This is a genomic window from Micromonospora antibiotica (assembly GCF_017599305.1).
Taxonomy (GTDB): Bacteria; Actinomycetota; Actinomycetes; order Mycobacteriales; family Micromonosporaceae; genus Micromonospora; species Micromonospora antibiotica.
Window position 1 is genome coordinate 1 of the sequence record NZ_JAGFWR010000029.1, and the last position, 56,939, is coordinate 56,939.

Genomic DNA, 56,939 nt, shown 5'->3' on the forward strand with positions numbered 1-56,939 from the left:
GCAGGTGAGTGCAGGAACGGGTCACCCGGACACGCCGACGAATCCCCTAGAAGACACCACGGTCAGTCAGAGGGTGAGTCAGACCAGCCGGGTGACCCGCTCCCACATCATCACTGTCAGAGGGCCAGGCAGGCGCTGGCGATGCTGCCCGTCGGTGGCGGCAGCAGGGTGGACGGGATCCCCTCGGCGGCCAGCGCGATCCGCAGCCGGTGCAGGTCGACGCCGAAACGCACCAGGTCGGGCTGGTCGACGGGAGTGGGTGCCGCGCCGAGCAGCAGACCGCTCGCCCCGACCGGCCAGCCGTCGACGGTCGCGGCGAGACCGGCGCGTACCTCGTCGTCGGTGATCTGGGTGAACGTGGTGCCGGGGGCGACCACCTCGGCCACCGCGGCGATCGCCCGGTCGACGGCCGCCGGGTCCACCGGTGCCTCACCACGGCCGTCGGCAAGCGTCGCGGCGGCGCGCATCCCGGCCGCCATCGCCTCGGCGGTGCCCAGTGAGAACAGGTCCAACGCGCTCTCCCGCACCAGGGCGGCGGCTCCGGACCCGTCGTCGACCAGCCGGACCGCCGGCCGGTCGTCCCGGCCGCCGCCCCCGGCCGGCGGGTGCGCCCGGCCACCGTCGGCCGGGGGCGACGACGCCGGCAGGTAGCCCCGGACCACCGCCACCGGGACCTGGTCGCATTTGCCCTTGATCAGCTCGCCTGCGCCGGCCAGCTCGTCGACCACCGCCATCTGGGTCAGTTGCAGCTCGTTGCCGTAGGGGTCGACCTCGCCCCGGTGGTCCCGGATGGCGGGCATCCCGGCGACGCCGAGCGCCACGTCGGTCAGTCCGTTGCGCCACGGCCGGCCCATCGTGTCGCTGATGATCACCGCGACGTCGATCCGGTAGCGGTCCCGCAGGGCGGCGCGTAGCGCCCGCGCCGACGCGTCCGGGTCCACCGGCAGCAGCACCAGCCGGGTCTTGTCGACGTTCGACGCGTCGATCCCGGCAGAGGCCATCACGAAGCCGTGGTGGGTCTGCACGATCCGGGTCGCCCCCCGGCTGGCCACCACCCGGGCGGTCTCGGCGGCCAGCACCTCGTCCCGGGCGGCGAGCCGTTCCGGGCCGTCGGCCGGCACGTCCACCAGCCGGCCCTCCGCCTTGGACACGATCTTGCTGGTGACCACCAGCACGTCGCCGTCGCGCAACCACGGCGCGGCCGTGCCGATCAGCACCGCCAGGTCGTCGCCCTCGGTCACGTCGCCGATGCCCGGCACCGGCAGGATCTCCAGTCTCACACCAGCTCCATCGCGGCCCGGACCATCGCCGTGGTCGCCGCCTCGTCGGTCATCCGCAGCGGGACCGCGCGGACGGTCACCCCCGGCACCGCCACCCCGTCGTCCTCCGGCGCGACCAGCCAACCGTCGAGCAGGCCACCCTCGCGGCGACCGCCGTAGAGCCGGCCCACCCCGGCGGCGCTGCACTCGACGTCGAGGACCTCCAGGCACCGGTCGGCCATCCCGCGCACCGGTGCGCCGCCGATGATCGGCGACACCCCGACGACCCGGGCCGGACCGGTGGCGACCGCGTCGCGCAGGCCGGGCACCGCCAGCACCGGGGCGATGCTCACCACCGGGTTGCTCGGCGCGACCAGCACCACGTCGGCGGCGGCCAGCGCCTCGGCCACCCCGGGGGCCGGCTTGGCGGTGTCCGCGCCGACGAAGACGAACCGGTCGGTGGGCACGCCCGCCCGGTACCGGACCCACCACTCCTGGAAGTGGATGGCCCGCCGCTCGCCGTCCAGGTCGACCACCGCGTGCGTCTCCAGCCGGTCGTCGGTGGCCGGCAGCAGCCGTACGCCGGGCTGCCAGCGGGCGGCCAGCGCCTCGGTGACCTGCGACAGCGGATACCCGGCATTGATCATGGTGGTGCGCACCAGGTGGGTGGCGACGTCCTTGTCGCCGAGGGAGAACCAGCCCGGCTCGGCACCGTACGCCGCCAACTCCTGCTTGATGGTCCAGCTCTCGCCGACCCGCCCCCACCCGCGTTCCGGGTCGGCACCCCCGCCGAGGGTGTACAGGACACTGTCCAGGTCGGGGCAGACCTTGAGTCCGTGCAGGTAGAGGTCGTCGCCGACGTTGACCACGGCGGTCACCTCGGCGCCCACCTCGCGGGCGTACGCCCGGACGCCGAGCAGGAATCGGGCACCCCCGATCCCGCCGGTCAGAACCACGATGCGCATGTCGTCCATCCTCCCGTACGGGACGCGAGCCGCCGCCGGGCGGCCCGGGAGACTAGGCTCACGTCGGCATCTGTCCGTTTCGCCCCGAGGGAGAGTTCGTGACCAGCCCCGCCGAGCCCGCGTCGCACGACGCGTCGCAGGCCCGCCAGATCACCGCACCCCTGCGCGAACTCGCCGCGCTCGTCCTGCTCGGCGCGAACGCCGTGCTGCTCTTCGTCGGGTTCGTCCGGCTGCTCGTGCCGATGTCGGACTACAGCACCTTCTCGGGGCGGGCGGGGAGCGAGTTCTTCGCCTTCGTCGGTGTCGAGGCCACGGTGCTGCCGTTGCTGGCCGTGCTGCTGGTCACCCACCTCGCGCCGGTGTCCGGCCGGGCCCGGCAGTTCACCCAGGTCGCCCTCGCCGAGTACGCCTTCGGCGCCCTGTTCGGCGTGTTGACCTTCCTGATCTGGCTGGTCGGCCGGCTGGCCGAGGCCGAGGTGCTGGACGCCCTGCTCGGCATGTTGACCCGGGCGGCCTGGTTGGCGCTGTTCGGGATGGCCGCCTTCGTGGTCTACCGGATCTGGCGCACCCTCTACCACGTCGCGAAGCCGAAGCCCCAGCCCGGCGTCTACGGTCAGCCGCAGCCCGGCTGGCCGCAGCAGCAGGGTGGCTACCCGGGCCAGGGCTACCCGCCCCCGGGTCACCCCGGTGCCGGGCAGTACGGCCAGCCCGGGTTCGCCCCGCCGCAGTCCGCGCCGTCGTTCGGTGCTGCTCCGCAGTCTGCCCCGCCGTTCGGGGCGCCGCAGTCCGCGCCGCCGCAGTCCGGGCCACCGACCGGCATCCCGCCGCAGTCGGCCCCACCGTTCGGGGCTCCGCAGTCCGCCCCGCCGTTCGGGCAGCCTCCGTCGGCCGACCCGACCCAGGCGATCCCGCGCCAGTCCACGGAGCCGACCACCGGCCCGGCCGACGCGGACGGGGACCGCACCCAGCCCTTCCGGCGGGACGATCCGAACACCCCGCACTGAGCCGCACCCGGCCGGGTCGGCCCGCGCCACGGCGTGAGCCCGACCCGGCCGGCGCGGTGCCACCAACCCGGGTCGGTCGGCGCGCTGCGACGCGAGGTGCCGACCCGGCCGGGACGGTGGTGCGGCAGCACCCGACGGGGAGATGTCACACCCGGCTCGCATGCCTGCCGGATCGTCCCGGCCAGCGCCTAGGCTGGGCGGATGGTTGACCGCACCGATCCCGGCCCGACCTCGGCGAGCGTGCGACGGGCGCTGCGCCGGGCCGCCACCGGGCGCGCGCTCGACGTCGACGAGGCCACCGCGCTGCTGACCGCCCGGGACGCCGACCTGGACGAGTTGCTCCGGATCGCCGGGGAGGTCCGGGATGCCGGGCTGCGCGACGCCGGCCGGCCGGGCGTGGTGACGTACTCGAAGAAGGTTTTCATTCCGTTGACCCGGCTCTGCCGGGACCGGTGCCACTACTGCACCTTCGCGACCGTGCCGCACCGGCTGCCGGCGGCCTTCCTGGAGACCGACGAGGTGCTGGCGATCGCCCGGCAGGGCGCGGCGCTGGGCTGCAAGGAGGCCCTGTTCACCCTGGGTGACCGGCCGGAGGAGCGCTGGCCGGCGGCCCGCGCCTGGCTCGACGAGCGCGGCTACGACTCCACGGTGGACTACCTGCGGGCCTGCGCGGTGGCGGTGCTGGAGGAGACCGGTCTGCTGCCGCACCTCAACCCGGGGGTGCTCTCCTGGTCGGAGCTGCAGCGGCTCAAGCCGGTCGCGCCGAGCATGGGGATGATGCTGGAGACCACCGCCACCCGGCTCTGGTCGGAGCCGGGCGGCCCGCACTTCGGCTCCCCGGACAAGGAGCCCGCGGTGCGGCTGCGGGTGCTCGACGACGCCGGCCGGGTGGGGGTGCCGTTCACCACCGGCATCCTGATCGGCATCGGTGAGACCCCGGCTGAGCGGGTCGACGCGCTGTTCGCGATCCGCCGCGCGCACCGGGAGTACGGCCACCTCCAGGAGGTGATCGTGCAGAATTTCCGCGCCAAGCCGGACACCGCGATGGGCGGCCTGCCCGACGCCGAGCTGCACGACCTGGCGGCCACCGTGGCGGTGGCCCGGCTGCTGCTCGGCCCGAAGGCCCGGCTCCAGGCCCCGCCCAACCTGATCGAGGACGAGTACGACCTGCTGCTGCGGGCCGGCATCGACGACTGGGGTGGGGTCTCCCCGCTGACCCCGGACCATGTCAACCCGGAGCGGCCGTGGCCGCAGCTCGACGAGCTGGCCCGGCAGACCGAGAAGTCCGGCTTCACCCTGCGCGAGCGGCTGACGATCTACCCGGAGTACGTCCGGGCCGGCGATCCGTGGCTCGATCCCCGGCTGTCGCCGCACGTCACCGCGCTCGCCGACCCGGCGACCGGGTTGGCCGTCGAGGCGGCCCGGCCGGTGGGCCGCCCGTGGCAGGAGCCGGAGGAGGTCTTCGGCGGCGGCCGGACCGACCTGCACGCCACCATCGACACCACCGGGCGCACCGACGACCGGCGGGGCGACTTCGACAGCGTCTACGGTGACTGGGCGGAGGTCGCCGGCAAGGTGAGCCCCGCCGCGTCGGGCGGGCCGGTGCCGGGTGCCGACGGTGACCTGCGGGCGGGGTTGCGGCTGGCGGCCGACGACCCGGCGGCGCTGTTGGAGCCCCGGCACGCCGACGCGGCGCTGGCGCTGTTCGGCGCGGACGGCCCGGCCCTGGACGAGCTGTGCCGGCTCGCCGACGACGTGCGACGGGACACCGTCGGCGACGACGTCACGTACGTGGTCAACCGCAACATCAACTTCAGCAACGTCTGCTACGTGGGCTGCCGGTTCTGTGCGTTCGCCCAGCGGGAACGGGATGCCGACGCGTTCCGGCTGTCGGTGGAGCAGGTGGCCGACCGGGCCGAACAGGCGTGGGCGGCCGGTGCCGGCGAGGTCTGCCTCCAGGGCGGCATCGACCCGAAGCTGCCGGTGACCGGGTACGCCGACATCGTCCGGGCGATCAAGGCCCGGGTGCCCGGCATGCACGTGCACGCGTTCTCCCCGATGGAGATCGTCACCGCCGCCGCCAAGGCCGGCGTGCCGGTGCGGGAGTGGCTGTCGATGCTGCGCGAGGCCGGCCTGGACACCATCCCGGGCACCGCCGCCGAGATCCTTGACGACGATGTGCGCTGGGTGCTCACCAAGGGCAAACTGCCGGCCGCCGCCTGGGTCGAGGTGGTCTCGACCGCGCACGAGCTGGGCATCCGTTCCAGCTCCACGATGATGTACGGCCACGTCGACCATCCCGGCCAGTGGCTGGCGCACTTCCGGGTCCTCGCCGGGGTGCAGGACCGCACCGGCGGGTTCACCGAGTTCGTGGCGCTGCCGTTCGTGCACACCAACGCGCCGATCTACCTGGCCGGCATCGCCCGGCCCGGCCCGACCTGGCGGGAGAACCGGGTGGTGCACGCGATGTCCCGGCTGCTGCTGCACGGGCGGATCGACAACATCCAGTGCTCCTGGGTGAAGCTCGGCGACGAGGGCACCGTGGCGATGTTGCAGGGCGGCTGCAACGACCTGGGCGGCACCCTGATGGAGGAGACCATTTCCCGGATGGCCGGCTCGGACAACGGTTCGGCGCGTACCGAGGAGCAGTTGCGGGCGATCGCCGCCGCCGCGGGACGTCCCGCACGCAAGCGGACGACCGCTTACGGTCATCCGTTGCGATGACATCGAACCTTTCGCGCGTGCGGGCCGTACCAGTGTTCGCCGGCGGCGGTTGAGGCGAGGGCCGCCGCCGGCGACCTCGCGCTCCACACCGCGCGCGCTCACGCGCCGCCGGAGGAAAGGTTCCCCATGACGAGCGAAGTGCGGAAGCGTTCCTGGCCGCGACTGACCCGGCGGCAGACACTGACCGCTGCGGCGAGTGCCACGCTGGGCGCGGCGGCGCTGACGGTGACCGGCGTGTCGGCCGCGCAGAACTCCCCGTCGGCGAGCAGCGCGGAGGGTCCGATCGTGGTCCACCTGCGCGACGCCAAGTCGGGGACGTTGGACGTCTTCGTCGGTACGTCCCGGATCGAGGTACGTGACCGGGGGCTCGCGGACCGGCTCCGCCGGGCTGCCGGGCGCGGCTGACCCCGTCTGCTGTCCGACGGCGGTCTGACCTGCCCGCCGTCACCGGGTGGGGGTGACCCGCCCGCTGTCCCGGGTGGCCCTGAACCGCCCGCCCTCTTCCTCTTCACCGCCAGGCGCAGGCTCCCGCGCCCGGTTCGTCATGCCCTGACTCCTCATGATCCCGCAAAGGTTGGTCCGCCATGTCGTCCCACCGCGAAGCACCGGAAATAAGCAAGGACCCGGTCGCCGACAGTTCCGACCTCTACGCCTTCGTCAGCCCCGAACGGCCCGACTCGGTGACGTTGATCGCCAACTACGTGCCGTTGCAGCTCCCCTCGGGCGGCCCGAACTTCTTCGAGTTCGGCGACGACGTGCGGTACGAGATCCATATCGACAACGACGGTGACGGCCATCCCGACGTGACCTACCGGTTCGAATTCCGTACCGAGATCACGAACGAGAACAGTTTTCTCTACAACACCGGGCCGATCGAGTCGCTGGACAGCAAGAACTGGAACCGGCGGCAGTTCTACAAGCTGACCCGGGTGACCGACGGCAAGGAGCACGTGCTCGCCAACAAGCTGCCCTGCCCGCCGTGCAACGTGGGGCCGCTGTCCATCCCCAAGTACAACGACCTGGTCCGGCAGGCGACGTACAAGCTGTCGACGGGGGAGAAGGTGTTCGCCGGGCAGCGTGCGGACGGCTTCTTCGTCGACCTGGGCGCGATCTTCGACCTGGGTACGCTGCGGCCGTTCCAGCAGTTGCACGTGGCCGGCAAGAAGCTGTTCAAGACCGAGGGTGAGCCGGTCAACTCGGTGGACCGGATGAACGTGCACAGCATCGCGGTGCAGGTGCCGCTGAGCAAGGTCCGCCGCAGGTCCAACCGGTACGGCGTGGGCGACCGGGCCTCGACGATCGGGGTGTGGACGACGGCGTCCCGGCAGCAGGTGCGGGTGCTCGGCGACCGGGTCGCCGCGGACGCCGCGATCGGCCCGTGGACCCAGGTGTCCCGGCTGGGCAACCCGTTGTTCAACGAGGTCATCGTGCCGATGTCCAAGAAGGACCTGTGGAACACGCTGCCGCCGACCGAGGACAAGCGGTTCGCCCGGTTCGTCGAGCAGCCGGAGCTGGCGGCGTTGCTGCCGGTGCTCTACCCGGGGGTCTTCCCCAACCTGGACGCGCTGAACAAGTCCAAGAAGCCCCGGGCCGACCTGCTGGCGATCCTGCTCACCGGCATTCCGTCGGGGCTGATCGACGGCTTCACCAACCTCACCGGTGACGTGCAGGCCGACATGCTGCGGTTGAACACCGCGATCAGGCCGAGCAGCAAGCCGAACCAGTTCGGGCTGCTCGGCGGGGACCTGGCCGGTTTCCCCAACGGTCGCCGGGTCGTCGACGACGTGGTGAGCATCGCGTTGCGGGCGGTGGCCGGGGTCACCGTGCCGCTGGTGGACAAGAAGTTCAAGCCGGACGCGGCGGCCGGTGCGGTCACCCCCGGCCTGAGCGCCGCCGACGTGACGGCGCCGTTCCTGCGGGACTTCCCCTTCCTCGGCACGCCGTACGACGGGTTCAACAACCCGGCCGCGGCGAACTCCTGACCGGACGGAGAGCGGCGTGAGCGGACACCACCACCACCATCATCACCAGTACGGGCCGACGGAGAGCGGCACGGTGATGCTCGACGTCGGTGGTGACACCGGTGCCCTGATCATCTATACCGGACGTGACCAGCACGGGCGGGAGATCGAGATCAGCCGGGTCGACCAGGCCGGTGCGGTGCGGACGCACTCCGCCGTACGGGAGCGGATCGTCCGGGACGGGGTGTTCCACAGTGCGGTGTATCCGGACCTGACGTCGGGTGTCTATACCGTCTGGTGGGATGAGGAGACGCCCGCCGGAACGATCTCCGTCAACGGGGGTTCGATCGCCGAATTCGTCTGGCCGACCAGCCCGTCAAGGTCGACCTGAGCACCACGACAACCGTACCGACCCGAGCGCCCCGTCCACATTGTGGACGGGGCGCTGTCGGTATTTCCGGCTCGGTGAGCGATCCGGGCCCAACCGCGTTAACCTGTCCCCCACCATGCTCATGATCTTGATAGGACCGGCCGGCCGGAGCGCCCGACGGCGCTGTGCGGGAGCGTCCGGGGCGGCGACGCCACGGCAGAAATCTGGGGCAACTCGCCGGAGAGGGCGTTACTCGCCCGGGGTCTGAATCGATAGGGCAGGTTGCGAGGGCCGGGTGGTCCGGGTGACCGTCCGGTGGCGTGTCGGGAGGACGACTCCATTATCAAGTTCGGCTTGACGGCGCACGCATTACACGCGTGTAATTTCGATGGGGTTGTTCGCGCGGAACGCACAAATAGGACCGGACGGACAAGCACGCCTTTCGCGTGGGGGGTTGCAGCGGCGGTGACGTCGGTGCGCGACAAGGAGGCATCTGATGGACGGCCAGCTTGAGGTGGCCGACCTGCTCGGAAACGCGCCGGAGTGGCAGGAGCGGGCACTGTGCTCGCAGACCGACCCGGAAGCGTTCTTCCCCGAGAAGGGCGGCTCGACCCGCGAGGCGAAGCGGATCTGTTCGCGGTGCGAGGTCAAGACGGAATGCCTGGAATACGCCCTCGGGCACGACGAGCGGTTCGGGATCTGGGGTGGGCTCTCCGAGCGGGAGCGGCGCAAGCTGAAGCGGCGGGCCGCCTGAATGGAAGGTCGAGTCGGGCGGTGGGGGCCGCCCGGCTCACGCCCACAGCCGGTCGCGGGGGGCGGCCGGTGTCGGGCGGCGGTCCGGCCACGACGGTGGCCGGGCGTGGCGACGCAGCACCGGGTCACGACGTGACCTGACGCCGGGCGACGGGTCCCGGGCGACGGGCAGGTCAGTCCCCGGGCCCCGGGCCGGGTGGTGGAGCCGTCCTCCGGTAGATGAGTGCCCGCCCGGGTGGTGGGCCGGCGGAGTGCTGGTCCTGGTCAACCTCGGCCGAAGACCCGGGTCGTCACCGGGCGCGCAGCCTCAGGTCAGGCAGCCTCAGGTCAGCTCGTCCGGGTCGACCCCGAGCAGGTTCGCCACCTGCTCGATGATCACGTCGTGGACCAGGTCGGCCAGGTCCTCACGGTCCATCGCGCGAAACTCCAACGGCCGCCGGTAGAGCACGATCCGGGGTGGCACCTCCTGCCGGCCCGGTCGGCCGGGCAGCAACCGGGCCAGCGGCACCTCGCCGTCCTCCAGCACGTCGGAGTCATAGACGTTCAGATCCGGCGGGACGTCCTCGACGGCGAACTCCACGCCGGCAAGTTCCTTGGCGAACCGGCGCTCCAACGTCTCCACGGTGTCCAGCACCAGGTCGTCGAAGATCTCGGCCTTGGTCCGGGCCAGCGGCACGGTCGCCGGCACCAGCCGCCCACGCAGGCCACGTCCGTGCCGGTCGCGGTGGTTGCGCCGGCCGGAGCCGGGGCGGCGGCGTTCCGGGCTCGTCATGAACAAAAGGGTAGCCCCCGGTCCGGCCCGCCCGATGGCAGCGCGCGCCGACGGGCGCGGCGGGGCGTCAGGTGCGAATTGTGATCACGGTGACGGGCGTGTCGGAAAGCGAACCGGTGCGCCGGACCCGGTAATGGGGATACCCTGCCGCACGTGAGGTCACCACGGCGCTGCTCCCGTAACGCCTGCCCCCGGCAAGCGGTTGCCACATTGACCTATGTCTACAACGAGTCGACCGCTGTCGTGGGGCCGTTGGCGGCCTTCGCCGAGCCACACACGTACGACCTGTGTGAGCAGCACGCCCGGAGCCTGACCGCCCCCCGGGGCTGGGACGTCGTCCGGCACGAGGGCGAGTTCGAGCCGCCGCCGCCCACCACCGACGACCTGGTCGCCCTGGCCGAGGCCGTCCGCGAGGCGGCCCGCCCGGTGGCCCCCCGCCCACCCCAGGACGACCACGACCCCCACCCCCAGACCCCGCCCACCGGCCGCCGTGGTCACCTCCGCGTAATCCCCCCCAACCACTAACCCCACCCCCACGGCCCTCCCCACCCCAGGCTCTCCCCACCCCCAGGCCCTCCCCACCCCAGGCCCTCTCCCCGGTGATCAAGAGGTTTGCGTCAAGTTTGATCTTCAACCTGACGCAAACCTCTTGATCACCGGGGCCGACGGGTCGCGGGGCCGGCGGGACGGGGGTCGGCGGGGGTGGTGTGGGGGAGCAGGGTGGGGGTTAGTGGCCTAGGAGGGGGGAGAAGAGGGTGGCGCGGCGGGCGGGGCGGCCGGTGCGGTGTTCGACCTCGTCGGCGGAGGACATCACCCGGAGGCCGGCGTTGATGGCCAGCCAGCGCAGCGGTTCCGGCTCCCAGCGGGGGGAGCGGTGGCCGACCCACGGGAGTGCGGTCAGGCCCGACTCCACGCCCCGGATCAGGTCGGCGAGGGTACGGCCGGCCAGGTTGCTCGTCCCCACCCCGTCGCCGACGTAGCCACCGGCCCAACCCAGCCCGGACGACCGGTCCAGCCCCACCGACGCGGACCAGTCCCGGGCCACCCCCAGCGGGCCACCCCAGGCATGGGTGACCGGTACGTCCGCGCCGAGCACCGGGAAGAGTTCACCCAGCGTCCGGCGCAGCGCGGCGAAGACCCGGGGCTCCCGGTCGTATCCGGGGGAGACCCGGGACCCGAAGTGGTACGGGGCGCCCCGCCCGCCGAAGGCCAGCCTTCCGTCGGCGGTGCGCTGGCCGTACACGATGAGGTGCCGGTAGTCGGCGAAGGTCTCCCGGTCGGCCAGCCCGATCCGCTCCCAGGTCGGCGCGGGCAGCGGTGCGGTGACCACCATCAGCGAGTAGACCGGGACGACCGTGCGGCGGTGGCCGGGCAGCATCGTGGTGTACGCCTCGGTGGCCCGGACCACCACGTTCGCGCGTACCGTGCCGTGCGGGGTGACCGCCGCGCCGGGCCGGATCGCGGTGACCGGGGACCGTTCGTACAGCGTCACCCCGTGCCGGCGTACGGCGCGGGCCAGGCCCTGGACCAGCTTCCCCGGGTGTACGGCGGCACAGTGCGGGGTGAACGTGCCACCGCGTACCCCGTCGGCGGCGCACCGGGCGGCGGCCCCGGCGGCGTCGAGCAGGACCAGGTCGTCGGGGTCGAGGCCGTGCTCGCGGGCCTCGGCGACCGCGGCACGCGCCCGGCCGAGCTGGACGTCGGTACGGGCCAGCAGCACCGTCCCGCCGTGGTGCCAGTCGCAGTCGATCCCCTCGGCGGCCACCACCCGGCCCACCTCGGCGACCGTGTCGTGCATGGCCCGTTGCAGCGCCAGTGCCTGCGGCCGGCCGTGCCGACGGGCCAACGCCGGCAGTGCGGTGGGGAACAGCGCCGAGCACCAGCCACCGTTGCGCCCGGACGCGCCGTACCCGGCGATCTCCGCCTCCAGCACGACGATCCGCAGCGTCGGATCGGCCACCGCCAGGTAGTACGCCGTCCACAGCCCGGTGTAACCGGCACCGACGATCACCACGTCGGCGTCGGTGTCACCGGGCAGCGGCGGGAGCGGGGTCAACGGTTCGTCCACCGTGGACAGCCAGTGGGACAACTCCGGGTAGCGCATGCGGGCTCCGGGCGGTCAGCGCCGGCCGGGCCGGCGGCGGAACTTCGCTGGCCGCGAAGTGTCAGTGCCGGCCGGCGGGGACGGGTGGCCGACCGGGGTGCGGAGGTGCCCCTCGGGTGCGGGGTGGCCGGTCCGGTGCGGGCCGGCCGGCGGGACCGCGGGTCGAGCCGCTGTCCGGCCGGCCGGCCCGCAGACGGGTTACAGCCGGGACCACGCCTCGGTGAGTACGGCGCGCAGGATCTGCTCCATCTCGTCGAACTGCTCCTGCCCGCTGATCAGCGGCGGGGCGAGCTGCACCACCGGGTCGCCCCGGTCGTCGGCGCGGCAGTAGAGCCCGGCGGAGAAGAGTGCCGTCGACAGGAAACCGCGCAGCAGCCGCTCCGACTCGGCCTCGTCGAAGGTGGCCTTCGTCGACTTGTCCTTGACCAGCTCGATGCCGTAGAAGTAGCCGTCCCCCCGGACGTCACCGACGATCGGCAGGTCGGTGAGCTTCTCCAGGGTGGACCGGAAGGCGTCCTCGTTGGCCCGGACGTGGCCGATCAGATCCTCCCGGGCGAACACCTCAAGGTTGGCCAGGGCCACCGCGCAGGAGACCGGGTGCCCACCGAAGGTCACCCCGTGGGCGAACATGCCGGTCTCGGTGAGGAACGGTTCCATCAGCCGGTCACTGGCGATCATCGCGCCGAGCGGGGCGTAGCCGGAGGTGATGCCCTTGGCGGTGGTGATGATGTCAGGTTGGTAGCCGTACCGGACGGCACCGAAATACTCGCCGAGCCGACCCCACGAGCAGATCACCTCGTCGGAGACGAGCAGCACGTCGTACGCGTCGCAGATCTCGCGTACCCGCTGGAAGTAACCGGGCGGCGGCGGGAAGCAGCCGCCGGAGTTCTGCAACGGCTCCAGGAACACCGCCGCGACCGTGTCCGGCCCCTCCCGTTCGATGGCCCGGCGGATTTCGTCGGCGGCCCAGACGCCGAACGCCTCGGGCGAGTCGCCGTGCTCGGGGGCCCGGTAGAAGTTGGTGTTCGGCACCTTGATCCCGCCGGGCACCAACGGCTCGAAGTCGCTCTTGATGCCGGGCAGGCCGGTGATCGACAGGGCGCCCATCGAGGTGCCGTGATAGGCGAGGTAGCGGCTGACCACCTTGTGCTTGTTGGGCCGGCCGGTGCGCTTGAAGTAGGCGCGGGCCAGCTTCCACGCCGTCTCCACGGCCTCCGAGCCGCCGGTGGTGAAGAAGACCCGGTTCAGGTCGCCGGGCGTCAGCGAGGCGATCTTCTCGGCCAGCTCCACGGCCTTCGGGTGGGCGTACGACCACAGTGGGAAGTACGCCAGCTCGGCGGCCTGCTTCGCGGCTGCCTCGGCCAGCTCGGTACGCCCGTGCCCGGCGTTGACGACGAACAACCCGGCGAGCCCGTCCAGGTAACGACGGCCCTGCGCGTCCCAGACGTACGTGCCCTCGCCGCGCACGATGGTGGGCACCTCGCCGGCCGAGTAGCTGGCCATCCGGGTGAAGTGCATCCAGAGGTGGTCGGTGGCGTCGGCCATGTCAGCCCCATCGGGTCTCGGGCCGGGCAGGGGTGACACCGGCCGCTCTGCCCACGGTTATCCCACAGTCCGGCCGCGAAATGCAAGCCTAGTTCGCCTTCTGTGCGACGGATTCAGCGCGAGCGTGAGTCCACGGCAACGGATTCCGCAGACCCGGGTGTCGGTGGTCCCGCCGGCTGACGGTCTGCCGGCCCGTGGTCCGTCCGGGTGGGGTGATCGACCCGATGTCGGCCACCTGGCGAGGCCCGGGGCGTGAGGATGCCGCTGTGCCGGCCCACAGGAGTGGATCAAGCTTGCTGCGGGCGGTGCGGCGGGTTCCCGCGAGGCGGGGACGCCGTCGGCCCACGGGTGGGAACCGTCGGGTGGGCGGACCAGCGTGGGTGATTCGCGGTGCACTTCCGGTGCACTTCGCGGACCTTCCAGGGCACCTCGGGGGCCCCTGCCGGAGGTCCGCGCCGACACGCCGACGACTGGCGGACATCGACACGCACTGTCGCTATGGTGCGCCGGAGCGTGTCGGTCAGGTGGAAGGGGCTACCGGTGAACGAGGTGCTTCGGGTGGCGATGGCGGAGCGCGGGGAAACGGTGGAATCGCTGGCGCATCGGGTGGGGGTGGATCCGAAGACGGCCGGCCGGTGGCTCAGCTCGGGGCGGGTGCCGCATCCGCGTACCCGGGTGGCGGTGGCCGGCGTCCTCGGGCGGGAGCCGGCCGAACTCTGGCCCGAGCCCTACCGTCGCCGCGACCTGCCCTGGTTCCGCCCGTGGGCAGAACTGGAACAGGACGCCACCTCGATCCGGTCGTACCAGCCGCTGGTGTTGCCCGGCCTGGTTCAGACCGAGGACTACGCCCGCGCGGTGCTGCGCGCCGGAGGGCTCTCGACCGATGAGGTCGAGCAACTCGTCGTCAGCCGGTTGGCGCGGCAGGCCGTGCTCGATCGCGACCCGCCGCCGCAGCTGGTGATCGTGGTCGACGAGGCCGTGCTGTGCCGGACGGTCGGCGATCCCGAGGTGATGGCCCGCCAGATGGGTCACCTGGCGGACGGCGCTGACCGGGAACATGTGCAGGTTCGGGTAATTCCTGCGGACGAGCCTTGGCATGCCGGTCTGGCTGGCCCGTTCATGCTGGCCCGACTGCCGGACGGGGTCGAGGTGGCCTATCTGGACAATCAGCTCCGTGGCGAGCTGGTGACCGAGAGCGCTGACGTTGTTAGCCTTGGCAGGAGGTGGGAGAGCGTGGCCGGTAAGGCGCTGTCCGCCCGCCAGTCGATCTCCCTGATTCGGGAAGCGGTGAAGAGATGGATCTGATCGAGCCCCGCTGGCGCACGGCCACTCGGAGCAGCAGTAACGGCGGTGACTGTGTTGAGGTGGCGGACAATTTGCCGGGTCGGGTGCTGGTGCGGGACAGCAAGGACCGGGTCGGCGGCACGCTGACCTTCACCCCAGAGGTCTGGTGTGCCTTCGTCGCCGCCCAGAAGTGAGCGGTGGAGAGATGGACCTGATCGAGCCCCGCTGGCGTACCGCCAGCCGCAGCAGCAACAACGGCGGTGACTGTGTTGAGGTGGCGGACAATTTGCCGGGTCGGGTGCTGGTGCGGGACAGCAAGGACCGGACGGGCGGCACGTTGAGCTTCACCCCCGACGCCTGGCGTGCCTTCGTCGCCGCCCGCTGAGCCTCGGGGGGGCAGGCCACGGTGGGTGGGCTCAGGCCGTACCCCAGCTGTAGGTCTGTTTGCGGAGCTTGAGATAGACGAACGCCTCGGTGGCGAGCACCCCGGGCACCGACCGCAGCCGTTGCAGGATCTCCAGCAGGTGGGCGTCGTTGCGGCAGACCACCTCGGCGAGCAGGTCGAACGAGCCGGCGGTGATCACCACGTAGTCGAGTTCGTCGAACTCGGCCAGCCGGTCGGCGACGGCCTCCAGGTCGCCGTCGGTGCGCAGGCCGATCATGGCCTGCCGGGGGAAGCCGAGCTGGAGCGGGTCGGTCACCGCGACGATCTGCATCACCCCGGCGTCGAGCAGTCGCTGCACCCGCTGGCGGACCGCCGCCTCGGAGAGCCCCACGGCCTTGCCGATGGTCGCGTACGGCCGGCGGCCGTCCTGCTGTAGCTGCTCGATGATCTGTTTCGCCACGTCGTCCAACAGCGCGTGGCTGGCACCTTCGCGCACCGTGACGCGTCGCCCCCCGCTGCCGTTCTCGTGCTGTCGGATCGTCATCGACCGCTCCCCATGTCCGTTCCCCCAGCTGAGCCTAGTGCCATCGCGCAGTTTGGCGTAATTCGTCGTCAGAGGCTATTGCGGCAACGGAATCCCTTGTGAGGCTGGTTACCTCATGCCAGGATCAGTCGTCTCAGGCACCCGACCCCTCCCGCCGGCGCCGCACCCCGTCCCCGCCGCCGTCGGACGACCCCTAGGAGTCGTCACATGCGTATTCCCCTGCGGCCCCTCACCCGGCGTGGACTGCTCACCGGCACCCTCGGATCGGCCGCCCTGCTCGCCACGGGCGGCAGCCTCGCCGGCTGCGGCACCAAGGCCGCTACCCAGACCGAGGCGGGCTGCAAGAGCGACGACCTGTCGGCCACGGAGAAGACCCTCGCCTTCTCCAACTGGCCGCAGTACATGGACGTGGACGACAAGGACGCCGCGAAGCGGCCCAGCCTCGACGCGTTCGTCGCCGCCAGCGGCATCCAGGTGACCTACACCGAGGACATCAACGACAACAACGAGTTCTTCGGCAAGGTGCAGAACCAGCTGGCCGGCTGTCAGAGCACCGGGCGGGACATCATCGTCCTGACCGACTGGATGGCCGCCCGGATGATCAGGCTCGGCTGGATCCAGAAGCTCGACCCGGCCAAGGTGCCGAACGTGGCGGCCAACCTGCTGCCGTCGCTGCGCGGGCGTTCCTTCGATCCGGAGGACCGGGTCGCGATCCCGTGGCAGTCCGGCCTCGCCGGGCTGGCCTACAACGGCAGCGTCACCGGGGAGATCCGCACCGTCGACGAGCTGCTCACCCGCCCCGATCTCAAGGGCAAGGTGACCGCCCTGTCGGAGATGCGGGACACCATGGGCCTGCTGCTCTCCTCGAACGGGCACGACCCGTCGAACTTCACCGCCGCGCAGTTCGACGACGCGCTCAACAAGCTGCGCAAGGCCGTCGAATCCAAGCAGATCCGTCGCTTCACCGGCAACGACTACGCCCCCGACCTGGCCAAGGGGGACATCGCCGCGTGTGTCGGCTGGTCCGGTGACGTGATCCAACTGGCCGGCGACAACCCCAAGATCAAGTTCGTCGCGCCGGACTCCGGGGTGATGCTGTTCAGCGACAACATGCTGGTGCCCAACAAGGCCACCCACCGGGGCAACGCCGAAGCGCTGATCGACTACTACTACCAGCCGGCGGTCGCCGCGAAGCTCGCCGCGTTCGTCAACTACATCTGCCCGGTCAAGGGCGCCCAGGCCGAGATGGAGAAGATCGACCCGGAGCTGGCCGCCAACCCGCTGATCTTCCCGGACGACACCCTGCTGGCGAAGTCGAAGGTCTTCATGGCCCTCGACGAAAAACAGGAAAAGGAATACGAGTCGAAGTTCCAGCAGGTCATCGGAGCGTGAGCGGGATGGCGAACGAGGCACCCGCCGGTGACCTGCGGCTGGCCCACCTGAGCAAGCGGTTCGGCATCTTCACCGCCGTCGACGACCTCAGCCTGACCGTCCCGCAGGGCTCCTTCTTCGCCCTGCTCGGGGCGTCCGGCTGCGGCAAGACGACCACCCTGCGGATGATCGCCGGGCTGGAGGAGCCCACCAGCGGGCAGGTGCTCCTCGGCGGCCGGGACATCGCCCGGCTGCGGCCGTACCAGCGGCCGGTCAACACCGTCTTCCAGAGCTACGCGCTCTTCCCGCACCTGGACATCGCCGAGAACGTCGCCTTCGGGTTGCGGCGGCGGGGCATCCGCAAGGTCGGCGACCAGGTCCGTCGGATGCTGGCCCTGGTCCAGCTCGACGGCTACGAACGGCGTCGCCCGGCCCAGCTCTCCGGCGGCCAGCAGCAACGGGTCGCACTGGCCCGCGCCCTGATCAACCACCCGCAGGTGCTGCTGCTCGACGAGCCGCTCGGCGCGCTCGACCTGAAGCTGCGCCGGCAGATGCAGATCGAGCTGAAACGCATCCAGACCGAGGTCGGCATCACCTTCGTGCACGTCACCCACGACCAGGAGGAGGCCATGACGATGGCCGACACGGTCGCGGTGATGAACGCCGGCCGGATCGAGCAGCTCGGCGCACCCGCCGAACTCTACGAGTACCCGGCGACCGCGTTCGTGGCGAACTTCCTCGGCCAGTCCAACCTGCTCGCCGCCGACGCCGCCGGCCCGGCCGGGTCCGAGGTGCCCGTCACCGCGCACGGCGCGCGCTTCTCGGTGCCCGTCGACCGGGCCCGCACCGACCAGGGTCCGGTCTACCTGGGGGTACGTCCCGAGAAGCTGCACCTGGTCGAGACCGTCGACCAGGTGCCCACCGGCCACCAACAGGTCGAAGGGGTGATCACCGACGCGTCGTACGTGGGGGTGAGCACCCAGTACCTGGTGCGCACCGGGTGGGGCAGTGAACTGTCCGCCTTCACCGCGAACAGCGGCGTCGGCGGCCAGCACCCGGTCGGCGCGACCGTGGTGGCGCACTGGGACCCCCGGCACGCCTTCCTGCTGCCCCGCGAGCCCGGTCAGGACGACCACACCACCCCGCTGCTCGACGAGCCCGTCGGGGCACCGTCGTGACCGCACTGGCCCAGTTGGGCGGCGGGACACCGGCGACCGGGGCACCGCCACCGGCCCGGCCCGGCCGGCACCGGCTGCTGCCGTACCTGCTGCTGCTGCCGGGGGCGGCCTGGCTGCTGGTCTTCTTCGTCGTGCCGCTGCTGCAGTTGGCTGCCGCCAGCCTCTACGACCCGACCGGTTCGCTGTCCACCGGGTACGCGCTGACCTGGGCGTTCGGCAACTATCCGGAGGCGGTGCAGGCGTACTGGCCGCAGTTCGCCAGGTCGTTCGGCTATGCCGGGGCGGCGCTGGTGCTGGCCCTGCTGCTGGGCTACCCGCTGGCGTACGCGATCGCGCAGAAAGCCGGCCGGTGGAAGAACCTGCTGCTGGTCTGCGTGGTCGCCCCGATGTTCACCAGTTTCCTGGTGCGCACCCTGGCCTGGAAAACCATCCTGTCGGACAACGGCGTGCTGGTCGGGCTGCTGCGCGACGTGCACCTGCTCGGCCCGGACGGGCGACTGCTCGCCACCCCGGTCGCGGTGGTGCTCGGGTTGACGTACAACTTCCTGCCGTTCCTGGTGCTGCCGTTGTACGCGAGCCTGGAGCGGCTCGACCGCCGACTGCTGGAGGCGGCCAGCGACCTGTACGCGGGCCCGCTGCGCGCCTTCCGCAGGGTTACCCTGCCGCTGTCGATGCCCGGCCTGATCGCCGGCACGCTGCTGTTCTTCATCCCGGCCACCGGTGACTACATCAACGCCGAACTGCTCGGCACCCCCAACGAGTACATGATCGGCAACGTCATCGACTCGGCGTTCCTGGTCCGGCTGGACTACCCGCAGGGTGCCGCCCTGTCGTTCCTGCTGATGGCGGCGATCCTCGCGGTCGTCTTCGTCTACCTGCGCCGCGCCGGCACGGAGGATGTCCTGTGAGCGCGAGGAGTGCAGCGCAGCGGAGCCCCGCAGTCGCGAGCGGAAGGGTTGGTTCGGTGAGCGCGAGGAGTGCAGCGCAGCGGAGCCCCGCAGTCGCGAGCGGAAGGGTTGGTTCGGTGAGCGCGAGGAGTGCAGCGCAGCGGAGCCCCGCAGTCGCGAGCGGAAGGGTTGGTTCGGTGAGCGCGAGGAGTGCAGCGCAGCGGAGCCCCGCAGTCGTGAACGGAGGTGGATTCCGGTGAGGGTGTCGCGGTGGTTGGCCGACCGGTGGGTGATGATCGTCGCGCTGCTGGTGCTCGGCTACCTGTTCCTGCCGATCGCCGTGGTCGCCGGCCTCTCCCTCAACCGCCCGTCCAGCCGGCTGTCGTACGACTTCAACGAGTTCACCCTGGACAACTGGCGGCAGCCCTGCGCCACCCCCGAAATGTGCGACGCGGTCGTCCGCAGCGTGCAGATCGGGTTCCTCGCCACCGTCGGGTCCACGGTGATCGGCACGCTGATGGCGTTCGCCCTGGTCCGGCACCGGTTCCGGGGGCGCGGCGGGATCAACCTGCTGATCTTCCTGCCGATGGCGACGCCGGAGCTGGTGCTCGGCACCTCGCTGCTCGCGCTGTTCGTCTCCGCCGGGGTGCCGCAGGGTTTCTGGACCGTCGTCATCGCGCACGTGATGTTCTGCGTGTCGTTCGTGGTGGTGACGGTCAAGGCCCGGCTCGCCGGGATGGACCGGCGGCTGGAGGAGGCCGCGATGGACCTCTACGCCAGCGAGTGGCAGACGTTCCGGCGGATCACCCTGCCGTTGGTGCTGCCCGGCATCGTCGCCGCCGCCCTGCTCGCCTTCTCGCTCAGCTTCGACGACTTCATCGTGACGAACTTCAACGCCGGCACCACCGTCACCTTCCCGATGTACGTCTGGGGTGCCGCCCAGCGGGGCATCCCCCCACAGGTCAACGTGATCGGCACGGCGATGTTCGGCATCGCCCTGCTGCTCGTCGGGCTGAGCATGCTGCGCGGTCGACGGTCCCGACGGGCCGAGCTCCCGGTCGCTCACGCGCCCGGCCGACGGGCGGCAGGCTCGGCGCTCCCGGTCGCCGATGTGACCGGCCGAGGGGCGGCAGGCTCGGCGCTCCCGGTCGCTGACGGGCCCGGCCGACGGGCGGCAGACCCGTCGTGATCCTTCCGCATACCGACCGGGCGTTCGCCGAGGTGACGCCCGGCCGGTATGCGTACCACCGCCCCGACTCTCCCCGTCCGGCCGCCGACATCCACCTCACCCGCTGGTCGCCGGCCCGCGCCGACGCGTACGCGCACGACGACCGGCACCAGCACTGGCTCCGTACGCCCGATCGTCTTGGTTTGGGGATCGATTCCTGATGCGTATCCTGCTCGTCGGCGCCGGCGGGGTCGGCTCCGCCGCCGTCGCCATCGCCGCCCGCCGTTCCTTCTTCGCCACCGTCGTCGTCGCCGACTACGACCTGACCCGGGCCGAGCGGGCCGTCGCCGGGTACGGCGACCGGTTCGTCGCCGTACGGCTCGACGCCTCCTCGGCGGACGCCGTCGCCGCGCTCTGCCGGGAACACCGGATCACCCACGTGCTCAACGCCGTCGACCCGCGCTTCGTCATGCCGATCTTCGAGGGGGCGTTCGCTGCCGGGGCCGACTACCTGGACATGGCGATGTCACTGTCGCACCCGCACCCGGCGCGGCCCTACACCCAGACCGGGGTGAAGCTCGGTGACGAGCAGTTCGCCGCCGCCGCGACCTGGGCGGACGCCGGTCGGCTGGCGCTGTGCGGCATCGGCATCGAACCGGGCCTGTCCGACGTGTTCGCCCGGTACGCCGCCGACGAACTGTTCACCGACATCGACGAGATCGGCATCCGCGACGGCGCGAACCTCACCGTCGACGGCTACGACTTCGCCCCCTCGTTCTCCATCTGGACCACCATCGAGGAATGCCTCAACCCGCCGGTGATCTGGGAGAAGGACCGGGGCTGGTACACCACCGAACCGTTCAGCGAACCGGAGGTCTTCGACTTCCCGGCCGGCATCGGCCCGGTCGAATGCGTCAACGTCGAACATGAGGAGGTGCTGCTGATCCCACGCTGGGTCAAGGCCAGGCGGGTCACCTTCAAGTACGGCCTCGGCGACGAGTTCATCGAAGTGCTGAGGGCCCTGCACAAGGTCGGTCTCGACTCCACCACCCCGGTGTCGGTGCGCGGCATGCAGGTCTCACCCCGCGACGTGGTCGCCGCCAGCCTGCCCGACCCGGCCACCCTCGGCGACCGGATGCGCGGCAAGACCTGCGCCGGCACGTACGTCACCGGCACCGGGACCGACGGCCGGCCCCGCCGGGTCTACCTCTACCACGTGGTCGACAACGAGTGGTCCATGCGGGAGTACGGCCACCAGGCGGTGGTCTGGCAGACGGCGGTCAACCCGGTGGTGGCGCTGGAGCTGCTCGCCACCGGCGGCTGGTCCGGTGTCGGGGTGCTCGGCCCGGAGGCGCTTCCCCCGCGCCCGTTCCTCGACCTGCTCACCGACTACGGCTCCCCGTGGGCGATGGAGGAACGATGACCCGCTACGGCCCGATGTACGGCCCCGACGTGACCTTCCTCGGGGTGCCGCCCTGCACGGTCACCGAGCCGGTGACCTACACCGACGCCGACGTGGTGATCATCGGGGCACCCTTCGACGGCGGCACCTCGCACCGGCCGGGCACCCGGTTCGGCCCGTCCGCCATCCGGCAGGCCTGCTACCTGCCGCCCGACGGCTCCCGCCCGTCACTGGCGCTGCGGGTCGACCCGCTGCGTGACCTGTGCGTCTACGACGCCGGGGACGTGGAGATGTTCGCCGGGGACATCGAACGCTCCCTGGCCGCGCTGGAATCGGCCGTGTACGCGGTGGCCAGCGCCGGAGCGATCCCGGTGGTGCTCGGCGGCGACCACTCCATCGCCCTGACCGACGCCACCGGGGTGGCCCGCCGGCACGGGTTCGGCCGGGTCTCCCTGGTGCACTTCGACGCGCACGCCGACACCGGTGACATCGAGTTCGGTTCCCTGCACGGGCACGGCCAGCCGATGCGCCGGCTGATCGAGTCCGGTGCGGTACGCGGCGACCGGTTCCTCCAGCTCGGGCTGCGCGGCTACTGGCCCGGCCCGGACACCCTGGCCTGGATGGCCGCCCAACGGATGCGCTCGTACGAGATGACCGAACTGGTCGCCCGAGGGCTGGACGCCTGCCTGTCCGAGGCGTTCGGGATCGCGACCGACGGGTGCGGCGGGGTGTTCCTCTCCGTCGACGTGGACGTGGTCGACCCCGGGATGGCCCCCGGCACCGGCACCCCCGAGCCGGGTGGGCTCACCTCCCGGCAACTCCTCGACGCCGTCCGCCGGGTCTGCTACGAACTACCCGTCGTCGGCGTCGACGTGGTGGAGGTCGCGCCGCCCTACGACCACGCCGACATCACCGCCTACCTGGGCAACCGGGTGGTCCTGGAGGCGCTGTCCGCCATCGCCCGACGCCGACGCGACGCCGCCGGCGGCAGCCCCTGGGACCCCACCCAACCCCTCCTCGACGCCCGCTGAGCTCTTGTCGGCCTCGATCAGGTTTAGCTTGAGCTATAGTTGTCCGGTGGGATCAGCAGGGAGCCGACGGTGGTCGATCCGGGTCACTACCGAGGTGCGGAGCTGGCTCCGGGAACTGCGGCGGACCGATCCGGACACGTACCCGTTCGGTCAGCGTCGCGGTGGACATGCTCGCGGAAACCGGTCCAGCGCTCGGCCGACCACTGGGTGGACTCGCTGCGCGGATCGAGCATCGGCAACCTGAAGGAACTGCGGCCACGGTCCGGTCGGGACGTCGCGGTGCGGGTGATCTTCGTCTTTGATCCGTGGTCCCAGGCGGTGCTGCTCGTCGCCGGCAACAAGGCGCGCCGGTGGGCACAGTGGTACCTGGACAACATCCCGCTCGCGGAAGTCGCATACAAGGAGTGGCTGGACCAGGAGACTCAGCGGAGGAGGGAGTCGTGACGGAGTTCCACGAATGGGAAGAGGTCCGGGACGGGCTCGGCGGCGACGACGCCGCGTACGAGATCGAGCGGGCCCGGACCGAGGCCTGGGTGAGCGCATTTCATCTGGCGGAGGAGCGTAAGCGACTCGGGCTCACTCAACGCCAGGTCGCAGAGCTGATGGGGGTCACGCCGAGCCGGGTGAGCCAGATCGAGAACGGTGATCTGGACGTCAATGAGGTGGCGACGCTGAGCAGGTATGCCGCTGCACTCGGCGCACGCCTGCGGATCATCTTCGACTACGGCAACGATCTGCGCCAGATCGCCTGAGCGGGGCCGTCACAGTCCGTTGACATCGACGGCACTCTCGCCTGGGCCCGGGGAGTCGGTGAACTTTCCTGACAGTGGAACTGAACGGGGAGCGCTCCCGGGCCGTATCAGCCGATGCAGGCAACGGCGACGACGGGAGACGTGGTGAAGGTGCAGCGCAAGCACGTACTGGCGGCGGGGGTGGCAGTGGTCGCCACGGCGGTGGTCGCGGTGGGGACCGGGTTCGGGTTCGCCGACACCACGTCCGCCCGGCCGAGCCTCTGCTCCGGCTCGGTCACCTTCTCCGCCGAGGCCGGTGCGCCCGCCGCGACAAGTGACCGGTTTCCGGTGGGGACACGGTTGCGGGTGACGAACCTGGACAACGGGAAGGTGGCGACGGTGTCGGTGAGCGGGCCGTCGGGTAGTTGTGTGCTGCTCAACGCCGCCGCGATGGAGCTGGTCCGGGAGCCCGGCAAGAACGTGATCCGACGCAACGTGGTCGAGCGGGTCGGCGTCGACGCGCCGGCCGCCCCGGCACCTGGCGAGACCCGGCCCGGCGCCGCCCAGCCGCCGGCCTCCCAGCGGCCGACCCCGTCGGCGACCGGCGTGACGGCCCGGCCCAGCGCGTGTGCCGGCTCGGTGACCTTCTCCGCCGAGGCCGGCACACCGGCCGCGACGAGTGACCGGTTTCCGGTGGGGACACGGTTGCGGGTGACGAACCTGGACAACGGGAAGGTGGCGACGGTGTCGGTGAGCGGGCCGTCGGGTAGTTGTGTGCTGCTCAACGCCGCCGCGATGGAGCTGCTGCGGGAGCCCGGCAAGAACGTGATCCGACGCAACCTCGTCGAGTTGGTGCGCTGACCGCACCGGGCCGGACGGCACCCGGGCAGGGACGGGGACGTCTTCGCCGCCGCCTCGGCCGGCCCGGCGATCCTCGCCCAGGCCGACCAGCCATCGGGTCGACGGTTGCCCCGGTCGGGGCGGTGGGCGGTCAGCCGAAGGCGGCGTCCAGGATGTCCAACCCACGGGCCAGCTCGTCGTCGGAGATCACCAGCGGCGGCAGGAACCGCAGCACGTTGCCGTAGGTGCCGCAGGTCAGGGTGAGCAGGCCGGCGGCGTGACAGGCCGCCGAGACGGCACTGGCGGCGGCCGGGTCCGGGACCAGGGTGCCCGGCCGGACCAGCTCCACCGCCAGCATCGCGCCCCGGCCGCGTACCTCGGCGATCCGGGGGTCGCGGGCGGCGACGGCGCGCAACCGGTCGGCGAGCACCGACCCGATCCGCCGGGCGGCGGCGGCCAGGTCCAGCTCCCGCATCGTCTCGATGCTGGCCAGGGCCGCCGCGCAGGCGATCGGGTTGCCGCCGTAGGTGCCGCCGAGGCCGCCGACGTGCACCGCGTCCATCAGCTCCGCCCGGCCGGTCACCGCCGCCAACGGCAACCCGCCGGCGATGCCCTTGGCCAGGGTGACCAGGTCCGGCACCACGCCCTCGTGGTCGCAGGCGAACCAGTCGCCGGTACGGCAGAAGCCGGTCTGGATCTCGTCGGCGACGAACACCACCCCGGCCGCCGTCGCCCACTCCCGCAGCGCCGGCAGGAAACCCGTCGCCGGTACGACGAAACCGCCCTCCCCCTGGATCGGCTCGATCAGCAGCGCGGCCACGTTCTCCGCCCCGACCTGCTTGTCCACCAGCTCCAGCGCCCGCGCCGCCGCCTGCGCCCCGGACAACCCGCCGTCGCGCAGCGGGTACGACATCGGCACCCGGTGGATCTCCCCGGCGAACGGCCCGAACCGGTGCTTGTACGGCATGTTCTTCGCGGTCAACGCCATGGTCAGGTTGGTCCGGCCGTGGTAGGCGTGCTCGAAGACCACCACCGCCTGCCGTCCGGTGGCGTGCCGGGCGATCTTCACCGCGTTCTCCACCGCCTCGGCACCCGAGTTGAACAGCGCCGACCGCTTCTCGAAGGTGCCCGGGGTCAACGCGTTGAGCTGCTCGCAGACCGCCACGTACGACTCGTACGGCGCGACCATGAAGCAGGTGTGGGTGAACCGTTCGACCTGGGCGCGTACCGCCTCCACGACGCGCGGGGCCGAGTTGCCGACGCTGGTGACCGCGATGCCGGCGGCGAAGTCGATCCACTCCCGCCCCTCGACGTCGACGATCGTGCCGCCGCTGGCGGTGTCCACGTAGGAGTCGATGACGCTGCCGACCCCCCGGGCCACGGCGGCACCCCGCCGCCGGTGCAGCTCCGCACTGGAAACCACAGTGCCGTCTTTCGTTCGCGACTGCGGGGCTCGCAAACCCGGCTCACTCCTCGCGCTCACGGGGCTGTCTTTTGTTCGCGACTGCGGGGCTCGCAAACCCGGCTCACTCCTCGCGCTCACGGGATCAGCCGCCGAAGTGGTGCATGACGTGCTTGATCCGGGTGTAGTCCTCCAGGCTGTAGACCGACAGGTCCTTGCCGTGCCCGGAGTGCTTGAAACCGCCGTGCGGCATCTCCGACACGAACGGGATGTGGGTGTTCACCCAGACGCAGCCGAAGTCGAGCCGGCGGGTCATCCGCATCGCCCGCCCGTGGTCACGCGTCCAGACCGAGGCGGACAGGCCGTAGTCGACGCCGTTGGCCCAGCGCACCGCCTCGTCCTCGTCGGTGAACCGCTGCACGGTGATGACCGGGCCGAACACCTCCTGCTGGATGATCTCGTCGGCCTGGCGTACCCCGGAGACCACGGTGGGGGAGTAGAAGTAGCCGCGCCCGCCCACCCGCGCGCCACCGGTGTGCAGGTCGGCATGATCGGGGAGCCGGTCGACGAAGCCGCTGACCCGGGCGAGCTGGTTGGCGTTGTTCAGCGGGCCGTAGAGCACGTCGGCGTCGTCCGGGGCACCGGTGCGCGTGTTGCGGGCCTGCTCGGTGAGGGCCGCCACGAAGTCGTCGTGCACGCCGGGGCCGGCCAGCACCCGGGTCGCCGCAGTGCAGTCCTGACCGGCGTTGAAGTAGCCGCCCATCGCTATCGCCTCGGCCGCCGCCGCCACGTCCGCGTCGTCGAAGACCACCACCGGGGCCTTGCCGCCCAGCTCCAGGTGGGTCCGCTTGAGGTCCGGCGCGGCGGCGGAGGCGACCTCCATGCCCGCCCGGGTCGAGCCGGTGATCGACACCAGCTGCGGCGTCGGATGCGCCACCAGGGTACGACCGGTGTCCCGGTCGCCGCAGACCACGTTGAACACCCCCGGCGGGAAGAACTCGGCGGCGATCTCGGCCAGCAGCAGCGTCGACACCGGCGTGGTGTCCGACGGTTTCAACACCACCGTGTTGCCGGCCGCCAACGCCGGGGCGATCTTCCACACCGCCATCATCAGCGGGTAGTTCCACGGGGTGACCTGCGCACAGACCCCGATCGGCTCCCGCCGCACGTACGAGGTGTGCCCGGCCAGGTACTCCCCGGCCGAACGGCCCTCCAACATGCGCGCCGCCCCGGCGAAGAACCGGAACTGGTCCACCGCCGGCGGCAACTCCTCCTCGGCGGTGAGCTGCCGCGGCTTGCCGGTGTTGCGCACCTCCGCGTCGACCAGCTCGGCGGCCCGCGACTCCACCGCGTCGGCGAGCTTCAGCATCGCCCGCTGCCGCTCCGCCGGGGTGGTCTCCCGCCAGGTCTCGAAGGCGGTGGCGGCGGCCCGCATCGCCGCGTCCACGTCCGCCGCGCCGGAGACGGGAGCCTGGGCGAAGACATCACCGGTGCAGGGGTCGATCAGGTCGGCGTGACCGCCGTCCACCGGGTCGACGTACGCGCCGTCGACGAAGTTGCGCAACTGCTGCTGGTCGCTCATGGTGAGGTCTCTCCAGGGGTGGCTGGGAGTCGGAGTCAGCGGAGGCAATCGCAATCTGACTGCCATCTTGGCTACCGAATTCGCGGCAGACAAGGGCTTGAGCGACTGTTTCCGTGTGACTGCCCGTCGTCTACGCTGCCGACGTGGAGCCGAGAGCGTGCTGGGTCGCCGGTCGTGCCGTCCACGGCGACGACGAGGTGACCGTCACCCACCCGTACGACGGTCGGGCGGTGGGGCGTACCAGCTGGGCCACGCCCGGCCAGGTCGAAACCGCCGTCGCGGCGGCGGCCCGGGTGGCGACGGAGGCCGCGGCCCTGCCCGCGCACGTGCGGGCGGCGGCCCTCGACCACGTGTCCCGGGAACTCGCCGCGCGGGCGGCCGAGGTGGCCGACCTGATCACCGCCGAGAACGGCAAGCCCGTCACCTGGGCGCGGGCCGAGGTGGGCCGGGCGGTGTCGACGTTCCGCTGGGCGGCCGAGGAGGCCCGACGGTTCTCCGGCGAGATGCAGCGCCTCGACACCGACCCCACCGCGACCGGCCGGATCGCCCTGGTCAGGAGGGTGCCCCGGGGGCCGGTGCTGGGCATCACCCCGTTCAACTTCCCGCTCAACCTGGTGGCGCACAAGGTCGCCCCGGCCCTCGCGGTCGGTGCGCCGATCATCGTGAAGCCCGCCCCGGCGACACCGCTGTCCGCGCTGCTGCTCGGCGAGATCCTCGCCGGCACCGACCTGCCGGCCGGGATGTTCTCGGTGCTGCCGCTGCCCAACGACCGCACCGCCGACCTGGTCGACGACCCCCGGCTGCCGGTGGTGTCGTTCACCGGCTCCGGGCCGGTCGGCGCGCAGATCCGCCGTCAGGTGCCGGACAAGCACGTCACCCTGGAACTCGGCGGCAACGCGGCGGCGGTCATCTGCGCCGACTGGTCGTCCGACGCGGACCTGGACTTCGCCGCCCAGCGGATCGCCACCTTCGGCAACTACCAGGCCGGGCAGTCCTGCATCGCCGTGCAGCGGGTCCTCGTGCACGAACACCACCACGACGCCTTCCTGCCCCGGCTGGTCGCCGCCGTGCGGGCACTGCGCACCGGCGACCCCACCGCCGAGTCGACCGACGTCGGGCCGCTGGTCTCCGTCGAGGCCGCGCAACGGGTCGAGGCGTGGGTCGACGAGGCCGTCGCCGCCGGGGCCACCGTCGAGACCGGGGGCCGCCGCGACGGCGCCAGCTACCCACCCACCGTGCTGACCGGGGTGCCGGCGTCGGCCAAGGTCTGCGCCGAAGAAGTCTTCGGGCCGGTGCTGGTGGTGGCGTCGGTGGACAGCGACGGCGCCGCGTTCGCCGCCGTCAACGACTCGGCGTACGGGCTGCAGGCCGGCGTGTTCACCCACCGGCTCGACGTGGCGTTCACCGCCGCACGGGTGCTGGAGGTGGGCGGGGTGATCGTCGGCGACGTGCCGTCGTACCGGGCCGACCAGATGCCGTACGGGGGCGTCAAGGGCAGCGGCGTCGGCCGGGAGGGCGTGCGGTCGGCGATGGACGACTACACCGAGCCGAGGGTGCTGGTGCTGACCGGGATGCCGCTGTAACCCCGGCACACCCCTCTCACCAGCTGCCGTCGTCCCGGACCCGGGTCGGGGCGAGACCCAGGAGCAGGGTGGTCAGCGCCGCATCGACGTCGTCGCCGAGGAACCACTCGCCCGCCTGGTCCAGCGCGAAGACCCGGCCGTGCTCGTCCACCGCCAGGATCGCGTCCGGATGCCCAGCGCCGATCGGGAAGAGCCGTACGCCGAGCACGGCACCGAAGTCCGCCAGGGTGGCGGCGGTGTAGGCGGCGTGCACGGGGTCGATGGAGAACCGCGAGATCCACACCTGCCGCCCGGGACCGCGCCGACCGGAGGCAAGCCCCGGAAACCTGGTGAGGGCGTTCAGCGCGGACGTGAGATCAGGATGTCGGGGGGAGATCTCCCTCGTTTCCGCCATCGCCTCCTCGGCAAGGCCATCGTCACCGAACCCCGGACGCCAGCCGGCGCTCACCAGCGCGTCGGCCACCTCCGGCGCGAACCGCCCCGGCTCCGGCGCGGCCTGCCTGTCCGGCTGCCACTGCCGGGTGAACGCGAGTTCGGACCAGCCGAGGACCGCGAAGTGCACCAGGAAGTTGAGGCAGGAGTCGCACGGGCGTTCCGCCGGGCCGGCCTGTGGATCATCCGGCTCGCGGGCCAGGAACACGTCCATCCCGGTCGCCAGCAGCAGCGACTCCGCCTCGCGCATGGTCAGCGGTGGCTGGCCGGCGGCGGCGCGACGGTGGTCGTACTCGTGCAGGACGTCGGAGACGACGACCATCTCGGCGTGCCGGTCGCCTCCGCGCACCAGGTGCCCCGGGGGCAGCTCGTCCAGGTAGGCCCGGACCAGTGGGTGGTGCCGCACCGCCACGTCGCCCTTGACACCGTGACCGAGGTAGGTGCGGCCCTCGACAGTCAGGTGCGCCACGGTGGCGGGTGTCGGCAGCCGACGGATCTCGCGGAGCAGCAGGCTGGCCGGGTCGACGGTGCGCGGGGCGGGGGTGCCGGTGGGACGGCTGCGGCGGTACATCTGCTGCACCACGGCCGCCGGCACCCGGGGCCAGGTGGTGACCTCGCCGGTCTCCTTGTCGACGACGGTGGTCGGCAGGTCGCCGGGGTCCGTGTCGACCGCGCGGTCGACGGTCGACCTGATCACGTAGCCCAGGTCGAACTCGTCCAGGGTGGCCCGGCACTCGTGGCCCAGACGCTGCGAGTCCCGCCGGGCCCACACGTCGGCGAGTTGCTCGGCCTGTTGGCGATCGATCACGGCCCGAAACTACCGGACCCCACGGAATCGTGGCACCCGGTATGGTTCGCCTGACTGACGGTGACCGGGGGAGGGTGGCCTTGGCCGAGAGGGTGGACCGCGACGCGAACCAGGCGCTCCGGGCGCGGTTCGACGAGGTGTACGGCCAATACCGGCGGTTGCGGTCCGGTGTGGACGAACTGGGGTCCGAACTGGCCGCGCTGCGGGTCACGGAGCGGTCGGACGACGGCCAGGTCATCGCCACGGTGGGTGCCCGCGGCGAGCTGATCTCGGTGGAGCTCACCGGCGAGGTCTACCACGACCGCGATCACCACGCGCTCAGTCGCAAGATCACCATGACGGTGCACCGGGCCTGCGCCCGAGCGGCCACGGCCACCCAGGAGTTGGTCGCCGCCCATCTGCCGGCCGGCTCGGGGTCGGTGGAGTTCCTGCGTACGGGCGACTTCGGCGCACTGTTCGGGCGGGCCGACGCGGTGCTCCGGCGGGAGGACGAACGGCATGGGTGAGGGGCAACTCTGGCTCGATCCGGCCCGGGCTCGGCGGGGTGGCGCCGACCTGCACCTGGCCGGTGAGTCGGTGTCGGCCCGCCGCGTCACCCTCGGTGCGGAGATCACGGCGGCCAGCGCACCCCGCCCATGGGGTCGGGACGACATCGGCGCGGCCTTCGAGATGAGCTACCGGTCCCACGAGGAGACCCTGCTGCGTGCCTGGGCCGGGCTCGGCCGATCGTTGGAGGGGCTCGGCACCGACGTGGTCACCTCGGTCGACGCCAACCTACGGACCGACGCGGCCAGCGGCCGGCGCTTCGACCGGGTGGCCGACCCTCGTGACCGTCGGCACTGACCTGCGGGGGAAGCCGTGACCGTGCTGCCGAGCCCGATCCCGCACCCCCTCGACTACAGCCCTTGGGACCTGCCGGGCTGGGCCTACGAGGCGCTTGACTGGGTGGTCGGCGTGGAGTGGCCGGAGGGAAACGAACGCGCCGTCTGGGATCTCGCCGACCAGTGGTACGCCGTGGCGGGCGCGCTGGCCGGCCCCCGTGCCGACGCGATCGCCGCCGCCACCGAGGTACGCGGCGGATACGGCGCAGCCGGCGCGGTCCCGGAGGCGTTCGAGGTGGCCTGGCGACGGCTCGCCGACGGCGACGATGCCCCGTTGACGGTGCTGCTCGCGGTCAGTACCGACCTGGGCCGCCTGGTCGAGGAGTGCGGCTGCGACATCGAGGCCGCCAAGCTCGAGGTGTGGATCGAACTCGGCATCCTGGTCGTGGAGCTGCTCGCGCTCGCCGTCGCTGCCGCACTCACCGCCGGGGCCGCCTCACCGGCGGCCGGCGCTGCGGTCACCGCCAGTCGGCTGGTCATCCAGCAGATTTTCCGCCGGCTGATGGCGCAACTGGCCAAGAAGGCGCTCCGACAGGGCCTCAAGGAGGCGGGCGAGCGGGCCGCCAAAGAAGTGGCCCGGGACGGGATGCGTGGGCTCGGCAAGCGGGCGGTCAAAGGGGGCCTGTTCGAGGCGGGACAGGAGGGCGGCGTCAACCTCGCGACGCAGGCGTACCAGAACTCCACCGGTCGCCGGCACGGCCTCGACCTCGCCGATTTCGGTGCGTCGGCGCTCGGTGGACTGGCCGGTGGTGCGGTCGCACCACTGGCCGGGCTGGGGCGGCACGCCACCGGGCGGGGCGCCCGGGTCGGTGAGCACCTGGGCCGGGAGATGACCGGTGAGGTGCTCGCGGAGGGCGCGGCGGGGCTGGCCACCGGCCAGGGAGCGTTGTCGCCGGAGGACGCGGCCCGGGCGGCCGTCTCCGGGGTCGGCGGTTCGGCGACCGCGCAGGCGGACGCCGCACTGCACGCCCGCCTCGACGGCCGGCTGCACTCGTTGGCCGACGCCACCCAGGTGTCGGCGGCCTTCCCCGTCCCACCGTCGCCGGTGCCGGCCGGCGCTGAGCAGGCGTCCCCGGCCGGCGATGCTCCTGGGCGGTCGGCCGCTGACGCTTCCGTGCCGGGACCGGCGACGTCCTTCGGCCCCACCGTCGTGGCCGGTGACGGCTCAGGCACTGCCGCCGAGACGCCGTCACCCCGCGATCCGCAGGTGCCGCCCGATCCCGGCCGGGCCGCCGCTGCCGTCGGGCCGGTGGACGGGCTGGCGGGAGCGGGCGCGGTGACGCCCCCGGCCCCACCGGCACCCGGGGTCGACCACGTCACGGGCGCGGCTCCGGCGTCGATCGTGGCCGAGTCGACGCCGTCCAGCCCCACCCTGTCCTCGGTCGCCGCCGATCAGGTGACCTCCCCGCTGACGGCAGGTCGAGTCGCTGAGGTGGTGCCGACGAACGCGGCGGTCACCGCACCACCCGGGCCCGACTCCGGGCAGGGCAACCCGCCCGCGAGCGTGACGACAGCGGGCGGAGCACCGACGGCAACCGCTACGGCGTCACCCACCGCAGACCCCTCTCCTGGACGCATGACGTCGGGCGCTTCCACGGCCGGCGTTCCGCCGGGGCCGGCACCCGGTGGGTCGGTGGGGCCGGCACCGACGACAGGGCTCCCGACCCACGGCAGCGCACCGGCCACCGGACCGGACACCCCGCAGGCCGCCCGGGAGAGGCCGCCGGGCGTAGCCGACCGCGATGACGGGCGGCAGGGCGACAGGCGGTTCCCGCTCCTGGAGGCGCTGGCCCCCCGGCCCGTGGTCCCGCCGCCCACCGAGCCGACTCCCCCGACACCAGATCCGGACGACGAGCCACCCCGCCCGAGAACTCCCCGGTGGTACGCCGCGAAATGGGCAGCCGAGCGGGAGGCGCTCGACCGTCGCCGCTATCAGGGCTACTTCGAGGCCCAGCGACACTGGTTCGAGGATCGGCGACGTAGGGATGACGCCGGCTTCCGGCGAGAGGTCGCCCGCGAGCACGAAGCGAGGGCACAGCGTGCTGCTCGCCGGGCGAACCACCTACAGCGCGAAGGCCGTCTCGAACTGGCCAACTGGTATCAGCAGATCGCGAGTACCGAGCAGGCGGACAGCTATCGGGAGTTGGATCTGGCCTCGGCGATCATCGACGGCCGGGTCTTTCCCACGGATGTCGTCATCGGAGATCCTGCTGACTTTTCCCGCATCAACGACGACGTGGCCGAGTTGGCCACCGGTGGGGTCGAGACGGGCGACAGGTCGGCGCTCACCGGCGACGACGATCCGCCGCCCATCGACCGCTCCCGCCGGTACGGGCAGTTCGGTGGGTTGCGGCCACCGCTGGCCCTGCACCAGACCGACCTCGAACGGCAGATGCCCCGGCAGCCGGACGGCAGTGTGGTGCGTACCCCCGATCCCCGGCAGGGCGGGTGGTTCGCGCTGGCCAACGACGGTGGCCCGCAGGCCGACCCGACCCGGGGCATCAACTGCCTGGACTGCACCCTGTCCCTGTTCGAGACGTGGGTGCACGGTCGACCCAGGGTGGCCGCGCCCCGTACCTTCGACGGCTACCTGCAAGGCGACATCCGGCGTCCGGTCAACGGTGAGGCCGGCGGACCCGGCCGGGTCGAGGAGGTCACCGGCGGACGGTTCCAGAAGCTGTTCGCCGTCGCCGACGGTGTCCCGCCGGGGCCGGCAGACCTGCGCCAGTCCGTCGAACGGGGCTACCGCAACCTGCACGACCAACTGGTCCTGGGAGGTCACGGCAGCTACGCCTTCCTGATCACCGAGTGGGAGAACGGCGGCTCGCACGCCTGGGTGGCGCTCAACCAGAACGGGACGGTGCTCTATCTCGACCCGCAGGCGGGAACGGTCCACGAGCGCCCCCTCTACGCCCATGCCGGCCGGCGGCACCCCGACAACGTCGTCGGTATCGACGCGCTGATCCTCGGCGGAGACGGCCACCCGATGCCGTTGGCCGGGTTGGCGCGGGGGCGGTTCAGCGCCCTGCCCGCCCTGCCCGAGCACCCGCCGGCACCCGACGACGAGCAGGGGTACGGCGACCCGTACCTCAACCGCCTGCACCTGCTCGACGGGCCCGGTGGCTCGGACCCCACGGCGGACGCTCAAGATGACCCGTCGGAAACGAGTGGTCAGGGCGTACAGCCGGCGGACGTGTTCGCCGAACTCTCCGCGCATGAGCGTAGGGTGCTTGACAGGATTCATGAGCAGGCGGCGGTGGTGGCCGACGATGTGGAGAGCGCGCTCTCCCGGGTAGGCAGGGCACTGGGTTCAGATGGTGCGGTCGAACTGCGTGACCAGGAGTTCCGGTTGAAGAGTCCACTGTCCCTGGCCCGTAAGTTCCTCGACGAGGCACGTGCAGTCGGCGTCTCGGTGGAGGAATTCAGCGGTGAGGTCAACGACGTTCTCAGATTCTGTTTCGTAGTGTCACAGGTAGTGTCTTACGAGCAGGCGGTGCATGGGACCGTGGCGGAGTTGAGTCGTGCCGGATTCACGGTTGACGAGCGCTCCTGTAAGAACTTCTGGCGGTCCGGCAATCGGTTCTACGGCTTCAACTGCACCGTCCGCTCCCCGCAGGGGCAGCTCTTCGAGTTGCAGGTGCACAGCCAAGCTTCCCGCGCCGCATGGTTGGCGACACACCGCGCGTACGAGGTGCTGCGTCGCACGACTCGGTCGCCGGCACAACGGGTCGAAGCATTCTTGGAGATGTTGTCGATCAACCGTCGCCACGGAATGCCCGCCGAAGTACCCACCCGGCTTGCGGAGTTCTTCGCTGCGAAGGATGCCACCTTTGCGAAGTGGATACACCTCAACAGGGGCGTCTGGTGGTCCTACATCGAGGCGCTCCGAGCTGATGGGCGAGACTTTGCGGGTGTCGCTGCGCAGTTCGGGCTGACGGCGCAGGACTTCCCCGTATCTCCCGAACTGGAACATCACATGGAGCGTCAGAGTGTTGACCTACTACGTTCTGTCCCGTAACGCCCAGACGGCTGAGCCGGCAGGTGTGTTCGTGATCGACCCGGCGCGGGGGCATGCCCTGATGTGGGACCACCGCCGCCGCTCATGGGTGTACAACCCTGGGCTCGTTACCCGGTTTCTTGACGACTATCGAAATCTCGACCGTTACCGCGAGGTCGACCGGGTTGCTGCCGATCAGGTCGCGTTGGCAGTGACGGGAGGACAGTTCCTCCCGGACGCCGAAACCATCGAAGGCATTTTCGAGCAGGCGGCAGGCGAGTAGATCCCGCCAAGGCCGCACTGCCCGGCGGGTATGGAGCGGTGAGGGTGGATGGGTCTGACGCCTCGCAGAAGCAGCCTGCCTGAAGGCGGGACGCCGCCGGCAGCCTCCGGCGAAACGGGTGCTTTGCGGCAGCTGAATACGATGAGGTGATGTACCCCTCCGCCAACAAGCGCCAGCTCACCGCCTGGGTGTCGGGCCTGCTCATCGGCATCGTCATCGGGTGGAGCATGTTCGAGGACGCCGTCGGTGTGGTGTTCGGGATCTCCATCGGCACCATCTTCGCGATCGCCTTCGGGGCCTTCGGCAACAAGAAGGAAGAGGGCGGGCGCGACGGTGAGCCGAGCTGAGTCGGCTCGGCGGCCCGAGCAGCACCGCGGCACCGAGCTGACGGTCGCCGAGGCGGTGGCCGTACAGGACCGGTTGCGGCCCCACGCGGACCTGGTCGGGCCGGGTCCGCGCCGGCCTGCGACGGTGGCCGGCCTGGACGTGGCGTACGCCGAGAGTGGTGACCTGCTCGCCGCAGCCGTGACCGTGCTCGACGCCACGACCCTGGAGGTGGTGGACCGGGCGGTCCACGTCGGCCGGCCCGCCTTCGGGTACGTGCCGGGGCTGTTCGCCTTCCGGGAGCTGCCGGCGTTGCTGGCCGCCCTGGACGGGCTGACGACCCGCCCGGAGCTGCTGGTCTGTGACGGGCACGGGTTGGCCCACCCGCGTCGCTTCGGGTTGGCCTGTCATCTGGGCGTGGTGACCGGGCTGCCGGCGATCGGGGTGGGTAAGACCCCGCTGGTGGGCGGGTGGACCGGGCCGGGTCCGCGCCGGGGGGACGCCGCCCCGCTGGTCGATGCCGGTGCGGTCGTCGGCCGGGTGCTGCGTACCCGGGACGGGGTGAAGCCGGTGTTCGTCAGCGTCGGGCACCGGATGAGCCTGGACAACGCGGTCGACCAGGTGCTCGCGTTGACTCCCCGGTACCGGCTGCCGGAGACCACCCGGACCGCCGACCGGCTCTGCCGTCACACCCTCGCTGCCGCCACGGCGCTGGTCGGCGAGGAGTTCGTGGGCAGGGAGCTGGCCGGTGTCGAGCCGGCGGCCACGGCGTCGGCCGGTACGGGTGGCGGGTCGCCGAACGGCAGCCGTGCGTCGGCGGGGTGGGCGGCCGGCACCGAACCGCCCATCCTGGGCCCTGCCGCCGAAGGGTCCGGCGCCGCCCGCCCGGGGAACGAGTAATACGGCCCACATGCGGGACGCTCTGTCACCGGGTGGGTCGCTGACCGGGTTGTAACCTGACCCGCGGCCCCGCCGGGGCGGGAGGGGAGGGGAGATGTCCGTGTGTCGGCAGGCGACGCGGGTGGTGGCCGTCGGTGCGCTGCTCGGTGGCCTGGTGGCGGTCGGCGCGCTCCCCGCGTATGCGGACTCGGACCGGGTGCGGGTCCGGGCCTCGGGTGCCTTCTCCGCCGGTGGTTCTCCGGGCGCGGTCTCGATCGAGGTGCGTAAACGTAGCGCCGGATGCGTGTCGCTGCGCACCGCGCTGGGGCTGAGCCTCACCGGGGTTGGCGCGGACCAGGTGCGGGTAGAGGTGCAGACCGGCGGCCGCTGGTCCAGCGTGCCCGTTTCCGGAGACGGTGGCGTGGTGCGGGTCTCCCGTACCTCGTCGGCGGCTCCACCGTTGTGCAGGGGGAAGAGCAGCACCGTCCGCTACCGGGTGGCGTTCCTGGCCGGGGCACCGGCGGGTCGGTTGGCCGTGGTCGGTGAGGCGACCACGGCGGTCGGCCGGCTGATCGGCCGGGGCACCGACACGTCCAGGGTCGGCGGGAGGGCTGCCGGCACCCCGACCCCGAGTCCCACCCCGACCAGGAAGCCCACGCCCACCCCCGTCGCGTCCACCCCCGTGCCCGCGACGGAGCCGGTGGCCACCCAGGCCGTGCTCGCCGCCTCGCCCGCCGGCCGGGCCGCCGCCGCAGAGACCTCCGGAGGATCCATGATCATGTACGCCGGTATCGCCCTGGTGGTCCTGGGTGCCGGGCTCATCGCCCTGTTGATCTTCCGGTCCCGGGCCGATCGGGCCCGCGCCAGGGCGGCTGATGCCGACCACGCCCCGGCCGCCGCCCCGGCTGACTTCCCGGCCGTCCCGCAGCCCCGCAACCCGGGTCCGACCACCTACCGCTCCGGGGTCGCGGTGCCGGGTCCGCCCCCGTCACCCGCCGGCCAGGTGTACGGGGGCCAGCAGCCGCCCGCCGGTGGCCAGGTGTACGGGCAGCCGCAGCCCCAGCCGTCCGCGCCGGCCCGCCCAGGCAGCCTGTACGGGGCACCCGGCACCTACCCGGCGGTGACACCCGCCCCCGCCCCGCGCCCGGCCGGCGGGGTGTACGGTGCCCGCCCGGCCTCCGCCCCGGACCACCCCGCTTCCGCCCCACCCTCGGCTGCCCCACCGGTGTCGGCCCGGGCCGTCCCCGTCCCGCCGGCCGCCGCTCCGCCTGCCCAGGCCGTCCCGGCCCCGCCCGTCCCGGCCCCGCCTGTTCCGGCTCCGCCCGTCTCGGCCCCGCCTGTTCCGGCTCCGCCCGTCTCGGCCCCGCCTGTTCCGGCTCCGCCCGTCTCGGCCCCGCCTGTTCCGGCTCCGCCCGTCTCGGCCCCGCCTGTTCCGGCTCCGTCGGTCTCGGCCCCGCCTGTTCCGGCTCCGTCGGTCTCGGCTTCGGCTGTTCCGGCTCCGCCCGTCTCAGCCCCGCCTGCTCCGGCCCCGGGTGTCCCCGTGCCGCCGGCTCCGGACGGCTCCACCGCCGCCCCGCCGGCCCCGTCGGCCGCTGTTCCGCCGGCCCCGGCGCGGCCCGTCTCCGTCCCGCCCGACCAGGGGCGGTCCGCTCCGACGCCCACCACCGGCGGTGGGTCGACAACGATCATGCCCCAGCTCCCCGGCTAGCACGGGACGGACGCCACCGCTCCGATACGCTCAGGGTCGTTGACGACCCCTGTCGAGGAGCTGAAACCGGTGTCTGACCTGTCCCAGATCGTGAAGGCGTACGACGTCCGTGGGACGGTGCCCGACCAGTGGGACGAGCGGGCGGCCGAGGCGCTGGGGTCCGCCCTCACCCAGGTGCTCAACTCCTCAGGTGAGCCGGGCGACGCCGTGCTGGTCGCGCACGACATGCGGGCCACCGGCCCGGGGCTGGCCGCCGCCTTCGCCACCGGGGTCCGGGCCGAGGGGCGGGCCGTGATCGAGCTGGGGCTGGCCTCCACCGACATGCTCTACTACGCCTCGGGCGCGTTGGGCCTGCCCGGGGCGATGTTCACCGCCAGCCACAACCCGGCGCAGTACAACGGCATCAAGATGTGCCGCTCCGGTGCCCGCCCGATCGGCCAGGACAGCGGCCTGGCCGACATCCGGGTCCGGGCCCAGGCGCTGCTGGACTCCGGCACCCGCCCCACCGCCGCGCCGACGGCCCCCGTCGACCGGCGTGACCTGCTCCCCGACTACGCGGCCCACCTGCGCAAGTTGGTGGACCTGTCGACCATCCGCCCGCTCAAGGTGGTGGTGGACGCGGGCAACGGGATGGGTGGCTACACGGTGCCGAGTGTGCTCGGCGACGCGGCGCTGCCGGCCCTGCCGTTGGAGATCGTCCCGCTCTACTTCGAGCTGGACGGCACCTTCCCCAACCACGAGGCCAACCCGCTCGACCCGAAGAACCTGGTCGACCTGCAGCGGGCGGTGGTGACCCACTCCGCCGACCTGGGCCTGGCCTTCGACGGTGACGCCGACCGCTGCTTCGTCATCGACGAGCGGGGCGAACCGGTCTCCCCCTCGGCGATCACCGCCCTGGTCGCCGCCCGCGAGCTGGCCAAACACCCCGGCTCCACGGTGATCCACAACCTGATCACCTCCCGCGCGGTCCCGGAGATCATCCAGGAACACGGGGGGGTGCCGGTGGTGGCCCGGGTCGGCCACTCCTTCATCAAGGCCGAGATGGCACGCACCAACGCGATCTTCGGGGGCGAGCACTCGGCGCACTACTACTTCCGGGACTTCTGGTTCGCCGACACCGGGATGCTCGCGGCCATGCACACCCTGGCCGCATTGGGCGAGCAGTCCCAGCCGCTGTCCCTGCTGGCCAGCGTCTACGAACGGTACGTCGCCTCCGGCGAGATCAACTCCACGGTGACCGACCAGGCCGCCCGGGTGGCCGAGGTACGGGCCGCCTACCCGCAGGCGGAGGCGGACGAGTTGGACGGGCTCACCCTGCGGTTCCCCGACGGCGCGTGGTTCAACCTGCGCGCGTCCAACACCGAGCCGCTGCTGCGGCTCAACGTGGAGGGCCCCACCCAGGAGCGGATGACCTCGCTGCGTGACGAGGTGCTGGAGCGGGTTCGCCGATAAGATCCCTCGCGCCGGTCGGCACCGTCGACCGGCACAGACCACACACGTGGAAGGAGCCGCGCCGTGGCCCTGGACCCGCAGTTGCTCGAAATCCTCGCCTGCCCGGACACACACCACGCACCGCTGGACTACGACGCTCAGGCCCAGACCCTCACCTGCACGCAGTGCGGTCGCATCTTCGAGGTGCGCGACGACGTGCCGGTGCTGCTGCTGGACGAGGCACGCGGTGGGCCGGAGGCGCAGCGGTGATGGAGGGGACGGCCGGCGTGAGTGGCCGGCGGGTGGCCGACGAATCGATGCTGGACGACCCGGAGGCGGTCGCCAGCCACGATCCGGGTGGAATGTTGCGCTTCACCGCCTCCGCCGGGGCCCAGGTGCGGGAGTCCGCCGCGCTGGCCGCCGAGGCCAACCTGGCGCTGCTGGAGGACGAGGGCCGCCCCCGGGCGGTCGTCATCGCGGGCATCGGCACCGCCGGGCGTACCGGGGACGTGCTCGCCACGGTCGCCGGGCCGCGCTGCCCGGTGCCCGTCATCCCGCACCGCAGCGCCGGGGTGCCCGGCTGGGTCGGCGCGGCCGACGTGGTGATCGCGGTCAGCGCGTCGGGTCGCAGCCCGGAGGCGCTGGGTGCCGCCGAGGCCGCGCACCGCCGGGGTGCCCGGTTGGTCGCGGTCGGCGCCCCCGACTCGCAGTTGCAGTCGGTGGCCGAGCGGGCCCGTGCCCCGTTCATCCCGGTGCCCCGCCGGGCCCCGGCCCGCGCCAGCCTCTGGGCGCTCACCGTGCCGGTTCTGCTCGCCGCCCGTACGCTCGGCCTGGTGAAGGTCAACGAGGCGGATCTGGCCGAGACGGCGGCCCGGCTGGACGCCGACGCCGACCGGTGCCGGTCGACCGCCGAGTCCTTCGTCAACCCGGCGAAGTCGCTGGCCCTCGGGCTGGCCGGGTCGATTCCGATCGTCTGGGGGTCGTCCCCACTGGCGACCGTGGCGGCCCGCCGGTTCGGCGACACGCTGTCGGCCAACGCCCGTTACCCGGTGGTCGCCGGGGCGCTGGGTGAGGCCGGCCGGGGCCGGGTCGGCCTGCTCGACGGCGTCTTCGGCGGCCTGGTGGAGTCGACCCGGGACATCTTCGCCGACGCGGACGAGGCCGAGCCCGACCCGACCCGGTTGCGGCTGGTGCTGCTGCGTGACGGCGGGCTCAACGCCGACGACGACACCGACGAACCGCTCGCCGTCGAGGAGCGCCGCGCCGACGCGGTGCAGACCCTCGCCGAGCGGCGGGGCGTGCGTTGTGACGTGGTCACCGCCGAGGGTGGTTCCGCGCTGGAACGGCTCGCCTCCCTCGTCGCGGTGCCCGACTTCGCGTCGATCTATCTGGCCCTGGCCCATGGGCTGGACCCGATGGCCGTACCGGCCGTCACCGAGATGAAGGAGCTGTCGAACCAGTGAACGCATGCAGGGACCGCGCTGTGGGCGAGCGGGCCGTCGGACCGGGTAGCGCGGCGTCTCACGTCGCCGCGTCGCGGAGCGGAGCGACAGCGTGAGCGCGAACGGTGGGACCAAGGCGATCATCGCCGCCCTGCTGGCTAATGTCGGCATCGCGATCACCAAGTTCATCGCGTTCCTGCTGACCAGCTCGTCGTCGATGCTGGCCGAGTCGATCCACTCGGTGGCGGACTCGGGCAACCAGGCGCTGCTGCTGCTGGGTGGTAAGCGGGCCAAACGGGCGGCCACCCCGGAGCACCCCTTCGGGTACGGCCGGGAGCGCTACATCTACGCGTTCATCGTGTCGATCGTGCTGTTCAGCCTCGGTGGCCTCTTCGCGCTCTACGAGGCGTGGCACAAGGCGGCCGACCCGCACCCGATCACCGCGTGGCAGTGGGTGCCGGTGACTGTCCTGCTGGCGGCCATCGTGATGGAGGGCTTCTCCTTCCGTACCGCGATCAAGGAGTCGAACCACACCCGGGGCAACCAGTCCTGGGTGAACTTCATCCGTCGGGCCAAGGCGCCGGAGCTGCCGGTGGTGCTGCTGGAGGACTTCGGCGCGCTGGTCGGTCTGGTGCTCGCGCTGTTCGGTGTGGGGTTGACGCTGATCACCGGCAACGGCATGTGGGACGCCGCGGGCACCGCGATGATCGGCGTACTGCTGGTGATCATCGCGATCGTGCTGGCGATCGAGACCAAGAGCCTGCTGCTCGGTGAGGGTGCCGACCCGGCCGACCTGGCGACCATCGAGCGGGCGGTCACCGCCGGCCCCGAGGTCGAGCGGATCATCCACATGAAGACGCTCTACCTCGGTCCGGAGGAGCTGATGGTGGCCGCGAAGATCGGCGTGCCGGCCTGGGAGAGCGCCGAGGAACTCGCCCGGGGGATCAACGCGGTCGAGGCGCGGATCCGTACGGCCGTGCCGATCGCCCGGGTCATCTACCTGGAACCGGACATCTACAGCGTGGCCGCCGAGCGGGCCGGCACCGGCACGGCCGCGCCGACCGCCGTCGTGCCGTCGCCGAGCGAGTCGGGTGAGGTGGCCGGGCGGGCCGGGGGCTGAGCGTGGAGCTGCTCTACGGGTCGATCCGCGACTACGCCTGGGGGTCCCGCTCGGCGATCGCCGAGTTGCAGGGGCGACCGGTGCCCAGCGCCGGCCCGGAGGCGGAGTTGTGGCTGGGCGCCCACCCGGGTGGCCCGGCCACGGTCGACCGGGGCGGCGAGCGGATGAGCCTGACCGATCTGCTGGTCGCCGAGCCGGATCACTGGCTCGGCGACCAGGTGGTAGGCCGGTTCGGCACCCGGCTGCCGTTCCTGCTGAAGGTGCTCGCGGCAGAGGCCCCGTTGAGTCTCCAGGCCCACCCGGACGCCGAGCAGGCCCGCGCCGGGTACGCGGCCGAGCAGGCTTGCGCCGGGTCGCCGGCCGGGCAGGCGGAAGCAGGGCAGGTGAGGGCAGGGCAGGCTGAGGCCGGGCGGGCAGGGGTGGGCAGTGGCACCGGGGCGGGCCACGCCGGAACCGCTGCTGGGGCGGGCCAGGCCGGAACCGTCGTCGGGGCGGGTCGGGGTGGGCGGCCGCGTAACTACGTCGATCCCTACCACAAGCCGGAGTTGCTGGTCGCGTTGACGCCGTTCGACGCGCTCTGCGGGTTCCGTGACCCGGCGGTGTCGGCGACGGCGTTGGCCGGTTTCGGCGTACCGGAGCTGTTGCCGGTGGTGGCCGCGTTGCGGGCCGGTCCGGCGGGGCTGCGCGAGGCCGTACGGACGCTGCTGACCTGGCCGGACGCGGACCGTGCCCGGCTGATCGGGGCGGTGCGCACGGCGGACGTGGCCGGGCCGGACGCCGACCTGGCCCGGGAGTTGGCCGACCGCTACCCGGCCGACCCGGGGGTGCTGGTGGCGTTGCTGCTGCACCACGTCCGGCTGACGCCGGGGGAGGCGATCTGGATGCCGGCCGGCAACCTGCACGCCTACCTGCGGGGTTGCGGTGTGGAGATCATGGCGGCCAGTGACAACGTGTTGCGCGGCGGGCTGACCCCCAAACACGTGGACGTCGACGAGTTGCTGCGGGTGCTGTGCTTCGAGGTGCTGGACGATCCGGTGATCGCCGCCCGTCCGGTGGCGTCCGGGGTGGTCCGGTGGCCGGTGCCGGTGGACGATTTCGCGTTGCACCGGGTGACGGTGGAGGCGTCCGGGCCGGAGGTCCGGCTGCCGTTGCCCGGCCCCCGGGTGGTGTTCTGCCACAGCGGCAAGGTCGCGGTGGACGACGGGGTCGGCGCGGTGATGCTCGGTCCGGGGCAGGCCGCCGTGGGCACGGCCGCCGCGACGGCACTTGTCGTCTCCGGCACGGGCGCGGCGTTCGTCGCCAGTTGCGGCATCTGAACGATCTCACCCCTTTTCCGCAGCAGAGTTGGCGGCAAACGCGGCACGCCGCAAGTCCGACTTTCCCGAATTGCTTGACTATGCCGTGGCACAGTGTAACTATATGTGTACGCAGCGTTGTCGCGACGAAGGTCCGGTGGCGCGCGGGGGAAACCAAACCGGGGGGATGCACGGGGCGGCCGGCAGGTGGGCGGAGGTTTCGTCCGGTGCCGACCGCCCCGTGTGCTGTCCCGAGGCGGCCCACCGTGCGCCGCGAGAAGGCGAGCGTAAGGTGGATGGTCGCGCAGCCATCGTTCGACAGGAGCCTTCATGACCAGCACCCTCCCGGCGTCATCCAGCGACGCCCGGCCGGCCACCCTCGCCGAGGGCGACTACAAGGTGGCGGATCTGTCGCTCGCCGAGTTCGGGCGCAAGGAGATCCGCCTCGCCGAGCACGAGATGCCCGGCCTGATGGCGATCCGCCGTGAATTCGCCGACGCCCAGCCGCTCGCCGGCGCCCGGATCACCGGTTCGCTGCACATGACCATCCAGACCGCCGTCCTGATCGAGACGCTGGTCGCCCTCGGCGCGCAGGTCCGGTGGGCGTCCTGCAACATCTTCTCCACCCAGGACCATGCCGCCGCGGCGATCGTGGTGGGCCCTGAGGGCACCCCGGAGGCCCCGGCGGGCGTCCCGGTCTACGCCTGGAAGGGCGAGAGCCTGGAGGAGTACTGGTGGTGCACCGAGCAGGTGCTCGCCTGGCCGGACGGGCAGGGCCCGAACATGATCCTCGACGACGGCGGTGACGCCACCCTGCTGGTCCACAAGGGCGTCGAGTTCGAGAAGGCCGGGGTCGTCCCGCCGGTCGAGTCCGCCGACTCCGAGGAGTACGCGGTCATCCTCCAGGTGCTGCACCGCAGCCTCGGCGAGGACAACCAGCGCTGGACCCGGATCGCCGCCGGCATCAAGGGCGTCACCGAGGAGACCACCACCGGCGTGCACCGGCTCTACGAGATGCACCGGGCCGGCACCCTGCTCTTCCCGGCCATCAACGTCAACGACTCGGTGACCAAGAGCAAGTTCGACAACAAGTACGGCTGCCGGCACTCCCTGATCGACGGCATCAACCGGGCCACCGACGTGCTGATCGGCGGCAAGATGGCCGTCGTGCTCGGCTACGGCGACGTGGGCAAGGGCTGCGCCGAGTCGCTGCGCGGCCAGGGCGCCCGGGTCGTGGTGACCGAGGTCGACCCGATCTGCGCCCTCCAGGCGGCGATGGACGGCTACCAGGTCGCCACCCTGGAGGACGTGGTCGAGCAGGCCGATATCTTCATCACCGCGACCGGCTGCTTCGACGTCATCACCAACGAGCACATGGCCCGGATGAAGCACCAGGCCATCGTCGGCAACATCGGCCACTTCGACAACGAGATCGACATGGCCGGCCTGATGAAGCGCTCCGACGTCACCCGGGAGAACATCAAGCCGCAGGTCGACGTGTGGCGCTTCGACGACGGCCACGCCATCATCGTGCTCTCCGAGGGCCGCCTGCTGAACCTGGGCAACGCCACCGGTCACCCGAGCTTCGTGATGTCGAACTCGTTCGCCAACCAGACGATCGCCCAGATCGAGCTGTTCACCAAGACCGACGAGTACCCGATCGGCGTCTACGTGCTCCCCAAGCACCTGGACGAGAAGGTCGCCCGGCTGCACCTGGGCGCGCTCGGTGCCCGGCTGACCGAGCTGACGAAGGAGCAGGCCGCCTACCTCGGCGTCTCTCCGGAGGGCCCGTTCAAGCCCGAGCACTACCGCTACTGAGCACACCCGTGCAGGGCCGGCCGCCGAGCGGCCGGCCCTGCGCGCGTCCGGGGGTCTCGCGGCGCTGTGGGGCGGTCCGGCGGGGTCGTGGCCGGTGGATGCCGCTACCGTCGCCCGGCAGAGCGGATCTTGTCGCGGCGGGCCGGACGGACCCAGGTCCACACGCACCAGGCGAGCCAGGCGAGGGAGACGACCAGGGCCAGCGGGCGCAGCCGGAGTGCGTTGAGGACGATCACCAGCGCGAGCACGCCCAGCCACGGGCCGAAGCCCTTCACCGGTGCCGTCCCGGCTGGCGGTGGCGAAGCGCGCCGGGGGCGGAACTCACCGGTGGCGGGGCGTACGCGGGGCGGAGGGTGGGGGTGCGGGGCGTGTCGGGCACGGGCCGTCCTGTCCTGGGGTACGTCGGATTTTGCCACGTCGGGCGGTTGACTGGCACCCCCCGGCCAGCGGGTCCGCCCGACCATCCCGACCAGGGTGAACCCTGTCATGAACGACTTGACGGGACCCCGGATCAGGAGGAAGGTATGGCTGCCCTAAGTAAACTGAGGCATGCCTGACCACGACACGGAGTACCGATGTTCGCCACGTACCTGATCGGCCTGCGGGAGGGCCTGGAGGCGACGCTGGTCGTCAGCATCCTGGTCGCCTTCCTGGTCAAGTCGCAGCGCCGCGACCGGCTGCCCCAGGTATGGGCCGGCGTCGGGCTCGCCGTGGCCCTGTCGGTGCTGTTCGGTTGGCTCATCGAGTACACCTCGACCTCACTGCTGGCCCGCTCCGAGGACCGGGAACTGTTCGAGGCGGTCACCTCGGTCGCCGCCGTCGTCTTCGTCACCTGGATGATCTTCTGGATGCGTCGGGCCGCCCGGACGATCGCCGGTGAGCTGCGCGGCAGACTGAGCGAGGCGTTGGCCGTCGGCTCGTTCGCGGTGGCCGGGATGGCGTTCCTCGCGGTGGTCCGGGAGGGCCTGGAAACCGCCCTGATCTTCTACTCGGCGGCGCAGAGCGCGACCGGCGGCACCGGCTCCGGGCCGCTGCTGGCGCTGATCGGCGGCATCGTCACCGCCGTCGGGATCGGCGTCCTGCTCTACCGCAGCGCCCTGCGGATCAACCTGTCGACGTTCTTCACCTGGACCGGCGCGCTGCTGATCCTGGTCGCCGCCGGCATCCTCAAGTACGGCGTGCACGACTTCCAGGAGGCCGGGGTGCTGCCCGGCCTCAACGACCTGGCCTTCGACATCACCGGCGTGCTCGACCCCAACACCTGGTACGCCGCCCTGCTCGCCGGCATGTTCAACATCACCGCCGCGCCGAGCGTGCTGGAGATGGTCGCCTGGGTCGCCTACGCCGTACCGGTGCTGGTGTTGTTCCTGCGGCGGCCGGCGGCCCCCGCGAAGCCCGCACCGGCCGGCGACCCCGCCCCCACCGGCGACGGTAACCCCACCACCCAGCCGGCCGTGTCGCGGCGAGCCTGAACCTTCCCGAGGAGACAAGCAAACGATGCGTACCACCCGTTTCCTGGCGCTCGCCGCCGTCGGCGCGCTTGCCGTCACCGGTGTCACCGCCTGCGGCGGCAAGGACGAGCAGCAGGATGGCGCGGCCGCCAACACGGTCAAGGTCAAGGCCACCGACAGCGTGTGCGAGGTCGACGTCACCGAGTTGGACGCCGGTCAGGCGACCTTCACCGTGACCAACTCCGGCAGCAAGGTCAACGAGTTCTACGTCTACGCCGCCGGTGACCGGGTGATGGGCGAGGTGGAGAACATCGCCCCGGGGCTGAGCCGCGAGTTGCGGGTGGAACTGCCCGCCGGCACGTACGAGACGGCCTGCAAGCCGGGGATGAGCGGCCGGGGCATCCGGGGCGCGCTGAAGGTCAGCGGCACCGCCGCGACCGTGGCCCCGGACGCCGCGCTGACCCAGGCCACCGCCAGCTACCAGCGGTACGTGACCAGCCAGACCGCCGCCCTGCTCACCAAGACCGAGGAGTTCGTCGGCGCGGTCAAGGCCGGCGACGTGCCGAAGGCCAAGGCCCTGTACCCGGTGGCCCGCACCTACTGGGAGCGGATCGAGCCGGTCGCGGAGAGCTTCGGCGACCTCGACCCCAAGATCGACGGTCGGGAGGAGGTCATCGAGGAGGGCATGGAGTTCACCGGCTTCCACCGGATCGAGAAGGACCTCTGGACCACCGGCGACATCAGTAAGGACGGCCCGATCGCCGACCGGCTGCTGGTCGACGTCAAGGAGATCGTGGCCCGGGCCAACGCCGAGAAGCTCACCCCGCTCCAGCTCGCCAACGGGGCCAAGGCCCTGCTCGACGAGGTGGCCAGCGGCAAGATCACCGGCGAGGAGGAGCGGTACTCGCACACCGACCTCTGGGACTTCAACGCCAACCTGGAGGGCTCCAAGGCCGCCGTCGCCGCGCTGCGACCCGCGCTGGAGCAGCGCGCCCCCGAGCTGGTCGCCCAGCTCGACAAGGAGTTCGCCAACGTGGAGGCGGCGCTCGGCAAGCACCGCGACGGCGACGGCTGGAAGCTGCACACCCAGCTGAGCAAGACCGACCTCAAGGAGCTGTCGGACAGCATCAACGCCCTCGCCGAGCCGGTCAGCAAGGTCGCCGCCGCCGTCGCCCGGTGACGACGGGTCAGCACGGCCGTCGTACGGCCGGTCCCTCCCAGGAGAGTCGATGAGCGAGCAGAGCAGCACCACCGGCCGGGGTCGCCGCCGGCTGACCCGACGGCGGGCGATCACCCTGGCCGGGGTCGGGGTCGCCGGGGTGGCGGGGGTGGCCGCCGGAGCGGGCGCGTTGACCCGCGACGGCGACCGGGCCGCCGCCAACGACGGGGCCGCCGGGGCGGTGCCGTTCCACGGTGAACACCAGGCCGGGATCACCACCCCGGCCCAGGACCGGCTGCACTTCGTCGCCTTCGACGTGATCACCAAGGACCGGGACCGGCTGGTCGCGATGCTCCAGGAGTGGACGGCCGCCGCCGCCCGGATGGCCGGCGGAAAGGACGCCGGGGTGATCGGTGCCGTCGGCGGCATGCCGGAGGCCCCGCCGGACGACACCGGCGAGGCGCTGGGCCTGCCCCCGTCGCAGCTCACCCTGACCGTCGGCTTCGGTGCGACCCTGTTCCGCGACGCGCAGGGCCGGGACCGGTTCGGCCTCGCCGGCCGCCGCCCCGCCGCGCTGGCCGACCTGCCGCACTTCGCCGGGGACGCGTTGCGCCCGGAGATCTCCGGTGGCGACCTGTGCGTGCAGGCGTGCGCCAACGACCCGCAGGTGGCGGTGCACGCCATCCGTAACCTGGCCCGGATCGGGATGGGTGTGGTCAGCGTCCGCTGGTCGCAGCTCGGCTTCGGGCGTACCTCGTCGACGTCGCGGGACCAGGCGACCCCGCGTAACCTTTTCGGCTTCAAGGACGGCACCGCCAACCTCAAGGCCGAGGACGCCGGGCTGCTGCGTGAGCAGCTCTGGGCCCAGCCGGAGGACGGCGCGGACTGGATGACCGGCGGGTCCTACCTGGTCACCCGCAAGATCCGGATGCAGATCGAGACCTGGGACCGCAGTTCGCTGACCGAGCAGGAGCAGATCGTCGGCCGGACCAAGGGCAGCGGTGCGCCGCTGGGCCGCCGCGACGAGTTCGACGAGCCGGACTTCGCCGCGAAGGGCGACGACGGTCAGCCGGTGATCGCCGTCGACTCGCACGTGCGCCTCGCCCACCCCACCCTGAACAACGGTGCCCGGCTGCTGCGCCGGGGCTACAACTACGTCGACGGCTCGGACGGGCTGGGCCGGCTCGACGCCGGGCTGTTCTTCATGGCCTACCAGCGGGACCCGCGCCGGCAGTTCGTGCCGATCCAGACCCAGCTGGCCCGCAACGACGCGATGAACGAATACCTGCGGCACGTCTCCAGCGGCCTGTTCGCCTGCCCGGCCGGGGTCCGGGACGCCGCCGACTGGTGGGGTCGCGCCCTGTTCAGCTGAGCGGCGACCCGGAATCCTCCGGCGACGCCGACCGCAGTACCGGCACAGCCGGGCGCACCCCGGCCGGGGCGGGGCCCGGGGCCGGCGGTTCGACGGCGGGGGCCGGCGGTTCGACGGCGGCGGGGGTGGTCGGGTGCAGGTCGGGCCAGAGGGTGGCGGTGAGCGCCCGGTTTCGGCGCAGCCGCAGCGTGCCGCGCCGGTTCCGTTCCGCCAGCACCGCCGCCAGCAGCAACGGCTCCGGTACGCCGGGCGGTGACTTCGGGGCGGTCACCGCCGCCACCTCGCACCACAACTCCCGGGCCAACCTCGACCGGTACGGCTCGACGATCTGCCCGGCCCGGGTCAGGTACTGCCGGACCGCCAGGGCCAGCGCGTCGTCGAGCCTGGTCAGGTCCAGGGTGGCCGCCCAGCCGGCCAGCGGCGGAATGATCCGTGGGGCCGGTCGCCAGCCCTGCGTCGTGCGGGTGTGCACCACCATGGTGCCGGCGACCAGGTCGCCCAGCCGTCGCCCGCGCGGATCGGTCAGCATCACGGTGACGCCGGCCACCCAACTCAGCAGCGGCAGCACCAGCCCCGGCCACTCCACGGCCACCCCCACCAGCGCCCGGGTCAGCGACTGGCGCAGCTCCACCGGGCCGCCGTCGGCGCTGACCACCCGCAGGCCCACCGCGAGCTTGCCGGGCGTCCGGCCGTGGTTGAGGCGTTCCCAGGCGACCGGATAGCCGACCAGCACCAGCACCAGGCCGAGCGTCTCCAACGCCCCGGTGAAGGCCCGGTCCACCACCGGGTCGGGCAGCAGGATCAGCACCACCGGGGTCAGCGTCAACGCCAGCAGCGCCGCGCAGAGCAGTTGACCGACGACGTCGATCAGGAGCGCCAGGACCCGGGAGCCGAGCCGGGCCGCCCGCACGTCCAGCTCGACGGCCTCGCCGCTGATCAGTCCGGCGTCCGCCCAGCGTCCGCCGGCCGGGGTGTCCGCCGGGCCGACGCGGGTCGGGGTGTCCGCCGGGCCGACGCGGGTCGGCACCGGTGGTTGCGCTCTCACCCGGACAGTGAACACTATGGGCGCGGGACGGGGGAGGACCAGTGGATCTCGACGCGTACGTCGCCGAGCACAGCCACGAGTGGCGGCGGCTGGAGCTGTTCTGCGACCGGCGTCGACTCGACGTCGACGAGATCGACGAGATGATCGTCCTCTACCAGCGCACCGCCACCCACCTGTCGGCGCTGCGCAGCCGGGCACCCGATCCGGCCCTGGTCAGCCGGTTGTCCCAACTGGTGCTGCGGGCGCGGGCCCGGATCACCGGTCGCCGACGGCCGTCCTGGGGGGCGTTGGGGCGGTTCCTGGTCGTCGGGTTCCCCGGCGCCGTCTACCGGGTCTGGCCGTGGTGGTGTGCGGTGGCCACCGGGTTCAGCCTGCTCAGCGGCTTCCTCATCTGGTACGTCGCGGGCAACCCGGGCACCGCCGCCGCGTTCATCGGCCCCGACGCCGCCGCCGACCTGGTCGACTCCGGCTTCGCCGGCTACTACACCGAGTTCTCCGCGCCCACGTTCGCCTTCCACCTGTGGACCCACAACGCCTGGATCGCCGCCCAGTGTCTCGCCTCGGGGGTGCTCGTCGTGCCGGTGTTCTACCTGCTGTGGCAGAACGCGCTGAACGTCGGGGTGGTGGGCGGGGTGATGGTCTCCTATGGCCGGGCCGACGTGTTCTTCGGCCTGATCACCCCGCACGGGCTGTTGGAGCTGACCGGGGTCTTCGTCGCGGCCGGGGTGGGGCTGCGGACCGCCTGGGCGTGGATCTCGCCACCGGAGCACCTGGGCCGGGGGCGGGCGGTGGCCGAGGCGGGCCGCTCGGCGATCCTGGTCGCGGTGGGTCTGGTCGGGCTCTTCGCGGTCTCCGCACTGTTGGAGGCGTTCGTCACCCCGTCGCCGGTGCCGGTGTCGCTGCGGGTCGGTGTCGGTGCGACGGTGTGGCTGGGCTTCCTGGCGTACGTGGTGCTGCTCGGTCGCCGGGCGGTCGCCGTCGAGCGCGTACCGGCCGAGCGTGCCGACCCGTGGCTGGCCGAACTGTGGCCCTCCACGGACCCGGCCCGCGCCTGGCACCCCACCCACCGCCCGCACCGACCCGTGCCGTGAACGGACCGGACCCGGGTCAGAGCTGGCCGAGGGCTTTGAGGCGCAGGTAGGTGTCGGCCAGGGCGGGGGCGAGGCGGTCCGCCGGGGCGTCCACCACGGTCACCCCGTACCGGCCGAGGGCGGCGCGGACCCGGTCCCGCTCGGCGAGCGCCCGCCAGCCGGCCGCGGCGGCGTAGGCGTCCCCGGTGCGGACCGGCGGGGTGGTGGTCAACGCGGTGAGCACCGGGTCGTGCGCGGCCGCCACGATCACCCGGTGCCGGGCGGCCAGCCGGGGCAGCACCGGCAGCAGCCCCTCGGCGAGCGCGCCCGCCTCCAGGGCGGTGAGGAGCACCACCAGGCTGCGCCGCCGGTGCCGGCGCAGGATCTCCGCGACGATCAGGTCGAAGTCGGTTTCCACCAGCGCCGGGTGCAGCGGTGCGAGCGCGTTCACCAACCGGTGGAGCAGGGCCGGCTGGCTGCCACCGGTGACCGTGGTCCGGATCTGCGCGTCGGCGGCGAGCAGGTCGACCCGGTCGCCGGCCCGGGAGGCCAACGCGGTCAGCAGCAGCGCGGCGTCGATGGCGGTGTCCAGCCGGGGCTCGTCCCTGACGCGTACCGCCGAGGTGCGGCCGGTGTCCAGCACACACACCAGTCGGCGGTCGCGCTCCGGACGCCAGGTGCGGACCAGTACGTCCGCGCGGCGGGCGCTGGCCCGCCAGTCGATCGACCGGACGTCGTCGCCGACCACGTACTCGCGCAGGGTGTCGAACTCGGTGCCCTGGCCCCGCCCCCGGGCGACCTGGGTGCCGTCGATGACCCGCAGCCGGGACAGCTTCTCCGGCAGGTGCCGACGGGAGTCGAACCGGGGCAGCACCCGCAGCGTCCAGCCGGGGGTGGCCGGCCGGCCCGCCCGCTGCCGCAACGCCAACCCGAGCGGCCCGAGCGAGCGCACCGTCACCGTCACCGCCGGCCGGTCGCCGCGCCGGGTGGGGGTGAGCCGGTTGGGCAGCACCAGTACCCCGCCCGGTCCGACCCGGGACACCCGGCCCGGCGGTACGTCCGGACGGGCCCCCGCCGACGGCACCCACCCGTCGCGCACCTGGGCACGCAGCGTACGGCCGGAGGTGTTGGTCAGGCGCAGGGTGACCGTCGCGGACCGGCCCAGCCGGACGGCCCGGTCACCCTCACGGTCGACGGTGATCGTGTGCAGCGGGGCGGCGAGCGCCCAGTCCACGGCGGTCAGCAGCAGCACCGCGCCGGTCATCACGGCCACCCCGCGCACCGGGTCCGGCCAGAACGCCAGGGTGGGCACCCCCACCAGCAGCAGCACGGCCGCCCGCCAGGTCATCGCGGGGTCGGCACGGTGGCCAGCACCGTGTCCAGCACCATGTCGACCCCGACCCCCTCCAACTCCACCTCGGGGCGCAACCGCAGCCGGTGCCGCAACGTGGGGCGGGCGGTGGCCTTCACGTCGTCGGGGGTGACATGGTCGCGGCCGGCCAGCCAGGCCCACGCCTTCGCGGTGCTGAGCAGGCCGGTGGCGCCCCGGGGCGACGCGCCCAGCTCCAACGCCGGGGCGGTCCGGGTGGCCCGGCACAGGTCCACGATGTAACCGAGCACCGGCTCGGCCACGTGCACCCGGCCCACGGCCTCCCGGGCGGCGGCCAGGTCGGCGACGCCGGCCACCGGGCGTACGCCGGCCGCGCCGAGGTCACGGGGGTCGAAGCCGGCGTGGTGGGCGCGCAGCACCCCCAGCTCCTCGTCCCGGTTGGGCAGCGGCACGGTCAGCTTGAGCAGGAACCGGTCGAGCTGCGCCTCGGGCAACGGGTAGGTGCCCTCGTACTCGACGGGGTTCTGGGTGGCGGCCACGATGAACGGTTCGGGCAGCGGCCGGCGGGCGCCCTCGACGGACACCTGGCGCTCCTCCATCACCTCCAGCAGCGCCGACTGGGTCTTCGGCGGCGTCCGGTTGATCTCGTCGGCGAGCAGCAGGTTGGTGAAGACCGGCCCCTCCCGGAAGGTGAACGCGGCGGTACGCGGGTCGAAGATCAGCGAACCGGTGACGTCACCGGGCATCAGGTCGGGGGTGAACTGGACCCGCTTGGAGTCCAGGTCGAGGGCGGTGGCGACGGTGCGGATCAGCAGCGTCTTGGCCACCCCGGGCACGCCTTCCAGCAGGACGTGGCCCCGGCAGAGCAGGGCGATGACCAGGCCGGTGACCACGGCGTCCTGGCCGACGACCGCCTTGGCCACCTCGGTGCGCAGCCGGTGCAGGGCGGCCCGGGCGTCGTCCGGGCCGGCCGTGGGCTCGGCGGTGGTGGCGGGTCGGGTCACCGGGGGTCTCCTTCGGTCGGACGGCCGGGCGCTGCCGCCACGGTACGGGTCAGCCGGTCCAGCGACCGGGCCAGCTCCAGCAGTTCGGCGTCGGTCCCGGGTGCCGCGCCGAAGAGCAGCTCGTGGATCTGCTCCGGGGTGCCGCCGGCCGGCCCGGCCACCCGGGCCGCCAACTCCGCCGGTGCGAGGGTCGCGGGCAGGTCGAGCCGGCCGCGCAACCGTCCCAGCGCGGCGGTACGCAGGATCTCGGCGGCCGGGCCCCGGGCGCGGGCCCGTTGGTAGAGCCGGGCCCGGCCGAGGGCGGTCTCGGCGGCGCGGACCTCGACCGGCAGCGGCTCGGTGACCGGCGGGCCGAGCCGGCGGGCCCGCCACAGCACGGTCAGCAGGGCGGCCAGGGCGAGTTGGAGCAGTAGCGCCCAGAACCAGGGCGGGAAGGCGTCCAGCAGCGGGTGGTCGTCAGGTGGTGGCGGACCGGCCGAGTCGGGGGCGTCACCCCGTCCGTCGCCTCCGCCGGTGGCGGGTCCGGGGCCACCCGGGCCCTGCTCGCCGGTGCCGTCGCCGTAACCGGTGGACCCGCCGGGGGCAGGTGACCAGGCGGGCTCGCCGGTGCCGTCGGGACGGCCGACCGTGGGGGCCGGTGCCGGCCCGTCCAGGTCCAACCAGACCACCCGACCGTGGACGCCGAGCAGGCCGGTGCCGAGCGTCTCGTTGCCGTGTTCGGCGATCCGGTCGTTGCGGAACGGGTCGCTGGCACCGATCACCACCACCTCGGCCCGGCCGGGCAGCCGGACCAGGCCGTCGCCGTAGCAGCGGTCGAGGGTGGCTGCGGTGCCGGGCGCGGCGGCGTACCGCTGGAGTAGGGCGGCGGCCACCCCGGCCCGGCTCGCCTCGGGTAGTGGACAGGGCCGACCGTCGGTGTCGGGTCCGACGGCCCGGGCGGCCCACCGGCGGTCGGTCGGCACCACCGGCAGGCCGGCGGATTCGAGCACCCGGCGGGACGGGTCGACGAGGACCAGTCGCCGGCCGGCCGGCAGCTCACCCAGCGTGTCGAGGGTGTCGGGGTGCAGCAGTTCCGCCGCCGGCACGAAGAGGGTGGCCGGGCCACGGTCGAGGCCGAGCAGGGCGGGCAGCAGGTCGGTCTCCCGGTCCACGGTGACGCCCCGGGCGCGCAGCGCGTCGGCGAGGCGGCGGCCACCGTCGTCGTCGGTGGCGACCGGGGAGAGGAAACCGGGGTCGGTCGGGTCGGGCTGGTCCAGCGCGTGGGCACCGACGGTGCCGGCGAGCAGCACGGCGGCCAACGCCAGCGGCACGATCACCCGGTGTCGGCGGCGGCGCCGCCGGACCGGCCCGGCCGGTGGCGGGCGGACGGGGGCCGGTGGCGGGCTGTCGACCGTCGGTGTGGCGGGGCGGGTCACCGGGGCCCCCCGTCCGGCTGTGGGTGGGTGAGGGCCCGGTCCAGCTCGTCGGCGAGTTCCCGCATCCGCTGGTCGTGTCCGGCGGCGGCGGGGCGTTGGGCGTACCACAGCTCGGCGAAGATCGCTCCGGCGGCGCGTAACGGCGGGTCGACCGGGGGACGGGCGTGGGCCGCCGCGTCGGTCAGTTCGGTGACGGTCATCCCGGGTCGGGGTGCGACCGCACCGACGGCGACCAGCCGGCGGATCATGTCGCGCAGCCGTTCCCGGACGGCTTCGGCGTACCGGCCCTCGGCGGCCAGCCGGTCGGCCAGGGAGCGCCCGGGGCCGGCGGCGGGGGTGTCGTCTCCGGTGCGGGGGCGGGGCAGGGTGACGCCGGGCGGGTCGTCGGCCGACCGCTGTCGTCGCCGCCAGCGGGGCAGCCTGAGGCGGGGCAGCCTGAGCCGGGGCAGCCGCCAGCGGGGCAGTCGGCGGGGCACCCAGGTCGGGAAGTGGTACCAGGCGAGCGCGGTCAGCCCGGCGACCAGCACCAGCAGCAGTGCGGCCAGCGGCAGCGGCAGCACGTCGCCGAGCGCGGCGACGGCCTCGGTCCACCACCGGCTCACCGATCGACCGCCGGCAGGCCGGCCGCGACGGAACCCGCAGGGGTACGGGCGAGCCGGATGTCCAGCCCTTCGGCGCGCATCCGGGTGTCCAGGTGGTTCACCGCGTCCAGACAGGCCAGCGCGGGGTAGGCGACGCTGTTCACCGCCGCCCAGGCGAGCATCGCGGCGACGACCCGCACGTCGGGGTCGGCCAGGTCGACCAGGTGCAGCGACTCGACGCCGAAGAAGAGACCGAGGGCGAGACCGACCCGCAGCACCCACCAGCCGAGGTAGCCGAGCAGCCGGACGGCGGCGGCCCGACCGCGCAGCGCGACGCGGACCGACCGGGGCACCGCCGACGGTCCGGGCACCCGGTCCACCACCACGGCTGCGGCGACCGAGCCGAGCAGTCCCCAGCCGACGAGCCAGGCCGGGCCGAGCAGCGCCGCGACCAGCATCAGCAGGCCGACCGCCGGGGCGAGCAGCAGGGTGACCCCCCAGTGGGCTCCGGCCGGGCGGAGCAGGTCCCCCACGCCGGTGTGGCGGCCGAGCAGGGCCGCGCCGGCCGCCCGCGCGGCCGGGTTGCCGAGCAGCAGGACGATCACCGCCTCACCGGCGGCGCCCACCGCGAGCAGTTGCCACCAGAGCGGAAACGACCCGCTCTCGCTCCACCACACCGGGGGTACGGCGTCGGCGAGCCGGCGCAGCGGGTACAACAGCACCTGTTCACCGGCGGCGAGCAGGACGCCCAGGGGGACCAGCACCCGCCCCTGGGCCCGCAGCAGCAGCACGGCGGAGTCGAGCAGTTCACCGACGGTGAGCGGACGGCGGGGGAGCACGGCGGTCGGGCCGACATCGGGCACGCGTACTCCTGCGGATGGTGGCTGGCGGGGGGCGACCTGCCCGGGGATCATGGTGACACGGTCCGACCGGTCGGGTGGATCCGCCGTGCGGGCCACCGATACGGCCATCGGGGGAGATATCGCGCGTGGGGCGTGCGGTGGCACCTCTCCCGGCAGTACCGTGCCATCCAGACGCGATCCCACCGACTGAACGGGGATGGAAACATAAACCCCATGAGAGCCCGGGTGCTGGTGGTCGACGACGACCCCGCGCTCGCCGAGATGCTCGGCATCGTCCTGCGCAGTGAGGGTTTCCTGCCTTCCTTCGTCGCCGACGGGGAACGGGCGTTGGCTGCGTTCCGGGACAGTCGACCCGACATCGTGCTGCTCGACCTGATGTTGCCCGG

The 56,939-nt window shown here is 72.6% G+C and carries 54 protein-coding genes and 1 pseudogene (1 of these 55 running past the window's edge); 38 read left to right on the forward strand and 17 right to left on the reverse strand.

The annotated features are described in order from the left end of the window. Positions 1 to 116 precede the first annotated feature (116 nt). Positions 117 to 1,280, reverse strand: coding sequence for a coenzyme F420-0:L-glutamate ligase (locus JQN83_RS28735; protein ID WP_208570292.1), 1,164 nt, complete (start codon positions 1,278 to 1,280; stop codon positions 117 to 119). Continuing rightward, positions 1,277 to 2,224 (reverse strand): 2-phospho-L-lactate transferase, encoded by a 948-nt coding sequence (gene cofD / locus JQN83_RS28740; protein WP_208570293.1) that lies wholly within the window; start codon positions 2,222 to 2,224, stop codon positions 1,277 to 1,279. The genes JQN83_RS28735 and cofD overlap by 4 nt, the downstream gene beginning before the upstream one ends. Before the next feature lie 98 nt (positions 2,225 to 2,322). Between cofD and JQN83_RS28745 the strand changes: the two genes are divergently transcribed. The 6 genes from JQN83_RS28745 to JQN83_RS28770 all read left to right on the forward strand — a co-directional run bounded on the left by JQN83_RS28745 (position 2,323) and on the right by JQN83_RS28770 (position 9,037). Further along, on the forward strand, positions 2,323 to 3,228 hold the full coding sequence (locus JQN83_RS28745; protein ID WP_208570294.1) for a hypothetical protein: 906 nt from the start codon (positions 2,323 to 2,325) through the stop codon (positions 3,226 to 3,228). A 201-nt stretch (positions 3,229 to 3,429) separates the two neighbouring features. Next, entirely contained in the window at positions 3,430 to 5,952 is a 2,523-nt protein-coding gene (locus JQN83_RS28750; protein ID WP_208570295.1) for a bifunctional FO biosynthesis protein CofGH, read from the forward strand. 126 nt (positions 5,953 to 6,078) lie between these two features. Continuing rightward, positions 6,079 to 6,357 (forward strand): hypothetical protein, encoded by a 279-nt coding sequence (locus tag JQN83_RS28755; RefSeq protein WP_208570296.1) that lies wholly within the window; start codon positions 6,079 to 6,081, stop codon positions 6,355 to 6,357. A 179-nt stretch (positions 6,358 to 6,536) separates the two neighbouring features. Continuing rightward, on the forward strand, positions 6,537 to 7,934 hold the full coding sequence (locus JQN83_RS28760) for a DUF4331 domain-containing protein (protein ID WP_208570297.1): 1,398 nt from the start codon (positions 6,537 to 6,539) through the stop codon (positions 7,932 to 7,934). Between the two features lie 76 nt (positions 7,935 to 8,010). Continuing rightward, complete coding sequence (locus JQN83_RS28765; RefSeq protein WP_208570350.1) at positions 8,011 to 8,304, forward strand: phospholipase; 294 nt, start codon at positions 8,011 to 8,013, stop codon at positions 8,302 to 8,304. 475 nt (positions 8,305 to 8,779) lie between these two features. Then, positions 8,780 to 9,037: a WhiB family transcriptional regulator gene (locus JQN83_RS28770; RefSeq protein ID WP_007455784.1), complete on the forward strand. Its 258-nt coding sequence runs from the start codon at positions 8,780 to 8,782 to the stop codon at positions 9,035 to 9,037. Positions 9,038 to 9,358: 321 nt separating this feature from the next. On the opposite strand, the gene JQN83_RS28775 is transcribed toward JQN83_RS28770, so the two are convergent. Continuing rightward, the gene (locus JQN83_RS28775; RefSeq protein WP_208570298.1) at positions 9,359 to 9,808 is read right to left on the reverse strand and encodes a metallopeptidase family protein; all 450 of its coding nucleotides are present in this window, start codon (positions 9,806 to 9,808) and stop codon (positions 9,359 to 9,361) included. Positions 9,809 to 9,961: 153 nt separating this feature from the next. Here JQN83_RS28775 and JQN83_RS28780 point away from each other — a divergent pair, with 153 nt between their 5' ends. Then, positions 9,962 to 10,333 carry a DUF3499 domain-containing protein gene (locus tag JQN83_RS28780; RefSeq protein ID WP_208570299.1) on the forward strand — a complete coding sequence of 124 codons (372 nt, stop codon included), beginning with the start codon at positions 9,962 to 9,964 and terminating at the stop codon, positions 10,331 to 10,333. A gap of 202 nt (positions 10,334 to 10,535) precedes the next feature. Here the strand turns inward: JQN83_RS28780 and JQN83_RS28785 are convergent, their stop codons facing one another. Next, entirely contained in the window at positions 10,536 to 11,912 is a 1,377-nt protein-coding gene (locus JQN83_RS28785; RefSeq protein WP_208570300.1) for an NAD(P)/FAD-dependent oxidoreductase, read from the reverse strand. 198 nt (positions 11,913 to 12,110) lie between these two features. Beyond that, a complete protein-coding gene (locus JQN83_RS28790; protein WP_208570301.1) occupies positions 12,111 to 13,457 on the reverse strand; it encodes an aspartate aminotransferase family protein in 1,347 nt (448 codons plus the stop codon). A 540-nt stretch (positions 13,458 to 13,997) separates the two neighbouring features. Between JQN83_RS28790 and JQN83_RS28795 the strand changes: the two genes are divergently transcribed. Genes JQN83_RS28795 through JQN83_RS28805 form a run of 3 tightly spaced genes read left to right on the forward strand, consistent with a single transcriptional unit; the run spans position 13,998 to position 15,126 of the window. Continuing rightward, entirely contained in the window at positions 13,998 to 14,762 is a 765-nt protein-coding gene (locus JQN83_RS28795; RefSeq protein ID WP_208570302.1) for a helix-turn-helix domain-containing protein, read from the forward strand. Further along, a complete protein-coding gene (locus tag JQN83_RS28800; RefSeq protein ID WP_208570303.1) occupies positions 14,753 to 14,935 on the forward strand; it encodes a DUF397 domain-containing protein in 183 nt (60 codons plus the stop codon). Before JQN83_RS28795 ends, JQN83_RS28800 begins: the two co-directional genes overlap by 10 nt. 11 nt (positions 14,936 to 14,946) lie before the next feature. Next, a complete protein-coding gene (locus JQN83_RS28805; protein ID WP_208570304.1) occupies positions 14,947 to 15,126 on the forward strand; it encodes a DUF397 domain-containing protein in 180 nt (59 codons plus the stop codon). Positions 15,127 to 15,157: 31 nt separating this feature from the next. On the opposite strand, the gene JQN83_RS28810 is transcribed toward JQN83_RS28805, so the two are convergent. After that, entirely contained in the window at positions 15,158 to 15,670 is a 513-nt protein-coding gene (locus JQN83_RS28810; RefSeq protein ID WP_208570305.1) for an Lrp/AsnC family transcriptional regulator, read from the reverse strand. Between the two features lie 207 nt (positions 15,671 to 15,877). On the opposite strand from JQN83_RS28810, the gene JQN83_RS28815 reads away from it, so the two are divergent. The 10 genes from JQN83_RS28815 to JQN83_RS28860 all read left to right on the forward strand — a co-directional run bounded on the left by JQN83_RS28815 (position 15,878) and on the right by JQN83_RS28860 (position 24,299). Then, positions 15,878 to 17,062: a polyamine ABC transporter substrate-binding protein gene (locus tag JQN83_RS28815; RefSeq protein ID WP_208570306.1), complete on the forward strand. Its 1,185-nt coding sequence runs from the start codon at positions 15,878 to 15,880 to the stop codon at positions 17,060 to 17,062. 5 nt (positions 17,063 to 17,067) lie between these two features. Beyond that, positions 17,068 to 18,219, forward strand: coding sequence for an ABC transporter ATP-binding protein (locus tag JQN83_RS28820; protein WP_208570307.1), 1,152 nt, complete (start codon positions 17,068 to 17,070; stop codon positions 18,217 to 18,219). A 5-nt stretch (positions 18,220 to 18,224) separates the two neighbouring features. Beyond that, positions 18,225 to 19,127: an ABC transporter permease gene (locus JQN83_RS28825; RefSeq protein WP_208570351.1), complete on the forward strand. Its 903-nt coding sequence runs from the start codon at positions 18,225 to 18,227 to the stop codon at positions 19,125 to 19,127. A gap of 235 nt (positions 19,128 to 19,362) precedes the next feature. Beyond that, a complete protein-coding gene (locus JQN83_RS28830; protein WP_307799850.1) occupies positions 19,363 to 20,295 on the forward strand; it encodes an ABC transporter permease in 933 nt (310 codons plus the stop codon). Next, a complete protein-coding gene (locus JQN83_RS28835; RefSeq protein WP_208570354.1) occupies positions 20,292 to 20,495 on the forward strand; it encodes a hypothetical protein in 204 nt (67 codons plus the stop codon). Before JQN83_RS28830 ends, JQN83_RS28835 begins: the two co-directional genes overlap by 4 nt. Further along, positions 20,495 to 21,697: a saccharopine dehydrogenase family protein gene (locus tag JQN83_RS28840; protein WP_208570308.1), complete on the forward strand. Its 1,203-nt coding sequence runs from the start codon at positions 20,495 to 20,497 to the stop codon at positions 21,695 to 21,697. The genes JQN83_RS28835 and JQN83_RS28840 overlap by 1 nt, the downstream gene beginning before the upstream one ends. Then, positions 21,694 to 22,707 (forward strand): agmatinase, encoded by a 1,014-nt coding sequence (gene speB / locus JQN83_RS28845; protein WP_208570309.1) that lies wholly within the window; start codon positions 21,694 to 21,696, stop codon positions 22,705 to 22,707. Before JQN83_RS28840 ends, speB begins: the two co-directional genes overlap by 4 nt. 207 nt (positions 22,708 to 22,914) lie before the next feature. Further along, positions 22,915 to 23,151, forward strand: a complete 237-nt coding sequence (locus tag JQN83_RS34265) for a type II toxin-antitoxin system RelE/ParE family toxin (RefSeq protein WP_307799852.1) — start codon at positions 22,915 to 22,917, stop codon at positions 23,149 to 23,151. Beyond that, positions 23,148 to 23,459 (forward strand): helix-turn-helix domain-containing protein, encoded by a 312-nt coding sequence (locus tag JQN83_RS28855; RefSeq protein WP_208570310.1) that lies wholly within the window; start codon positions 23,148 to 23,150, stop codon positions 23,457 to 23,459. Before JQN83_RS34265 ends, JQN83_RS28855 begins: the two co-directional genes overlap by 4 nt. Before the next feature lie 144 nt (positions 23,460 to 23,603). After that, positions 23,604 to 24,299, forward strand: a complete 696-nt coding sequence (locus JQN83_RS28860; RefSeq protein WP_208570311.1) for an RlpA-like double-psi beta-barrel domain-containing protein — start codon at positions 23,604 to 23,606, stop codon at positions 24,297 to 24,299. A 130-nt stretch (positions 24,300 to 24,429) separates the two neighbouring features. Here the strand turns inward: JQN83_RS28860 and gabT are convergent, their stop codons facing one another. Next, the gene (gabT, locus tag JQN83_RS28865; protein ID WP_208570312.1) at positions 24,430 to 25,701 is read right to left on the reverse strand and encodes a 4-aminobutyrate--2-oxoglutarate transaminase; all 1,272 of its coding nucleotides are present in this window, start codon (positions 25,699 to 25,701) and stop codon (positions 24,430 to 24,432) included. A 124-nt stretch (positions 25,702 to 25,825) separates the two neighbouring features. Beyond that, positions 25,826 to 27,262, reverse strand: a complete 1,437-nt coding sequence (locus JQN83_RS28870; RefSeq protein ID WP_208570313.1) for a gamma-aminobutyraldehyde dehydrogenase — start codon at positions 27,260 to 27,262, stop codon at positions 25,826 to 25,828. Positions 27,263 to 27,405: 143 nt separating this feature from the next. Here JQN83_RS28870 and JQN83_RS28875 point away from each other — a divergent pair, with 143 nt between their 5' ends. After that, complete coding sequence (locus JQN83_RS28875; RefSeq protein WP_208570314.1) at positions 27,406 to 28,845, forward strand: aldehyde dehydrogenase family protein; 1,440 nt, start codon at positions 27,406 to 27,408, stop codon at positions 28,843 to 28,845. Positions 28,846 to 28,861: 16 nt separating this feature from the next. Here the strand turns inward: JQN83_RS28875 and JQN83_RS28880 are convergent, their stop codons facing one another. Further along, a complete protein-coding gene (locus tag JQN83_RS28880; RefSeq protein WP_208570315.1) occupies positions 28,862 to 30,085 on the reverse strand; it encodes an SUKH-3 domain-containing protein in 1,224 nt (407 codons plus the stop codon). Between the two features lie 74 nt (positions 30,086 to 30,159). Between JQN83_RS28880 and JQN83_RS28885 the strand changes: the two genes are divergently transcribed. The 6 genes and pseudogenes from JQN83_RS28885 to JQN83_RS28910 all read left to right on the forward strand — a co-directional run. Then, positions 30,160 to 30,591: a YbaB/EbfC family nucleoid-associated protein gene (locus JQN83_RS28885; RefSeq protein WP_307799855.1), complete on the forward strand. Its 432-nt coding sequence runs from the start codon at positions 30,160 to 30,162 to the stop codon at positions 30,589 to 30,591. Continuing rightward, positions 30,584 to 30,928 carry a hypothetical protein gene (locus JQN83_RS28890; protein ID WP_208570317.1) on the forward strand — a complete coding sequence of 115 codons (345 nt, stop codon included), beginning with the start codon at positions 30,584 to 30,586 and terminating at the stop codon, positions 30,926 to 30,928. Before JQN83_RS28885 ends, JQN83_RS28890 begins: the two co-directional genes overlap by 8 nt. A 15-nt stretch (positions 30,929 to 30,943) precedes the next feature. Further along, a complete protein-coding gene (locus JQN83_RS28895) occupies positions 30,944 to 34,984 on the forward strand; it encodes a toxin glutamine deamidase domain-containing protein (RefSeq protein ID WP_208570318.1) in 4,041 nt (1,346 codons plus the stop codon). Further along, complete coding sequence (locus JQN83_RS28900; protein WP_208570319.1) at positions 34,956 to 35,246, forward strand: hypothetical protein; 291 nt, start codon at positions 34,956 to 34,958, stop codon at positions 35,244 to 35,246. The genes JQN83_RS28895 and JQN83_RS28900 overlap by 29 nt, the downstream gene beginning before the upstream one ends. 149 nt (positions 35,247 to 35,395) lie before the next feature. Then, positions 35,396 to 35,593, forward strand: a complete 198-nt coding sequence (locus JQN83_RS28905) for a hypothetical protein (RefSeq protein WP_208570320.1) — start codon at positions 35,396 to 35,398, stop codon at positions 35,591 to 35,593. A gap of 37 nt (positions 35,594 to 35,630) precedes the next feature. Then, positions 35,631 to 36,269 (forward strand): annotated as a pseudogene (locus JQN83_RS28910) (endonuclease V); the annotation flags it as partial. A 669-nt stretch (positions 36,270 to 36,938) separates the two neighbouring features. Here JQN83_RS28910 and JQN83_RS28915 read toward each other — a convergent pair. Beyond that, a complete protein-coding gene (locus JQN83_RS28915; protein ID WP_208570321.1) occupies positions 36,939 to 37,229 on the reverse strand; it encodes a hypothetical protein in 291 nt (96 codons plus the stop codon). 997 nt (positions 37,230 to 38,226) lie between these two features. Between JQN83_RS28915 and JQN83_RS28920 the strand changes: the two genes are divergently transcribed. From JQN83_RS28920 to ahcY, 6 genes are all read left to right on the forward strand, one after another. After that, positions 38,227 to 39,609, forward strand: coding sequence for a phosphomannomutase/phosphoglucomutase (locus JQN83_RS28920; RefSeq protein ID WP_208570322.1), 1,383 nt, complete (start codon positions 38,227 to 38,229; stop codon positions 39,607 to 39,609). A gap of 63 nt (positions 39,610 to 39,672) precedes the next feature. Next, the gene (locus tag JQN83_RS28925; protein ID WP_088642951.1) at positions 39,673 to 39,858 is read left to right on the forward strand and encodes a Trm112 family protein; all 186 of its coding nucleotides are present in this window, start codon (positions 39,673 to 39,675) and stop codon (positions 39,856 to 39,858) included. Beyond that, a complete protein-coding gene (locus JQN83_RS28930; RefSeq protein WP_208570323.1) occupies positions 39,855 to 41,051 on the forward strand; it encodes an SIS domain-containing protein in 1,197 nt (398 codons plus the stop codon). The genes JQN83_RS28925 and JQN83_RS28930 overlap by 4 nt, the downstream gene beginning before the upstream one ends. Positions 41,052 to 41,142: 91 nt before the next feature. After that, positions 41,143 to 42,150, forward strand: a complete 1,008-nt coding sequence (locus tag JQN83_RS28935) for a cation diffusion facilitator family transporter (RefSeq protein ID WP_208570324.1) — start codon at positions 41,143 to 41,145, stop codon at positions 42,148 to 42,150. Between the two features lie 2 nt (positions 42,151 to 42,152). Continuing rightward, positions 42,153 to 43,466, forward strand: a complete 1,314-nt coding sequence (manA, locus tag JQN83_RS28940; RefSeq protein ID WP_208570325.1) for a mannose-6-phosphate isomerase, class I — start codon at positions 42,153 to 42,155, stop codon at positions 43,464 to 43,466. A 309-nt stretch (positions 43,467 to 43,775) separates the two neighbouring features. After that, positions 43,776 to 45,263 carry an adenosylhomocysteinase gene (ahcY, locus tag JQN83_RS28945; protein WP_208570326.1) on the forward strand — a complete coding sequence of 496 codons (1,488 nt, stop codon included), beginning with the start codon at positions 43,776 to 43,778 and terminating at the stop codon, positions 45,261 to 45,263. A 104-nt stretch (positions 45,264 to 45,367) separates the two neighbouring features. Here the strand turns inward: ahcY and JQN83_RS28950 are convergent, their stop codons facing one another. Further along, positions 45,368 to 45,538, reverse strand: coding sequence for a hypothetical protein (locus JQN83_RS28950; RefSeq protein WP_208570327.1), 171 nt, complete (start codon positions 45,536 to 45,538; stop codon positions 45,368 to 45,370). Positions 45,539 to 45,838: 300 nt separating this feature from the next. On the opposite strand from JQN83_RS28950, the gene efeU reads away from it, so the two are divergent. Genes efeU through efeB form a run of 3 tightly spaced genes read left to right on the forward strand, consistent with a single transcriptional unit; the run spans position 45,839 to position 49,245 of the window. Beyond that, positions 45,839 to 46,735, forward strand: a complete 897-nt coding sequence (efeU, locus tag JQN83_RS28955; protein ID WP_244253421.1) for an iron uptake transporter permease EfeU — start codon at positions 45,839 to 45,841, stop codon at positions 46,733 to 46,735. 25 nt (positions 46,736 to 46,760) lie between these two features. Beyond that, positions 46,761 to 47,894, forward strand: a complete 1,134-nt coding sequence (gene efeO, locus JQN83_RS28960) for an iron uptake system protein EfeO (RefSeq protein WP_208570328.1) — start codon at positions 46,761 to 46,763, stop codon at positions 47,892 to 47,894. A 49-nt stretch (positions 47,895 to 47,943) separates the two neighbouring features. After that, the gene (efeB, locus tag JQN83_RS28965) at positions 47,944 to 49,245 is read left to right on the forward strand and encodes an iron uptake transporter deferrochelatase/peroxidase subunit (protein ID WP_208570329.1); all 1,302 of its coding nucleotides are present in this window, start codon (positions 47,944 to 47,946) and stop codon (positions 49,243 to 49,245) included. Here the strand turns inward: efeB and JQN83_RS28970 are convergent. Further along, positions 49,238 to 50,290, reverse strand: a complete 1,053-nt coding sequence (locus JQN83_RS28970; RefSeq protein ID WP_307799857.1) for an RDD family protein — start codon at positions 50,288 to 50,290, stop codon at positions 49,238 to 49,240. The genes efeB and JQN83_RS28970 overlap by 8 nt on opposite strands. 41 nt (positions 50,291 to 50,331) lie before the next feature. Between JQN83_RS28970 and JQN83_RS28975 the strand changes: the two genes are divergently transcribed. Then, positions 50,332 to 51,381: a stage II sporulation protein M gene (locus JQN83_RS28975; RefSeq protein ID WP_208570330.1), complete on the forward strand. Its 1,050-nt coding sequence runs from the start codon at positions 50,332 to 50,334 to the stop codon at positions 51,379 to 51,381. Positions 51,382 to 51,397: 16 nt separating this feature from the next. Here the strand turns inward: JQN83_RS28975 and JQN83_RS28980 are convergent, their stop codons facing one another. From JQN83_RS28980 to JQN83_RS29000, 5 genes are read right to left on the reverse strand one after another with little or no spacing between them, the layout of a single operon-like run. Beyond that, positions 51,398 to 52,708, reverse strand: a complete 1,311-nt coding sequence (locus tag JQN83_RS28980; RefSeq protein ID WP_208570331.1) for a DUF58 domain-containing protein — start codon at positions 52,706 to 52,708, stop codon at positions 51,398 to 51,400. Then, positions 52,705 to 53,694, reverse strand: a complete 990-nt coding sequence (locus JQN83_RS28985; RefSeq protein ID WP_208570332.1) for an AAA family ATPase — start codon at positions 53,692 to 53,694, stop codon at positions 52,705 to 52,707. Before JQN83_RS28985 ends, JQN83_RS28980 begins: the two co-directional genes overlap by 4 nt. Then, positions 53,691 to 55,109 (reverse strand): DUF4350 domain-containing protein, encoded by a 1,419-nt coding sequence (locus tag JQN83_RS28990; protein WP_307799859.1) that lies wholly within the window; start codon positions 55,107 to 55,109, stop codon positions 53,691 to 53,693. The genes JQN83_RS28985 and JQN83_RS28990 overlap by 4 nt, the downstream gene beginning before the upstream one ends. After that, a complete protein-coding gene (locus JQN83_RS28995; RefSeq protein ID WP_208570333.1) occupies positions 55,106 to 55,711 on the reverse strand; it encodes a DUF4129 domain-containing protein in 606 nt (201 codons plus the stop codon). Before JQN83_RS28995 ends, JQN83_RS28990 begins: the two co-directional genes overlap by 4 nt. Then, positions 55,708 to 56,553, reverse strand: a complete 846-nt coding sequence (locus tag JQN83_RS29000; protein WP_208570334.1) for a hypothetical protein — start codon at positions 56,551 to 56,553, stop codon at positions 55,708 to 55,710. Before JQN83_RS29000 ends, JQN83_RS28995 begins: the two co-directional genes overlap by 4 nt. A gap of 213 nt (positions 56,554 to 56,766) precedes the next feature. Here JQN83_RS29000 and mtrA point away from each other — a divergent pair, with 213 nt between their 5' ends. Further along, on the forward strand, positions 56,767 to 56,939 hold the beginning of the coding sequence (gene mtrA / locus JQN83_RS29005; RefSeq protein WP_208570335.1) for an MtrAB system response regulator MtrA. The gene runs 517 nt beyond the window's last position; 173 of the gene's 690 nt are visible here — the first part of the coding sequence; its start codon is at positions 56,767 to 56,769; its stop codon lies beyond the right edge, outside the window.

Coding starts and splice junctions, on each gene's coding strand:
- JQN83_RS28775 (WP_208570298.1), bottom strand. CDS start 9,808: ATGACGAGCCCGGAACGCCGCCGCCCCGGCTCCGGCCGGCGCAACCAC.
- JQN83_RS28790 (WP_208570301.1), bottom strand. CDS start 13,457: ATGGCCGACGCCACCGACCACCTCTGGATGCACTTCACCCGGATGGCC.
- JQN83_RS28760 (WP_208570297.1), top strand. CDS start 6,537: ATGTCGTCCCACCGCGAAGCACCGGAAATAAGCAAGGACCCGGTCGCC.
- JQN83_RS28805 (WP_208570304.1), top strand. CDS start 14,947: ATGGACCTGATCGAGCCCCGCTGGCGTACCGCCAGCCGCAGCAGCAAC.
- speB (WP_208570309.1), top strand. CDS start 21,694: ATGACCCGCTACGGCCCGATGTACGGCCCCGACGTGACCTTCCTCGGG.
- efeO (WP_208570328.1), top strand. CDS start 46,761: ATGCGTACCACCCGTTTCCTGGCGCTCGCCGCCGTCGGCGCGCTTGCC.
- JQN83_RS28915 (WP_208570321.1), bottom strand. CDS start 37,229: ATGATCATGGATCCTCCGGAGGTCTCTGCGGCGGCGGCCCGGCCGGCG.
- JQN83_RS28820 (WP_208570307.1), top strand. CDS start 17,068: ATGGCGAACGAGGCACCCGCCGGTGACCTGCGGCTGGCCCACCTGAGC.
- JQN83_RS28770 (WP_007455784.1), top strand. CDS start 8,780: ATGGACGGCCAGCTTGAGGTGGCCGACCTGCTCGGAAACGCGCCGGAG.
- JQN83_RS28870 (WP_208570313.1), bottom strand. CDS start 27,262: ATGAGCGACCAGCAGCAGTTGCGCAACTTCGTCGACGGCGCGTACGTC.
- cofD (WP_208570293.1), bottom strand. CDS start 2,224: ATGCGCATCGTGGTTCTGACCGGCGGGATCGGGGGTGCCCGATTCCTG.
- JQN83_RS28840 (WP_208570308.1), top strand. CDS start 20,495: ATGCGTATCCTGCTCGTCGGCGCCGGCGGGGTCGGCTCCGCCGCCGTC.
- JQN83_RS28765 (WP_208570350.1), top strand. CDS start 8,011: ATGCTCGACGTCGGTGGTGACACCGGTGCCCTGATCATCTATACCGGA.
- JQN83_RS28980 (WP_208570331.1), bottom strand. CDS start 52,708: ATGACCTGGCGGGCGGCCGTGCTGCTGCTGGTGGGGGTGCCCACCCTG.
- JQN83_RS28890 (WP_208570317.1), top strand. CDS start 30,584: ATGGGTGAGGGGCAACTCTGGCTCGATCCGGCCCGGGCTCGGCGGGGT.
- JQN83_RS28750 (WP_208570295.1), top strand. CDS start 3,430: ATGGTTGACCGCACCGATCCCGGCCCGACCTCGGCGAGCGTGCGACGG.
- efeB (WP_208570329.1), top strand. CDS start 47,944: ATGAGCGAGCAGAGCAGCACCACCGGCCGGGGTCGCCGCCGGCTGACC.
- ahcY (WP_208570326.1), top strand. CDS start 43,776: ATGACCAGCACCCTCCCGGCGTCATCCAGCGACGCCCGGCCGGCCACC.
- JQN83_RS28905 (WP_208570320.1), top strand. CDS start 35,396: ATGTACCCCTCCGCCAACAAGCGCCAGCTCACCGCCTGGGTGTCGGGC.
- JQN83_RS28800 (WP_208570303.1), top strand. CDS start 14,753: ATGGATCTGATCGAGCCCCGCTGGCGCACGGCCACTCGGAGCAGCAGT.
- JQN83_RS28815 (WP_208570306.1), top strand. CDS start 15,878: ATGCGTATTCCCCTGCGGCCCCTCACCCGGCGTGGACTGCTCACCGGC.
- JQN83_RS28810 (WP_208570305.1), bottom strand. CDS start 15,670: ATGACGATCCGACAGCACGAGAACGGCAGCGGGGGGCGACGCGTCACG.
- JQN83_RS28785 (WP_208570300.1), bottom strand. CDS start 11,912: ATGCGCTACCCGGAGTTGTCCCACTGGCTGTCCACGGTGGACGAACCG.
- efeU (WP_244253421.1), top strand. CDS start 45,839: ATGTTCGCCACGTACCTGATCGGCCTGCGGGAGGGCCTGGAGGCGACG.
- JQN83_RS28755 (WP_208570296.1), top strand. CDS start 6,079: ATGACGAGCGAAGTGCGGAAGCGTTCCTGGCCGCGACTGACCCGGCGG.